General features: G+C 69.9%; 52 protein-coding genes (2 of these 52 only partly in view). 28 read left to right on the top strand and 24 right to left on the bottom strand.

All coding sequences use genetic code 11. The features are described from left to right. A protein-coding gene (locus tag SANBI_RS07475) for a response regulator transcription factor (RefSeq protein ID WP_179912765.1) crosses the window boundary here: on the bottom strand, positions 1-79 show its start. Its footprint begins 338 nt before the window's first position; the window shows 79 of its 417 coding nt (coding positions 1-79); its start codon is at positions 77-79; the stop codon falls past the left edge of the window. Between the two features lie 250 nt (positions 80-329). Here SANBI_RS07475 and ctaE point away from each other — a divergent pair, with 250 nt between their 5' ends. From ctaE to SANBI_RS07450, 5 genes are all read left to right on the top strand, one after another. Further along, positions 330-971 (top strand): aa3-type cytochrome oxidase subunit III, encoded by a 642-nt coding sequence (gene ctaE, locus SANBI_RS07470; protein ID WP_319160439.1) that lies wholly within the window; start codon positions 330-332, stop codon positions 969-971. 103 nt (positions 972-1,074) lie between these two features. After that, entirely contained in the window at positions 1,075-1,854 is a 780-nt protein-coding gene (gene qcrC, locus SANBI_RS07465) for a cytochrome bc1 complex diheme cytochrome c subunit (RefSeq protein WP_056132109.1), read from the top strand. Then, positions 1,851-2,882: a cytochrome bc1 complex Rieske iron-sulfur subunit gene (gene qcrA / locus SANBI_RS07460; RefSeq protein ID WP_319160437.1), complete on the top strand. Its 1,032-nt coding sequence runs from the start codon at positions 1,851-1,853 to the stop codon at positions 2,880-2,882. Before qcrC ends, qcrA begins: the two co-directional genes overlap by 4 nt. Continuing rightward, complete coding sequence (gene qcrB, locus SANBI_RS07455; protein ID WP_319160434.1) at positions 2,879-4,579, top strand: cytochrome bc1 complex cytochrome b subunit; 1,701 nt, start codon at positions 2,879-2,881, stop codon at positions 4,577-4,579. Before qcrA ends, qcrB begins: the two co-directional genes overlap by 4 nt. Before the next feature lie 127 nt (positions 4,580-4,706). Then, the gene (locus tag SANBI_RS07450) at positions 4,707-5,330 is read left to right on the top strand and encodes a superoxide dismutase (protein WP_056132101.1); all 624 of its coding nucleotides are present in this window, start codon (positions 4,707-4,709) and stop codon (positions 5,328-5,330) included. 166 nt (positions 5,331-5,496) lie between these two features. Here SANBI_RS07450 and SANBI_RS07445 read toward each other — a convergent pair whose 3' ends face one another. From SANBI_RS07445 to ctaC, 4 genes are all read right to left on the bottom strand, one after another. Continuing rightward, positions 5,497-6,579, bottom strand: coding sequence for a DUF4349 domain-containing protein (locus SANBI_RS07445; protein ID WP_319160431.1), 1,083 nt, complete (start codon positions 6,577-6,579; stop codon positions 5,497-5,499). A 237-nt stretch (positions 6,580-6,816) separates the two neighbouring features. Continuing rightward, positions 6,817-7,215, bottom strand: a complete 399-nt coding sequence (locus SANBI_RS07440; RefSeq protein WP_319160429.1) for a cytochrome c oxidase subunit 4 — start codon at positions 7,213-7,215, stop codon at positions 6,817-6,819. Then, entirely contained in the window at positions 7,212-8,999 is a 1,788-nt protein-coding gene (ctaD, locus tag SANBI_RS07435) for an aa3-type cytochrome oxidase subunit I (RefSeq protein WP_319160427.1), read from the bottom strand. Before ctaD ends, SANBI_RS07440 begins: the two co-directional genes overlap by 4 nt. After that, positions 8,999-9,898, bottom strand: coding sequence for an aa3-type cytochrome oxidase subunit II (gene ctaC / locus SANBI_RS07430; RefSeq protein WP_056132090.1), 900 nt, complete (start codon positions 9,896-9,898; stop codon positions 8,999-9,001). Before ctaC ends, ctaD begins: the two co-directional genes overlap by 1 nt. A gap of 295 nt (positions 9,899-10,193) precedes the next feature. Between ctaC and SANBI_RS07425 the strand changes: the two genes are divergently transcribed. Both SANBI_RS07425 and SANBI_RS07420 read left to right on the top strand, forming a co-directional pair. Continuing rightward, positions 10,194-11,396 carry a cysteine desulfurase family protein gene (locus SANBI_RS07425; RefSeq protein ID WP_319160425.1) on the top strand — a complete coding sequence of 401 codons (1,203 nt, stop codon included), beginning with the start codon at positions 10,194-10,196 and terminating at the stop codon, positions 11,394-11,396. Continuing rightward, complete coding sequence (locus tag SANBI_RS07420) at positions 11,393-11,818, top strand: sulfurtransferase TusA family protein (protein ID WP_319160423.1); 426 nt, start codon at positions 11,393-11,395, stop codon at positions 11,816-11,818. Before SANBI_RS07425 ends, SANBI_RS07420 begins: the two co-directional genes overlap by 4 nt. A gap of 228 nt (positions 11,819-12,046) precedes the next feature. On the opposite strand, the gene erpA is transcribed toward SANBI_RS07420, so the two are convergent. Together erpA and SANBI_RS07410 are read right to left on the bottom strand one after the other, a co-directional pair. Beyond that, positions 12,047-12,397, bottom strand: coding sequence for an iron-sulfur cluster insertion protein ErpA (gene erpA, locus SANBI_RS07415; protein WP_012866564.1), 351 nt, complete (start codon positions 12,395-12,397; stop codon positions 12,047-12,049). A gap of 294 nt (positions 12,398-12,691) precedes the next feature. After that, complete coding sequence (locus tag SANBI_RS07410; RefSeq protein WP_319160420.1) at positions 12,692-13,999, bottom strand: glycerate kinase; 1,308 nt, start codon at positions 13,997-13,999, stop codon at positions 12,692-12,694. A 50-nt stretch (positions 14,000-14,049) separates the two neighbouring features. On the opposite strand from SANBI_RS07410, the gene nadA reads away from it, so the two are divergent. The 3 genes from nadA (at position 14,050) to SANBI_RS07395 (ending at position 16,685) form a co-directional block, all read left to right on the top strand. After that, entirely contained in the window at positions 14,050-15,261 is a 1,212-nt protein-coding gene (gene nadA, locus SANBI_RS07405; RefSeq protein ID WP_319160418.1) for a quinolinate synthase NadA, read from the top strand. Positions 15,262-15,453: 192 nt separating this feature from the next. Beyond that, the gene (locus tag SANBI_RS07400) at positions 15,454-15,984 is read left to right on the top strand and encodes a hypothetical protein (RefSeq protein WP_319160416.1); all 531 of its coding nucleotides are present in this window, start codon (positions 15,454-15,456) and stop codon (positions 15,982-15,984) included. A 173-nt stretch (positions 15,985-16,157) separates the two neighbouring features. Next, a complete protein-coding gene (locus SANBI_RS07395; RefSeq protein WP_179912770.1) occupies positions 16,158-16,685 on the top strand; it encodes an acyl-CoA thioesterase in 528 nt (175 codons plus the stop codon). Between the two features lie 204 nt (positions 16,686-16,889). Here SANBI_RS07395 and SANBI_RS07390 read toward each other — a convergent pair whose 3' ends face one another. Beyond that, on the bottom strand, positions 16,890-18,233 hold the full coding sequence (locus tag SANBI_RS07390; protein WP_319160414.1) for a dipeptidase: 1,344 nt from the start codon (positions 18,231-18,233) through the stop codon (positions 16,890-16,892). A gap of 181 nt (positions 18,234-18,414) precedes the next feature. On the opposite strand from SANBI_RS07390, the gene SANBI_RS07385 reads away from it, so the two are divergent. Next, positions 18,415-19,014 carry a DUF3043 domain-containing protein gene (locus SANBI_RS07385; protein WP_319160411.1) on the top strand — a complete coding sequence of 200 codons (600 nt, stop codon included), beginning with the start codon at positions 18,415-18,417 and terminating at the stop codon, positions 19,012-19,014. 95 nt (positions 19,015-19,109) lie between these two features. Further along, positions 19,110-20,123: an aldo/keto reductase family protein gene (locus SANBI_RS07380; RefSeq protein ID WP_319160408.1), complete on the top strand. Its 1,014-nt coding sequence runs from the start codon at positions 19,110-19,112 to the stop codon at positions 20,121-20,123. Positions 20,124-20,231: 108 nt separating this feature from the next. On the opposite strand, the gene SANBI_RS07375 is transcribed toward SANBI_RS07380, so the two are convergent. From SANBI_RS07375 to SANBI_RS07360, 4 genes are all read right to left on the bottom strand, one after another. Next, positions 20,232-20,444: a hypothetical protein gene (locus SANBI_RS07375; RefSeq protein WP_319160407.1), complete on the bottom strand. Its 213-nt coding sequence runs from the start codon at positions 20,442-20,444 to the stop codon at positions 20,232-20,234. Next, positions 20,441-21,469, bottom strand: a complete 1,029-nt coding sequence (locus SANBI_RS07370; protein WP_319160404.1) for a quinone-dependent dihydroorotate dehydrogenase — start codon at positions 21,467-21,469, stop codon at positions 20,441-20,443. Before SANBI_RS07370 ends, SANBI_RS07375 begins: the two co-directional genes overlap by 4 nt. Before the next feature lie 34 nt (positions 21,470-21,503). Further along, positions 21,504-21,956 carry a hypothetical protein gene (locus SANBI_RS07365; RefSeq protein ID WP_319160401.1) on the bottom strand — a complete coding sequence of 151 codons (453 nt, stop codon included), beginning with the start codon at positions 21,954-21,956 and terminating at the stop codon, positions 21,504-21,506. A 116-nt stretch (positions 21,957-22,072) separates the two neighbouring features. Beyond that, positions 22,073-22,429, bottom strand: coding sequence for a hypothetical protein (locus tag SANBI_RS07360; RefSeq protein ID WP_056132059.1), 357 nt, complete (start codon positions 22,427-22,429; stop codon positions 22,073-22,075). Positions 22,430-22,493: 64 nt separating this feature from the next. Here SANBI_RS07360 and SANBI_RS07355 point away from each other — a divergent pair, with 64 nt between their 5' ends. After that, entirely contained in the window at positions 22,494-23,975 is a 1,482-nt protein-coding gene (locus SANBI_RS07355; RefSeq protein ID WP_319160399.1) for a leucyl aminopeptidase, read from the top strand. 241 nt (positions 23,976-24,216) lie between these two features. Here the strand turns inward: SANBI_RS07355 and SANBI_RS07350 are convergent, their stop codons facing one another. Then, the gene (locus SANBI_RS07350; protein ID WP_319160398.1) at positions 24,217-24,567 is read right to left on the bottom strand and encodes an oxidoreductase; all 351 of its coding nucleotides are present in this window, start codon (positions 24,565-24,567) and stop codon (positions 24,217-24,219) included. Between the two features lie 200 nt (positions 24,568-24,767). Between SANBI_RS07350 and lpdA the strand changes: the two genes are divergently transcribed. From lpdA to SANBI_RS07335, 3 genes are all read left to right on the top strand, one after another. Then, a complete protein-coding gene (gene lpdA, locus SANBI_RS07345) occupies positions 24,768-26,153 on the top strand; it encodes a dihydrolipoyl dehydrogenase (RefSeq protein ID WP_319160396.1) in 1,386 nt (461 codons plus the stop codon). 29 nt (positions 26,154-26,182) lie between these two features. Next, complete coding sequence (sucB, locus tag SANBI_RS07340; protein WP_319160394.1) at positions 26,183-27,949, top strand: 2-oxoglutarate dehydrogenase, E2 component, dihydrolipoamide succinyltransferase; 1,767 nt, start codon at positions 26,183-26,185, stop codon at positions 27,947-27,949. Positions 27,950-28,174: 225 nt separating this feature from the next. Continuing rightward, positions 28,175-29,122, top strand: a complete 948-nt coding sequence (locus tag SANBI_RS07335) for a TIGR01777 family oxidoreductase (protein ID WP_319160392.1) — start codon at positions 28,175-28,177, stop codon at positions 29,120-29,122. Between the two features lie 127 nt (positions 29,123-29,249). On the opposite strand, the gene SANBI_RS07330 is transcribed toward SANBI_RS07335, so the two are convergent. Both SANBI_RS07330 and SANBI_RS07325 read right to left on the bottom strand, forming a co-directional pair. Further along, complete coding sequence (locus SANBI_RS07330) at positions 29,250-30,281, bottom strand: Gfo/Idh/MocA family protein (protein ID WP_319160389.1); 1,032 nt, start codon at positions 30,279-30,281, stop codon at positions 29,250-29,252. Beyond that, positions 30,278-32,614 carry an MMPL family transporter gene (locus tag SANBI_RS07325; protein ID WP_319160387.1) on the bottom strand — a complete coding sequence of 779 codons (2,337 nt, stop codon included), beginning with the start codon at positions 32,612-32,614 and terminating at the stop codon, positions 30,278-30,280. Before SANBI_RS07325 ends, SANBI_RS07330 begins: the two co-directional genes overlap by 4 nt. 54 nt (positions 32,615-32,668) lie before the next feature. On the opposite strand from SANBI_RS07325, the gene SANBI_RS07320 reads away from it, so the two are divergent. The 4 genes from SANBI_RS07320 to SANBI_RS07305 all read left to right on the top strand — a co-directional run bounded on the left by SANBI_RS07320 (position 32,669) and on the right by SANBI_RS07305 (position 35,653). Beyond that, complete coding sequence (locus tag SANBI_RS07320) at positions 32,669-33,115, top strand: MarR family winged helix-turn-helix transcriptional regulator (RefSeq protein ID WP_319160384.1); 447 nt, start codon at positions 32,669-32,671, stop codon at positions 33,113-33,115. 9 nt (positions 33,116-33,124) lie between these two features. After that, entirely contained in the window at positions 33,125-33,778 is a 654-nt protein-coding gene (gene lipB, locus SANBI_RS07315; RefSeq protein ID WP_319160382.1) for a lipoyl(octanoyl) transferase LipB, read from the top strand. An 83-nt stretch (positions 33,779-33,861) separates the two neighbouring features. Then, positions 33,862-34,863, top strand: coding sequence for a lipoyl synthase (lipA, locus tag SANBI_RS07310; RefSeq protein ID WP_319160380.1), 1,002 nt, complete (start codon positions 33,862-33,864; stop codon positions 34,861-34,863). Positions 34,864-34,909: 46 nt separating this feature from the next. Beyond that, positions 34,910-35,653, top strand: coding sequence for a DUF4191 domain-containing protein (locus tag SANBI_RS07305; RefSeq protein WP_056132028.1), 744 nt, complete (start codon positions 34,910-34,912; stop codon positions 35,651-35,653). A gap of 105 nt (positions 35,654-35,758) precedes the next feature. On the opposite strand, the gene SANBI_RS07300 is transcribed toward SANBI_RS07305, so the two are convergent. Next, positions 35,759-36,196, bottom strand: a complete 438-nt coding sequence (locus SANBI_RS07300) for an RDD family protein (protein ID WP_179912784.1) — start codon at positions 36,194-36,196, stop codon at positions 35,759-35,761. Positions 36,197-36,437: 241 nt separating this feature from the next. On the opposite strand from SANBI_RS07300, the gene glnA reads away from it, so the two are divergent. The 3 genes from glnA (at position 36,438) to SANBI_RS07285 (ending at position 39,740) form a co-directional block, all read left to right on the top strand. After that, a complete protein-coding gene (gene glnA / locus SANBI_RS07295; protein ID WP_056132023.1) occupies positions 36,438-37,862 on the top strand; it encodes a type I glutamate--ammonia ligase in 1,425 nt (474 codons plus the stop codon). A 163-nt stretch (positions 37,863-38,025) separates the two neighbouring features. Then, positions 38,026-39,126, top strand: a complete 1,101-nt coding sequence (locus tag SANBI_RS07290) for an S-(hydroxymethyl)mycothiol dehydrogenase (protein ID WP_319160376.1) — start codon at positions 38,026-38,028, stop codon at positions 39,124-39,126. Continuing rightward, the gene (locus SANBI_RS07285; protein WP_319160373.1) at positions 39,126-39,740 is read left to right on the top strand and encodes an MBL fold metallo-hydrolase; all 615 of its coding nucleotides are present in this window, start codon (positions 39,126-39,128) and stop codon (positions 39,738-39,740) included. The genes SANBI_RS07290 and SANBI_RS07285 overlap by 1 nt, the downstream gene beginning before the upstream one ends. Before the next feature lie 298 nt (positions 39,741-40,038). On the opposite strand, the gene SANBI_RS07280 is transcribed toward SANBI_RS07285, so the two are convergent. The 3 genes from SANBI_RS07280 to SANBI_RS07270 form a co-directional block, all read right to left on the bottom strand. Continuing rightward, complete coding sequence (locus SANBI_RS07280; RefSeq protein ID WP_319160371.1) at positions 40,039-40,818, bottom strand: class I SAM-dependent methyltransferase; 780 nt, start codon at positions 40,816-40,818, stop codon at positions 40,039-40,041. A gap of 65 nt (positions 40,819-40,883) precedes the next feature. After that, entirely contained in the window at positions 40,884-42,002 is a 1,119-nt protein-coding gene (locus SANBI_RS07275) for a LacI family DNA-binding transcriptional regulator (protein ID WP_319160368.1), read from the bottom strand. A 16-nt stretch (positions 42,003-42,018) separates the two neighbouring features. After that, positions 42,019-45,456, bottom strand: coding sequence for a glycoside hydrolase family 9 protein (locus SANBI_RS07270; RefSeq protein ID WP_319160366.1), 3,438 nt, complete (start codon positions 45,454-45,456; stop codon positions 42,019-42,021). A gap of 246 nt (positions 45,457-45,702) precedes the next feature. Between SANBI_RS07270 and SANBI_RS07265 the strand changes: the two genes are divergently transcribed. Continuing rightward, positions 45,703-46,962 carry an AI-2E family transporter gene (locus SANBI_RS07265; RefSeq protein ID WP_319160363.1) on the top strand — a complete coding sequence of 420 codons (1,260 nt, stop codon included), beginning with the start codon at positions 45,703-45,705 and terminating at the stop codon, positions 46,960-46,962. On the opposite strand, the gene SANBI_RS07260 is transcribed toward SANBI_RS07265, so the two are convergent. After that, on the bottom strand, positions 46,944-50,054 hold the full coding sequence (locus SANBI_RS07260; RefSeq protein ID WP_319160361.1) for a bifunctional [glutamine synthetase] adenylyltransferase/[glutamine synthetase]-adenylyl-L-tyrosine phosphorylase: 3,111 nt from the start codon (positions 50,052-50,054) through the stop codon (positions 46,944-46,946). The two genes, SANBI_RS07265 and SANBI_RS07260, sit on opposite strands and share 19 nt — an antisense overlap. A 57-nt stretch (positions 50,055-50,111) precedes the next feature. Further along, on the bottom strand, positions 50,112-51,446 hold the full coding sequence (locus SANBI_RS07255) for a glutamine synthetase family protein (RefSeq protein ID WP_056131994.1): 1,335 nt from the start codon (positions 51,444-51,446) through the stop codon (positions 50,112-50,114). 80 nt (positions 51,447-51,526) lie between these two features. On the opposite strand from SANBI_RS07255, the gene SANBI_RS07250 reads away from it, so the two are divergent. Further along, positions 51,527-53,188, top strand: coding sequence for an NAD+ synthase (locus SANBI_RS07250; protein ID WP_319160358.1), 1,662 nt, complete (start codon positions 51,527-51,529; stop codon positions 53,186-53,188). Positions 53,189-53,265: 77 nt separating this feature from the next. After that, on the top strand, positions 53,266-54,129 hold the full coding sequence (gene panB / locus SANBI_RS07245) for a 3-methyl-2-oxobutanoate hydroxymethyltransferase (protein WP_319160355.1): 864 nt from the start codon (positions 53,266-53,268) through the stop codon (positions 54,127-54,129). 109 nt (positions 54,130-54,238) lie between these two features. Here the strand turns inward: panB and SANBI_RS07240 are convergent, their stop codons facing one another. Further along, on the bottom strand, positions 54,239-54,415 hold the full coding sequence (locus tag SANBI_RS07240; protein ID WP_179912794.1) for an SPOR domain-containing protein: 177 nt from the start codon (positions 54,413-54,415) through the stop codon (positions 54,239-54,241). A gap of 126 nt (positions 54,416-54,541) precedes the next feature. Here SANBI_RS07240 and map point away from each other — a divergent pair, with 126 nt between their 5' ends. Beyond that, positions 54,542-55,411, top strand: coding sequence for a type I methionyl aminopeptidase (map, locus tag SANBI_RS07235; RefSeq protein WP_319160352.1), 870 nt, complete (start codon positions 54,542-54,544; stop codon positions 55,409-55,411). Next, positions 55,408-56,184, top strand: coding sequence for a polyphosphate--glucose phosphotransferase (gene ppgK / locus SANBI_RS07230; protein WP_056131980.1), 777 nt, complete (start codon positions 55,408-55,410; stop codon positions 56,182-56,184). The genes map and ppgK overlap by 4 nt, the downstream gene beginning before the upstream one ends. Before the next feature lie 209 nt (positions 56,185-56,393). Here the strand turns inward: ppgK and SANBI_RS07225 are convergent, their stop codons facing one another. Together SANBI_RS07225 and SANBI_RS07220 are read right to left on the bottom strand one after the other, a co-directional pair. Beyond that, on the bottom strand, positions 56,394-56,726 hold the full coding sequence (locus tag SANBI_RS07225; protein ID WP_179912796.1) for an STAS domain-containing protein: 333 nt from the start codon (positions 56,724-56,726) through the stop codon (positions 56,394-56,396). 159 nt (positions 56,727-56,885) lie between these two features. Further along, on the bottom strand, positions 56,886-57,011 hold the 3' portion of the coding sequence (locus SANBI_RS07220) for a hypothetical protein (protein WP_179912797.1). The gene runs 33 nt beyond the window's last position; only the last 126 of its 159 coding nucleotides appear in the window; its start codon lies beyond the right edge, outside the window; it ends in the stop codon at positions 56,886-56,888.

The following is a 57,011-nucleotide window of genomic DNA, read 5'->3' as shown; positions in this document are numbered from 1 at the left end:
CAGCGCCGCGGACGGTCTCGCGCACCGAGGAGTCGTCCGAGTAGAGCAGGATCGTGCGTACGGGAGCTGCGGTCGCCATGAGTCCTAGGTCCTCGCTGTCGCTGGTCGGCACCCCTGCCGACGAGCTGTCGCGCGGCCAGGATGTGGGTCTCCTGAGCATCTTGGCACGGATCCGACCCGCCGTGCGGCCCCGTTTTGGTGACAGTTGTGAACGCTCCGTCACGAGATGGCCACAGAACCGCCCGCCGTTGCAGCATTGTGAGATTCAGCGGCCTGAATCGGTGGGTCCTAGGGCCCACCATCCCCCGTTCGTCAGCCATAATGATGGGGTGTCGACTGCAACGGCTGCCCCCAGCACCCACACCCACGTCAGCGTGAACCGCCCGAACCCCGTGTCGGTCGGAACCATCGTCTGGCTCGCGAGCGAACTCATGTTCTTCGCGGGCCTCTTCGCGATGTACTTCACCATCCGGGCGACGATCTCTCCTGAGGAATGGGCGGAGGGTACCTCCCACCTCAACCTCACCTTCGCGGCGATCAACACCTCCGTCCTGGTCCTGTCATCGGTGACCTGCCAGATGGGCGTGTGGGCCGCAGAGCGGATGCAGCCGCGCCGCTCCGGCTCGATCTTCGCCGTGAACCGGTGGGGCATGAACGAGTGGATGACGCTCACCTACCTCATGGGCTCGTTCTTCGTCGCCGGTCAGATCTTCGAGTACTCGGAGCTGGTCGAGGCCGGCCTGACGATCTCGTCGAGCCCGTACGGGTCGGTCTTCTACCTCGCGACGGGGTTCCACGGCATCCACGTGGTCGGTGGGCTCATCGCCTTCTTGTTCCTGCTCGGTCGGTCCTTCACCGCCAAGAACTTCGGTCACCACGAGGCCACCACGGCGATCGTCGTGTCGTACTACTGGCACTTCGTCGACGTCGTGTGGATCGCGCTCTTCGGCGTCATCTACTTCCTCCGGTGACGACACCCTCCCCGCACCACCTGCTCCACCCTGAGAACCCCGGTCCGGCTCCCCAGCCGGCCACAGCCCCCGAACACCCATCTTGTGAGACGAGGATCCATCCGTGAAGGCACTCGCCGCCCGCCGACACCACCGGCTCACGCCGGTCGTGCTGATGCTGCTGGCGCTGCTGGTGACCGGCGGCCTGTACGCCGTCCTGTCGCCCACGTCGGCCAGCGCCGACACTGCTGCGACCACTGACATCGAAGCCGGTGAAAAACTCTTCCAGGCGAACTGCGCCACGTGCCACGGCATCAACGCCGAAGGCCGTGACGAGGTCCCCTCGCTCATCGGTGTGGGTGCAGCCTCGGTGAACTTCCAGGTGGGCACCGGCCGTATGCCGATGCAGATGAACAGCCCGCAGGCTCCGGCCAAGCCGGCCCAGTTCGACGCCGAGCAGACCAACCAGCTCGCCGCCTACGTCGCCTCGCTGGGCCCCGGCCCTGCCACGCCGACCGAGGAGCAGGTCAACCCTGAGCTCGGCGACGCGTCGAACGGCTCGGCGATCTTCCGCACCAACTGCGCCATGTGCCACAACGCCGTCGGCGCCGGTGGAGCGCTCTCCGAGGGCAAGTACGCACCCGCCCTCACGGGGACCACCCCGACGCACATCTACGAGGCCATGCTCACCGGCCCGCAGTCGATGCCCGTCTTCAACGACGCGACCATCACCCCCGAGGAGAAGCGCGACGTCATCGCGTACCTCGTCGAGCAGCGCGAGGGATCCGCCGGTGGCGCAGACCTCGGCAACCTCGGCCCTGTCAGCGAGGGCCTGTGGGTGTGGATCGTCGGCATCGGAGCCCTCATCGGGTGCGCAGTGTGGATCGGAGCAAAGTCCTCATGACCGAGCACAACTCGTCGGAGCTCACCACCTCGACCGGTGGGCAGCAGCTCGAGACCTTCCCGGACCCGGGCGTCCCGGAGCACAAGCTCCGCATGGCCGACAAGGACCCGAAGGCCGCCAAGCGCGCCGAGCGACAGACCGTGGTGCTGTTCGCGATCTCGATCCTGGGCACCATCGGCATGATCGTCGCCTTCTTCGTCTTCCGCCTCGAGGGCACGACCGAGAGCACCCGCAACGCGAACCTCGCCGTGGGTCTCGGGCTCTTCTTCGCGCTCATGGGCATCGGCCTCGCCGCCGTGCACTGGGCAAAGACCCTCATGTCCGACCACGAGCACGTCGACGAGCGCCACCCGCAGCGTGGCTCTGACGACGTCCGCGAGGCCGCGATCGCCGAGCTCAAGGCCGGCGCCGAAGACTCCGGCATCGCCCGCCGCCCTCTGCTCAAGGGCGCCGTGGTCACCGCGCTCGCACTCTTCCCGCTCACCATCGCCGTGCCGCTCGTCAGCTCGGTCGGCGGGGACTGGGACATCAGCAAGTTCAAGCACACCATCTGGAAGCGCGGCACCCGCCTCGCCATCGACCCCAACGGTCGTCTCATCAAGGCCGCTGACGTCACCATCGGCTCTGTCGTCCACGTCATCCCTGACGTGCCCGAGGAAGAGCGTCGATCGCACGAGTGGATCACGGAGAAGGCCAAAGCGGTCGTGCTCCTGGTCCGTCTCGACCCTGCAGACCTGAAAGAGTCCGAAGAGCGCAAGACGTGGTCCCACGAGGGCATCGTCGCGTACTCGAAGATCTGCACTCACGTCGGCTGCCCCGTCGCGCTCTACGAGCAGCAGACACACCACCTCCTGTGCCCGTGCCACCAGTCGACCTTCGATGTCGCCGACGGAGCAAAGGTCGTCTTCGGTCCTGCGAAGCGCCCGCTGCCCCAGCTGCCCATCGCCGTCGACGACGAGGGCTACCTCATCGCACAGGACGACTTCGACGAGCCTGTGGGCCCGAGCTACTGGGGACGCCTGAAATGACAACAACCCAAGCACCGAAGCCGGTGGCTGCGACCGCCGACTACCTCGACCAGCGCACGGGCATCTCGCACGCGGTCAAGGGGTTCGCCCGCAAGGTGTTCCCCGACCACTGGTCCTTCCTCCTGGGCGAGGTCGCCCTCTACTCCTTCGTGGTGCTTCTCATCTCGGGTGTCTTCCTGACGATGTTCTTCGTGCCCTCGATGGGCCTCGTCGAGTACCACGGCCCGTTGTCCTCGATGAGCGGCCAGCTGATGTCCGAGGCCTTCGCCTCGACGCTCAAGCTGTCCTTCGAGGTCCGCGGCGGTCTGCTGATGCGCCAGATCCACCACTGGGCTGCGCTGCTCTTCATGGCGTCGATCGTCACGCACATGATGCGCGTGTTCTTCACGGGCGCCTTCCGCAAGCCGCGTGAGCTCAACTGGATGGTCGGCTTCGTGCTGATGATCCTCGGTCTGCTCGCCGGCTTCACCGGCTACTCGCTCCCCGACGACGTGCTCTCCGGCAACGGCCTGCGCATCACCGACGGTGTCGTCAAGTCGATCCCCGTCATCGGGTCCTACCTGTCGTACTTCATCTTCGGCGGCGAGTTCCCGGGCGAGGACATCATCCCGAGGCTCTTCACGCTGCACATCCTCGTGGTGCCAGCGCTGATCCTCGCGCTGATCGGTCTCCACCTGCTGTTCGTGGTGCTGCACAAGCACACGCAGTACCCCGGTGGCGGCCGCACGAACAACAACGTGGTCGGCTTCCCGCTGTTCCCCGTCTACGTGGCCAAGGCCGGTGGTTTCTTCTTCATCGTCTTCGGCGTCATCGCCCTCATGGGTGCCACCATGGCGATCAACAACGTCTGGAACTACGGACCGTACGACCCCTCCCCCGTCGGCGCCGGTGCTCAGCCCGACTGGTACATGCTGTTCCTCGAGGGTTCGCTGCGACTCATGCCGGGCCAGCCCGAGTTCGTCATCGCCGGGTGGACGCTGTCGCTCAACGTCCTCATCCCCGCGGTGGTCATCCCCGGACTACTGTTCACCTTCCTCGCGGTGTACCCCTTCGTCGAGGCGGCCGTCACCAAGGACAAGCGCGAGCACCACGTGCTCGACCGCCCGCGCAACGTCCCGGTCCGCACCGGCCTGGGCGTCGCCTTCCTCACGGCGTTCATCATCCTGGCGCTCGCCGGGTCGAACGACCTCATCGCGACGCACTTCCACCTGTCGATCAACTCGATCACCTGGGTGTTCCGCTTCGCGTTCTTCCTCGCACCTGTCGCGGCGTTCTGGATCACGAAGCGCATCTGCCTCGGTCTCCAGCGCAAGGACCGCGAGCTCGTGCTCCACGGTCACGAGACCGGACGCATCGTCCGCTTCGCGAACGGTGAGTACATCGAGGTGCACAAGCCCCTCGACGAGCAGGAGCGGTGGCTGCGCGTCGGCTACGAGGCCAACCGTCCGCTCGAGATCGCTCCTCGTGAAGACGCACGCGGGGTGCGTCGCAAGGGCTACGCCTTCGACCGTCAGCTGCAGAAGCTCTCTGGCTTCTTCTTCGAGGACCGGGTCGAGCCCGTCACCCCGGCCGAGCTGGCGGCGGCGCACTCGCACGGTGAGCACGACCAGCTCGACTCGAGCGACTCGGCTGCCCAGCAGGACCCCGTGAGGGACGCCACTGGTCACGGAGTGGTCACGGACGAGCACAAGCACTGAAGGTACGGCACAGTAGGTGGATGGCCCGCGAACTGAAATCCCTGGTGGGAACATGTTCGCGGGCCTTCCGCGTTATGCAGTGAGTCGCGGCCCCTCGGCTGCGAACGACGTCTAGGAGGACATCGGAATGGCTGTCTACACCCTTCCTGAGCTCGGCTACGACTACGGTGCGCTCGAGCCGCACATCTCTGGTCGCATCATGGAGCTCCACCACTCCAAGCACCACCAGGCCTACGTGACCGGCGCCAACACCGCGCTCGAGAAGCTCGCGGACGCCCGCGAGAGCGGCGACCTGGCCGCGGTCAACCTCCACGAGAAGAACCTCGCGTTCAACCTCGGTGGGCACATCAACCACTCCGCCTTCTGGACGAACCTCTCCCCCGAGGGTGGCGGCGAGCCCACGGGTGACCTCGCTGAGACCATCGGCAACGACTTCGGCTCCTTCGAGGCCTTCAAGAAGCACTTCGCGGCCGTCGCCGCAGGTGTGCAGGGCTCCGGCTGGGCGATCCTCGCCTGGGACTCGATCGGCCAGAAGCTCATCATCGTCCAGCTGTACGACCAGCAGGGCAACATCCCGATGGGCCTGACCCCGATCGTCCTCCTGGACGTCTGGGAGCACGCGTACTACCTCGACTACCAGAACGTCCGTGCCGACTACGTCACGGCCTGGTGGAACCTGGTCAGCTGGGATGACGCAGCAGCACGTCTCGCGCGCGCGAAGACCCAGACCTCGGGTCTGATCGTCCCATGAGCACCACCTGAGGCGCCTCCGGGGCGCTGAAGACCACGAGAAGGCCCCGTCGGCCCCCTTCCCGCTCCTCGTCCACGAGGTGGCGGCAGGGAGCCGGCGGGGCCTTCTCGCGTCGTGGGTGGGCGGCGAGGCGTCCGTCACGGGTGCACGGCGAGGCGGCGCCCGATCAGTCGTGCGCGGCTGGCGGGCCGTCCTGCGACGCAGCAGGATCAGACTTCAGCGCTGCTCCACCGGTGAGGAGAGCGCCACCTCCCGCCGTCGTGGAACGATCTGCGGACGTCTCGGTCCCCTCCCCCGCAGGACGACCTGTCCGGGCCTGACCCACGGCATCTCCGCGTCCGGTCGAGCGTCGTCGGCGGCGGAGGATCCACAGCGCGACCGCACCGACCAGCGCCACGAGGACGAGCCAGGGCAGCAGCACCCCCAGGACGGTCGCTGCGACTGCCAGAGCCGTGACCAAGGCGTCCCAGCCCGTAGAGAGCCCGCCCAGGAACCCTGACACCTCGTCCTCGTCGGGTGCCGGCTCCTGGTCGGTCGCGTACACAGAGATCTCGAGCGTCGCCATGGACGTGAGGTCGTCGATGCCCGCCTGCTCGGTGAGCAGCTGTTCCAGCTCCGACTGGCGGGTGGTGAGCTCGCCCTCGACGGCCAGCAGGTCCGCCATGGACCCCGCGCCGGAGAGCAGCTCTTCGAGACGCGTGATGGCGACCTTCTTCGCGGAGATCCGCGTCTCGAGGTCGGCTACCTGCTTGGTCACGTCGGACGACGACAGGTCGACCTCGGTGACCTTCCCGATGCCCCTCAACGAGTCGATCATCGGCTGCACCTCGCCCGGAGGAACCCGGACCGTCAGACGCGCCTGCGCGGGCCGCGAGCCCTCTCCCTGGGACTCCGAGCGGCCGTCGAGGTATCCGCCGGCCCCCTCGACAGCTCCGGCGACGAGGTCCGCCACCGCGATCGGGTCGTCGGCTGTCAGGACGATCGTCCCGTTGACGATGACCGAGCGGTCAGCCTCGGCCCCGCCGACTGTCGCGGCGAGTGGTTCTGAGGCCGCCGCGGCAGGTTCTGCGCCGCCTGCGCTGTCAGCACCGTCCACGCTGCCCGAGCGGTCTGAGGCCGCCTGGTCGACGCTCCCCACAGTGCTCTCTGCTCCTGACGAGCAGCCCGCGAGCACCGCGGCCACCGCGAGGACTGCCACGGTCCCCCACCTGCGTCGAGGTCCGCCCTGTGCACCGCGTCGTGTCGTCATGGCGACCACACTAGAGAGCCTCGACCGCCGCGTGACCGACCTGGTCGAGAACGTTGCTCAACCGAGTCGAGACCGAGATCAGACCGGTACGTCGCGACGTGCAAGCGACGCGGTCTGCTCGACAGCACGGCCTGTCACGGGCCACCGGGGCACGAGGAAGGCCCCGGACCGTGTGGTCCGGGGCCTTGCCTGTGGTGAAGATCTGAGGTCGGCGTGAGCCTGCCAGAGAGGTGTCGATCAGTGGGCGTGCTGTCCGCGAGAGAACTCGAAGACCCAACCCACGAGCGCGAGCATCGAGAACACGACGCCGATCCCGAAGACCCACCAGCCGACGGCGAGCCCGAGGAAGCAGACACCGGCGCCAGCGGCGATCGCGAGCGGCCACCAGCTCCAGGGTGAGTACACACCCTGCTCGCCGGCGCCCTGCTCGATCTCGCCGAAGGCGTCGTCCTCCGGGCGGGGGTCCATGCGCTTGGCGGTCGCGCCGAGGTAGAAGCCGATCATGCCGACGAGGCCGATCGACAGGAACAGCCCGGTGGTGCCTACGGGCTCCCAGTCGCTCCAGAAGCCGTAGACCACGGCTACCAGGAGGAAGAAGGGGGCGAGGTAGGTGAACAGCTTGCTCTCGATCTTCATCGGGGCTCTCCTGCGTTCTCGTCTCCGGGACCGTTGATGACACGGTCCTTCGCCAGGGACTGCTGACCACGGCGGTCACCCTCACCGTAGATCTGGTCGAGGGGACCAGGGTCGACGGCGTGGTGGTCCATCGCCGCAACCTCAGGGTGGTGCAGGTCGAAGGCGGGACGCTCGGACCGGATGCGCGGCAGCGACGTGAAGTTGTGCCGCGGCGGCGGGCAGGACGTCGCCCACTCGAGCGAGGAGCCGAAGCCCCACGGGTCGTCGACCGTGACCAGCGGCGCGTTGCGCCAGGTGACGTAGACGTTCCAGAGGAAGGGCAGCGTCGAGGCCGCGAGGATGAACGAGCCGACCGTCGAGATCTGGTTCATCCAGGTGAAGCCCTCTTCAGGCATGTAGTCCGCGTAACGACGCGGCATGCCGGCGACGCCCAGCCAGTGCTGGACGAGGAAGGTCGCGTGGAACCCGACGAACAGCAGCCAGAAGTGGATCTTGCCGAGGCGCTCGTTGAGCATGCGCCCGGTGAACTTGGGCCACCAGAAGTAGAAGCCTGCGAACATCGCGAAGACGACGGTCCCGAAGACGACGTAGTGGAAGTGCGCGACCACGAAGTACGTGTCCGACACGTGGAAGTCGAGGACCGGGCTCGAGAGGATGACTCCGGTGAGACCACCGAAGAGGAAGGTCACGAGGAAGCCGATCGACCACAGCATCGGCGTCTCGAAGGTGAGCTTGCCGCGCCACATCGTGCCGATCCAGTTGAAGAACTTCACACCTGTCGGGACGGCGATCAACATCGTCATGAAGGAGAAGAACGGCAGCAGGACGGCGCCGGTGACGTACATGTGGTGAGCCCACACCGTCACGGAGAGCGCAGCGATCGCGATCGTCGCGTAGACCAGCCCCTTGTAGCCGAAGATCGGCTTGCGGCTGAAGACCGGGAAGATCTCGCTGACGATGCCGAAAAACGGCAGCGCGATGATGTACACCTCGGGGTGCCCGAAGAACCAGAAGAGGTGCTGCCAGAGGATGGCGCCACCGTTCTCCGGGTTGAAGATCTGCGCTCCGAGCCTGCGGTCGGCGCCGAGGGCGAAGAGCGCGGCGGCCAGGGGCGGGAAGGCCATGAGCACGAGGATGCTCGTCACCAGGGTGTTCCAGGTGAAGATCGGCATGCGGAACATCGTCATGCCGGGGGCGCGCATCGTGATGATCGTGGTGATGAAGTTGACGCCACCGAGGATGGTGCCGAACCCGGTCATCGCCAGGCCGAAGACCCAGAGGTCACCGCCGAGGCCCGGGCTGAACGTCGTGTTCGACAGCGGCGCGTAGGCGAACCACCCGAAGGAGGCTGCACCCTGCGGCGTGAAGAAGCCGGCCGAGGCGATGAGCCCACCGAAGAGGTAGAGCCAGTACGCGAACATGTTCAGTCGCGGGAAGGCGACGTCAGGTGCACCGATCTGCAGCGGCATGATGATGTTGGCGAAGCCGGCGAACAGCGGAGTCGCGAAGAGCAGCAGCATGATCGTGCCGTGCATGGTGAAGAGCTGGTTGTACTGCTCGTTGCTCTGCACGATCTGGATGCCGGGCTCGAAGAGCTCCGCACGGATCACCAGGGCCATGAGGCCACCGATGCAGAAGAAGACGAACGAGGTGATCAGGTACATGTACCCGATCGTCTTGTGGTCGGTCGAGGTGATCCACTTGATCACCGTGCGACCGAGGGTCTGGCGCCCCGGCGCGAGGCCGGGGATCTTCTCGACGTGAGTGTCGGTGTCGACAGCCATCAGTTCTCACCCTCCGCGGCGGCGTTGCCAGCCTCGCTCTGCTGACGGTTCAGGTCGAGCCCCAGCTGTCCGGTCTGGCCGGCCTGCTCGAGCTCTGCCATGTGGGCGTCGTACTCCTCGCGGGAGACCACGGCGACGTTGAAGAGCATCCCGGAGTGGAACTCTCCGCAGAGCTCGGCGCACTTGCCGGCGTACACACCCTCGCGGGTCGGTGTCACCTGCCAGACGTTGGTCCGGAACGGGATCATGTCCATCTTGTCGAGGAAGGCCGGGATCCAGAAGGAGTGGATGACGTCACGGGACTCGAGCTGGAACTCGACGACCTCGTTGACGGGCAGGTAGAGCGTCGGGAACTGCGAGTTGGTCCCGACACCTCCGAGCTCGTTCTCGAGGGAGCCGACGTCCTCGGCGTGCTGGCCGGTCTCGTAGACGTCGTCGTCCAGGTAGTTGAAGTCCCAGCTCCACTGCTTGCCGATCACCTGGATCGTCACGTCGGGCTCGGCGTCGGTCGCACGGACCTCGGTCATGTCGCGCTGCGTGAAGAAGAAGAGCACGCCGACCATGACGATCGGGACGAGCGTGTACATGATCTCGAGCGGCAGGTGGTACCTGGTCTGGATCGGGAGCGTGTGGTCGTCCTTGCGCTTCCGGTAGGCGACGACGCACCAGAGCATGAGAGCCCAGGTGATGATCCCGACGATCAGCGCAGCGACCCAGGAGCCCACCCACATGTCGGTGATCCGGTCGGTCTGGTTGGTCGTGGGGCCGTCGGAGTAACCCGGCAGGAAGCCACGCTGGGCTTCGGCCGAGCATCCGGACACGGCGACGGAGACGATCGCGGCAGCTATGACCAGCTTGCCGACCGTCTTTCGACTGCGGTTGGGGCGTTCCGAGCGCAAAGGGGGGCCTTTCACTTCACGTCCTGCACACCAACCGTGTTCGGGCAGCACACAGGACCTTCGTCCTCGATGACATGAAGCCTAGCCTGGACAGGGGCCTGGCAAGTCCCCGACATCGCCGTGATGACGTGTGAGACGTGGCACGAGGACCGCTTTGCTCACAGGAGTCGTCGGAGTGTCACGAACAGTGCCGTCGTGGGGCTCCGCCAGCACTCTTGACCCCGGTGGCAGGTGCCCACGACGACCCCGCCGGGCCTCGCGGGACCGGTGTCCCACGCTCGACTACCGTGGACGAGTGCCCGATGCCACCACTCCCGCTGCTCTCTCCTCTGCTCCTGGCCGCGTCCACCTCGACGCCGGCGGGAGCGCCCGCCTGCTGCCCGATGCGCACGAGGCCTTCACACGAGCACTGGCCGAAGGCTGGGCCGATCCCCGTCGGCTGCACTCGGAGGGACGCCGCGCCGCCTCCATGCTCGACGGAGCCCGCGGGGCGGTCGCCGAGGCCCTGGGCGCCCGGACCGAAGAGGTGCACTTCGCCCCCTCCCACGCGGCGGCGCAGCACGCGGCGGTCAGGGCCGTGACCCTCGGCCGCCGGAGGGTCGGCGGGTCCGTCGTGACGTCAGCGGTCGAGCGGGCCGCCGTCCTCGAGGCGTCGGGCTTCGCGGTGCGGCGGCACCGGTCCACCGTCGAGGGCTCGACCGCCGAGCACGTCTTCGTGCCGGTCGGACGCAGCGGAGCCGTCGACCTCGATGCTCTCGAGAGCGCGACGACGGCCCCCGGTGTCTCGCTCCTGGCTCTCCAGCACTCCAACGGCGAGGTCGGGACCCTCCAGCCGCTCGCCAGGGCCCACGAGGTAGCCCGCGCCGCCCGCGTCCCGCTGCTCGTCGACGCCGGCGCAGCCGTCGGCCACGTCCCCGTCGGTGACGACTGGGACGTGCTGACCGCTGATCCTGCCGACTGGGGTGGCCCGGGTGGGACCGGGGTCCTCGTCGTCCGGCAGGGCGTGCGCTGGCAGGCCGACTGGCCCGAAGACCAGGACCGTTGGTTCCCGGGCGGGACGAACGTCCCCGCCGCATTCGCGGCAGCCGTCGCACTCCAGGCGGCGACTGCAGACCGCGCCGCCCAAGACGCCCGTAGACGCGCCCTCGTGGACACGATCCGGACTCAGGTCCCGCTGCTCGTCCCGGACGTCGACCTCGTCGGCGACCCCGTCGACAGGCTCCCCCACGTCGTGACCTTCTCGTGCCTGTACGTCGACGGCGAGGCGCTCGTCGGCGAGCTGGACAGGGCGGGCTTCGCCGTCGGTTCCGGGTCGGCGTGCACGTCGAGCGCCCTCGAGCCGAGCCACGTGCTCGCGGCGATGGGATCGCTGACCCACGGCAACGTGCGGATCGCTCTCGACAGGTCCACGACTGCAGACGACGTCGACAGGTTCCTCGCTGTCCTGCCGGGGGCCGTGGCCAGGGTGCGTGCAGCGCTCGGGGTCGAGTCGCTGTGACTGACGTCAGCCAGCCCAGCGGCAGCGGCAGCGGCAGCGGCAGCGGCAGCGGCAGCGGCAGCGGCAGCGGCAGCGGCACGATGATCGTCGATGCCCGTGGGTTGCGCTGCCCGATCCCCGTCATCAGGCTGGCGAAGGCTGCGTCCACCCTCTCGCCGGGGGACCTCGTGACCGTCTGGAGCACCGACCCGGCTGCCGAGCACGACGTCCCGGCCTGGGCACGGATGCGCGGGCACACGGTGGTCGGATCGACCGTGCTCGATGAGCCTGAAGAGCCCCACAAGGGCGGGACGGCGGGAAGCCCCAGGGCAAGCCTGGACCGACCGCGTGTGCCACGGTCCGATGACGGCTCGCGCAACACCGACGAGGCAGACGCGCCGGCACCGGTCGCGACAGCGATCACCGTGCGTCTCGGCGGCTGAGCAGCGGGGGCACAGCCCAACCCTGGCCCGGCTCCGGCCAGCGCCGCCATCGAGCGGCACCGCCAGGCCGCAGAGGCGGGCGGCAGAAGGCGGGAGGCAGCACGTCCAGAGGTGACGGAGCCCGAGGGACGACGTGCCCGGGCACGACAGAGGCCCGACCCTGTCGTGAGACAGGACCGGGCCTCTCAGGTCTCTAGCGGGGCACTCGCCCCGACGACCCGCGTCAGATCAGCTGAAGGATCCGCCGCAGGCGCAGCCTTCGCCGGCGTTCGGGTTGTCGATCGTGAAGCCCTGCTTCTCGATCGTGTCCGCGAAGTCGATGGTCGCGCCCTCGAGGTACGGGACGCTCATCTTGTCGACGACGACCTCGACACCGTCGTAGTCCTTGAGGGCGTCGCCGTCGAGGACCCGCTCGTCGAAGTAGAGCTGGTAGATCAGGCCGGAGCAGCCGCCGGGCTGGACGGCGACGCGCAGACGCAGGTCGTCGCGGCCCTCCTGCTCGAGGAGCGTGCGGACCTTCTGCGCCGCGACGTCGCTCAGCAGGACGCCGTGGGTCGCTGTCTCGGTGGTCTCGCTCATGGTGTCTCCCCACAATGAAGAAAGTCTGGTGACGATCGGTCGGTGCCGGCTCTGTCGAAGCTCCGCCTCAGCGGTGCGAGCCGTCCCGCACGTGTGCCAACCTGCAGCACCGTCGGAGTATTCCCACCAGACTAAGCCCCGTGCCGCTCACTGGTCACCAGCGCGGTGCTGGCTCCCGCAGGACCGGAGGCCTCCGCATGACGCCCACGCATGACGACGGCGTCGTCGAGCGGGTCAGGGGGCGGCCCGCGACAGCATGGCGGCGGGGGTCCTGTCCAGGCACGTCGACACCGGTCAGCGACGCGCCGCCCGGGCCGGTGACCAGGACCTGGCCACCCGCCCGAGCACGTCCTCCAGGTCGACGGGCCAGGTCTCACCGTCGGCGCGGGGCCGGTCTGAGGCGACGTAGACCGCGCTGATCCCGGCAGAGGACGACTCCCTCCGGCTCATCATGCTCGTCCCCGCGACCACCACGGACGGCACGCCGACCTCGGCGGCCGCAGCCACAGCCTGCTCGGCGCCCGAACCGTGGAAGGTCGACGCGTCGAGGTGGTCGACCGTCGTCACGACGAGGTCGGCGGCCGCGGCCCGTGCCCGCAGGTCGACGGCGTCGGCGTGCACGGCAGCGCCCGGCAGCAGGCGTCCCCCGGCCAGGGCGACGAGCCATCCGGCCCCGCCGCCTGCACCTGCCCCGGGCAGACCGGTGACGTCGCGGAGGCGGGCGGGGACCGCCGCCCCGGAGCCTGCCAGGAGGTCGGGTCTGCGTGACGCGGTCTGGGCCGACCAGACGGCGTGGGCCAGCTGACCGACAGCCCGCTCCAGCTGCTGGGCGTCGGCGGGCGTCAGGGCACCCACCTCTCCCGCGGCAGCGCTCGCCCCGTGCAGCCCGAGGAGCGGGAGGTCGTCGGCACAGGCTCCGACGAGGTCGACACGCGCGAGGAGCCCGAGGGCATCGGTGAGCCCGGCCAGGTGGTCGGGGGTGAGGTCCTCGGCCTGACGGGGCTCACCGGTCTCGTCGGTCTGCCGGGTCCCGCCAGTCTGGCCGGTGTCGCCGTCCGGGCTGATCGGGTCGGTCTCGTCGATCCCGGCGGTCGGGTCACCGGGGGCCAGCAGACGCCGCCCCTCGAGCCCCGCGACACCGAGTGCGAGGAGCAGCCCGAGCCCGGCATCAGGGACGATGCAGCGGTCCGGGCCGACGAGCCCGAGGACGATCCTCGACGCGCCTGCGCCGACTGCCGCGATCAGCTGCTCCCCTACCCCGGAGGTCCCATCCCCGTGGACGAGCGCGGCAGAGGTGTCGACGTAGGCGGTCGTACCGACGAGCACGACGCCCGGCGCGAGCCAGACGACCGGGTCCGCAGGCTGCGGCTGTCGTTCGCGACGCACCGTCTCCGCCCGGCGTCCGACGAGCGTCGCGAATCCCGGACCTCCGGACGAGAGCTCGCAGAGGTCGACTGCGTCGTGCGGCGCCGCAGCGGTCCAGGCGCTCAGGAGCCTCGATCCGGCTGCACTCTCGGCAGAGCTCGCGACCGGAGCCTCGGCAGCGTTCTCGACAAGGCTCACGACGGGGCTCACGACGCAGGGAGCCAGCAGGACGTCCATGTCCACATCCTGCCCTGCCGGACGGTCCCTGCCCTGCACGCTGTGAGATCATGGACGACGTGAGCACACTGCTGAACGCAACCTTCTCCGAGCCGGCACCCTCACCCGCGCTGCTGCTGCTCGGACAGGGCAAGGACCTCGCCTCCGAGCGCGGTGTCGAGTGCGCCGGGGCCCTGCCTGCGGCGAGCGACCCAGACCTCGTCGAACGCGCCCGAGCCGCCCGCGCGGCACTCGGCGACCGAGCCTTCATCCTGGGCCACCACTACCAGCGCGACGAGGTCATCGACTTCGCCGACGTCACCGGTGACTCCTTCAAGCTCGCACGCGAGGCCGCCGCCCGGCCCGACGCCGAGTTCATCATCTTCTGCGGCGTGCACTTCATGGCCGAGAGCGCGGACATCCTCACCTCGGACGACCAGACGGTGATCCTCCCCGACCTCGCCGCCGGGTGCTCCATGGCTGACATGGCCGCGATCAACCAGGTCGAGGAGTGCTGGGAGGTCCTCCAGGACGCCGGCATCGCCGACCAGACCCTCCCCGTCACGTACATGAACTCGACCGCGGCCATCAAGGCCTTCACGGGTCGCCACGCGGGCACCGTCTGCACGTCCTCCAACGCCGAGGTCGCGCTGCGCTGGGCCTTCGACCAGGTAGGTGGCGTCGAGGGCACCGGCAAGGTGCTCTTCATGCCCGACCAGCACCTCGGACGCAACACCGCGATCCTCAAGCTCGGCATGTCCCCCGAGGAGTGCGTGGTCTTCGACCCCCGCAAGCCTGGTGGCGGACTGACCACCCAGCAGCTGCGCGACGCGCGCATGATCTTGTGGCGCGGCCACTGCTCGGTCCACGGCCGGTTCAGCGAGAAGAACGTCACGGACATCCGCGCCGCCGTCCCCGGCATCAACGTGCTCGTGCACCCCGAGTGCAAGAACGAGGTCGTCGTCGCGGCAGACCTCGTCGGGTCGACCGAGTTCATCATCCAGACCCTCGACGCCGCCGAGCCCGGCTCGTCGTGGGCCATCGGCACCGAGCTCAACCTCGTGCGCCGTGTCGCCGCGGCGCACCCGGACAAGAACGTGCACTACCTCGACTCCACGGTGTGCTTCTGCTCGACGATGAACCGCATCGACCTCCCCCACCTCGTGTGGACCATGGAGTCGCTCGTGGCCGGCCGCGTGGTCAACCCGATCGTCGTCGACTCCGACGACGCCCACTGGGCCAAGGTGGCCCTCGACCAGATGCTCGCGCTGCCCGGGCTCTGAGCGGCCGTCATCGCTGACATCCCCACAGGTTTGCGCCACAGCACGACGAGCCAAGCGCAGCCAGGCCACGGGGTATCGGACGTGCAGACGAGGATAGGACAGACGTCCCAGAACGACACGTCCCCGGCCACGTAATCTTCCAGAACTTCGGCATGCCGTCCCCGCGCGTGCCCACCATCTGGGAGCCACGACGTGACCGACGCACCGCAGACCATGGACACGCCACGAGATGCTCGTGCGAGGGCGAAGGCCGAGAAGGCCTACAAGAAGGCCTCGCGCCAGAAGCGCTTCGTGCTCTTGCTGATCTTGATCGTGATCATCGCCATCTGGGCTGCGTCGCAGTCTGGTAGCGACAGCCCGTCGACGCCCGCGCAGCCTTCCTCAGCTGCTGAGCCTTCGACTGGAGAGACCGCCGCAGAGGCTCCAGCGGCACCCGAGCCCGGCAGCGCCGAGTCCGACGTCGTCGTCACCAGCTGCGACGTGGGCGACTTCGACATGGTGACGTCCACCCTGACCGTGACGAACTCGACCGACGAGCTCGCGTCCTACCTCATCACGATCTCGGCCAACGGCCCGGACGGCAACAGGGTGGTCGAGCTGACCGCGGCGGCGAACTCGATCGGAGCTGGTCAGTCTGCCTCGGTCGACGCACTCGGGTCCGCCACAGGTGTCAGCGGAGAGCTGACCTGCGTGGTGGCCGATGTGACACGCTTCAACAGCTGACACCACTCCCACCGTCGAGCCACCAGGTCGCCCTGAGGATCAGAGCCCGCGGTCGTCGATCTGCGTCACGCCCCGAGGACGGGTCATGCCGGCGATTCGCCGTCGAGCCAGGTTCTCGCTGGAAGCCTGAGGCGGCCGTCTGCGTCCATGGTCCGCCGTAGTAGCGTGACCGGGTGACTCGCCAGATCCAGCTCGCTCTCGCCACCTTCCGTCCTCGCCGGGCGATCCCCGGCCAGACAGTCCTCGATCCCTCCGTCACCCGCACCCGGGTCAGGCTCGGGGACCTCGACATCTATCGCCACGTCAACAACGCCGTGTACCTCAACATGATGGACACCGGGCGCAGCAACCTGCTCGCCGACTGCGGCGGCATGCCGCTGCTCAACGAGCGTGGCTGGTACCCGGTCGTGGCCGCGTCGACCGTCAAGTACCGCCGGTCGCTCACCCTCGGGCAGCGCGTCGAGATCACCAGCCGGGTCCTCGGCTGGGACCCCCGTATCGCCTACCTCGAGCAGGTCGTCACCACCGGCGGGCAGCTCGCCGCCCGCGGCATCGTGGCTGGGCGGTTCCTGTCCAAGACCGGGGACCGCGTCCCCGCACCCGACGTCGTGGCCCTGCTCGGCGGTCCTGAGACCAGCCCGGAGCTGCCCGAGGACGTCGCCGCCTGGGCGCGAGCGATGGACGTCGCGCACCGCGCCTGACGACGAGACGGTCGGCAGTGCACCGTACGGATGACTCCGGCACGAACGCCCTCCAGCGGGGCTGAAGACCGGCCGGACCGTGCTGTGCGGAGCAGCCGTCGGGCCACGCCGCCATCTCGCATGCCGCACGCAGAGAGCCGCCGCCCCAGACGGGGACGGCGGCTCTCGGCGTGAGACCGACAGGTGGTCGGCCTCTCAGCGGTCTCAGCCCTGCGCGAGCCCGTCGAGCAGGAGGGCCTCGGCGAGGACGACCTTCTCGAGCTCGCCGAGGTGCACGGACTCGTCCGCGCCGTGGGCGCGGGAGTCCGGGTCTTCGACGCCTGTCACGAGGATCGCGGCGTCCGGGAAGACCTCGAGCAGGTCGGCGATGAACGGGATGGATCCGCCGATGCCGATGTCGACGGGCGGGACGCCCCACGCCTGCTCGAATGCTGCCCGGGCGGCGCGCATCGCTGCCGAGTCGGCGGGCGCCTGGAAGGGCTTGCCGAGCTCGCCGTCACGGACGACGACCTTCGCGCCGAGCGGCGCGTTGTCGAGCAGGTGGGTGCGCAGCGCGTCGAGCGCGGCCTCCGGGTCCTGCCCGGCGGCGATGCGCAGCGACAGCTTCGCGGTCGCCTTGGGGGCGATGGTGTTGGAGGACAGCGCGACCGTCGGGGCGTCGAAGCCGATGACCGAGAGGGCGGGCTTGGTCCACAGGCGGGAGGAGATCGGTCCGGTGCCCGCGAGCTGTACGCCGTCGAGCAGACCGGAGTCGGCGCGGAAGTCGGCCTCGTCGTAGTCGACCGTCGGGTCGGGCGCGTGGGCCAGACCCGCGACGGCGACGTCGCCTGCGTCGTCGTGCAGGGTCGAGATGAGGCGCGACAGCAGCGTGATGGCGTCGAGGACGGGACCGCCGAACATCCCAGAGTGGACCGCGTGCGAGAGGACCGACAGCTCGACCTCGCAGTCGACGAGCCCACGGAGCGAGGTGGTGAGGCCGGGGACGCCGACCTTCCAGTTGGAGGAGTCCGCGACGACGATCACGTCGGCGCGCAGCAGCTCTGCGTGCTCGGCCAGGAACTCACCGAAGTACGGCGAGCCGATCTCTTCTTCACCCTCGACGAAGACTGTGACGCCGACAGCGAGGTCGTCGCCGAGCGCCCGCAGTGCGCCGAGGTGCGCGACGATGCCGGCCTTGTCGTCAGCGGCGCCGCGTCCGTAGAGGCGTCCGTCGCGCTCGGTCGGCACGAAGGGGTCGGTGGCCCAGGACGCCGCGTCGCCCGGAGGCTGGACGTCGTGGTGCGCGTAGAGCAGGACCGTCGGGGCGCCGGCAGGAGCCGCACGCCGCGCGACGACGGCAGGTCGGCTCTCGCCCGAGGTGAGGATCTGCACCTCGTCGAGGCCGGCACCGCGCAGGAGCTCGGCGACAGCCTCGGCGCTCGACGCGACGTGCGCCTGGTCGAAGGCGGGCGCGGAGACGCTCGGGATGCGCACGAGCGCCTCGAGGTCGGCGCGCAGCGCGGGGAAGAGGTCGTGGACACGGGACCGGAGGTCGTCAGGAAGAGTCACCTGAGCACCGTATCGCGACTGAGGCAGCAACCCGGAGTCAGGCCCGGGCGCCTGTGGACGAGGAGCTTGCGCACCCACCTGGGCACGGGCCGGGCGCCGCTCCGACGCACGGTGACCAGGACGAAGGGTCCGCGCCACGAGGCGTGCTCGAACCGCGTGACCGGTCGACTAAGATCGTTGCGTGTTCTCACGTAGCAAGTCTTCAGACGACGCCGTCCCGCCCACCGACGTGGCAGCTGCCGCCGAGGCGATCGAGCAGGCCAAGAAGGGCCGCCCGACGCCCAAGCGCAAGGTGTCCGAGGCCGCGAACAAGCGTCCTCTGGTCCCGGACGACCGCCGCGCAGCCGCGAAGGCCGCCCGCGCGAAGCAGCGTGCCGCCCGCGACGTCGAGTACCAGGCGATGAAGACCGGTGACGAGAAGCACCTCCCCTACCGCGACCGTGGGCCGGTCAAGCGCTACGTGCGCGACGTCGTCGACGCCCGTCGTAACGTCGCCGAGTACTTCTTGTTCCTGGCTCTCGCCTTCCTCGTCGTGACTCTCTTCGGCAACCAGATCCCTGAGCTCGCGCTCTTCGCGATCCTCGCCGTGTACATCGTGGTGATCGTCGCGATCGCCGACACCTTCATCATGTGGCGCGCCCTGAAGAAGCGACTGATCGCGAAGTTCGGCGAGAACGTCGAGCTGCGCGGGATCGGCCGCTACGCCGCGATGCGCGCCTTCCAGATCCGCCGGGCCCGTCTGCCCAAGCCGATGGTCAAGCACGGGCAGTACCCCGCCTGACCTGCGCACGCCTCATGGGCGCGTCTGCTGATCCACCCGACACCGGTCGCTCGTCTCGAGCGGCCGGTGTCGTACGTCACGGATAGTGTGGACGGATGGTCAACTATCGATACCTCGGCAACTCCGGTCTGAAGATCTCGGAGATCACCTACGGCAACTGGCTCACCCACGGCTCACAGGTCGAGAACGACGCGGCCACGGCCTGCGTCCGTGCGGCGCTCGACGCCGGCATCTCGACCTTCGACACCGCAGACGTCTACGCGAACACGAAGGCCGAGCAGGTCCTCGGCGACGCGCTCAAGGGCGAGCGTCGCGAGTCGCTCGAGATCTTCACGAAGGTCTACTGGCCCACAGGCCCCGGCGGCCCCAACGACACGGGGCTCTCTCGCAAGCACATCATGGAGTCGATCAACGGCTCGCTCACCCGCCTCGGGACCGACTACGTCGACCTGTACCAGGCGCACCGCTTCGACACCGAGACCCCCCTCGAGGAGACGATGCAGGCCTTCGCCGACATCGTCCGTCAGGGCAAGGCCCTGTACATCGGTGTCAGCGAGTGGACCGCCGACCAGATCCGCGCGGGCCACGCCCTGTCGAAGGAGCTCGGCTTCCAGCTGATCTCCTCCCAGCCCCAGTACTCGATGCTGTGGCGTGTCATCGAGGACGAGGTCGTGCCGACGTCGGCCGAGCTCGGTATCTCGCAGATCGTCTGGTCCCCCGTGGCCCAGGGTGTGCTCACCGGCAAGTACGCGCCGGGGGCCGAGCTCCCCGCCGGCTCGCGCGCCACAGACGAGAAGGGCGGCGCGAACATGATCAAGCGCTTCCTGGACGACGACGTGCTGCGCCGCGTGCAGGAGCTCAAGCCTGTCGCGGACGAGCTCGACCTCTCCCTCGCGCAGCTCGCCGTCGCGTGGGTGCTGCAGAACAAGAACGTCGCCGCAGCCCTCATCGGGGCCTCGCGTCCCGAGCAGGTCGCGGAGAACGTCAAGGCCTCCGGGGTGGTCATCCCCGACGAGCTGCTGACGAAGATCGACACGATCCTCGGGAACGTCGTCGAGCGCGACGCGAGCAAGACCGCCGAGACCGCACCGAAGGGCCGCGTCGCCTGACGCAGCACCCTGGAGCATGACGAGGCCCGGTCGGGCGGTGATCGCTCACCGCTCGACCGGGCCTCGTGCTCTCGCTGGTCGGTCCTCAGAAGCTTCTGGGCCGGTCCCTCAGACCTCGCTCGACAGCCTCACAGCAGGAGCAGCAGGCCGCCCCTCGTTGAGCAGCACCGCCGCCGCGACGCCAGAGCCCGCAAGCTCGCGCCAGCCCTGACCGAGCCATTGCTCGGCGTCGAACTGGTTGGTGAACACGGGGCTGATGGGCGCGTCGGCCGGCTGACCGTCGGCGCCCTGGAAGGTCCAGGTCCACTGGGGTGTCGTCATCGGACGAGCTCCTTGTTGATCCGGCGAGCCCAGAACGGACCCTCGTAGATGAACGCCGTGTACCCCTGCGTGAGGTTCGCACCGGCGTCGAGGTACGCCTGCGCGTCGGCGGGTGTCGTGATGCCTCCCACCCCGATGATCACCGGTCGCGAGCCGAGACGCTCGCGCAGACGCGCGACCACCTCGAGACCACGGGCCAGCAGCGGCCGCCCGGAGAGGCCACCCTCGCCGAGGTCGTGCGAGATCGTCGTGTTGACCGCGACCACACCGTCGAGCCCGAGCTCGAGGGCGAGGTCCGCCACGGCGTCGACGTCGTCGTCGGCCAGGTCGGGCGCGATCTTGACGAGCAGCGGGATCCGAGGCCGCCCTGCAGCAGCCGTGGCGGTGTCGGCCGCCTCACGGACCGCGACGAGGATCGGGCGCAGCGCGTCGACCGACTGGAGGTCGCGCAGGCCCGGTGTGTTCGGCGAGGACACGTTCACGACCAGGTAGTCGGCCCACGGCGCGAGCAGGCTCGCGCTCGTCGCGTAGTCGCCCGCAGCCTCGGCCGCGGGCGTCACCTTCGTCTTGCCGATGTTGGCCCCGACGAAGATCGCGCGGCCTGCACGGGTCGAGCGCAGCTTCTCGAGCCTGGCCGCGGCCGCCGCCGCACCCTCGTTGTTGAAGCCCATCCGGTTGCGCACACCGCCGAGGTCGATCTCCCGCCACAGCCGCGGACGCTCGTTGCCGGGCTGCGCGTGAGCGGTCACGGTCCCGATCTCGACAAATCCGAAGCCGAGCATCGTCAGACCCTGCACAGCCTCGGCGTTCTTGTCGAAGCCCCCGGCGACACCGAAGGGTGCCGGGACACGACGTCCGAAGACCTCGACCCCCGGCCCCTGGAGGAACGGTGCGAGAGCACCCTGGACCACGCTCGAGAGCACGGGGGTCCGGCCGACGAGCGAGATCGCCCGGAACGCCAGGTGGTGCGCCTGCTCGGGGTCCATCCGGCGGAAGACCGTGCGGAAGATGAAGGGGTAGATCATGACGTGCGGTGCTCCTCAGGTGGCGGTGCAGGACTCAGGCAGCGGGGGGTGCAGAGGTGTGCGGGGCAGGGCGCGTGCGCCACAGCCAGAAGAGGCCGACGAGCGGGAGGACCAGGGGCACGTAGCCGTAGCCCTGACCAAAACCGGACCACACCGTCGCGTCGGGGAAGTCTCCGGCGTCGACGATCGTGAGGATGCCGACGGTGAGCACCCCGACGAGCTCGACCGACACCGTGACCCAGGCGACGGTGCGCCAGCGGCCGGTGCCCTTCGCGAGGGCGACCGTCGCGACGACGTAGACGATGCCGGCGAGCAGCGAGAGCGAGTACGCGACAGGCGCCTCAGAGCCCTGCGCCACGAGCTGGTAGGCACCGCGGACCGTCGCGGCGAGCGCCAGGATCCCGTAGACGGCGACGAGCAGCCGCCCGAAACCTGAGCTGGTGCGGGGGGCCGAGCCGCTGGGGGCGTCCGTCCGGTCGAGGTCCACGTTCTTCTCTCTTCTCGTGCGGTCTGGTCGAGCGTGCTCGGGTCGTGCTCGGGTCGTGCGGGTGATGGTCGGCAGGGGGGCACGACGCGGGCCTGCGTGCTGGAGAGGGCCGCGCGTCAGCGCTCCCAGATCTGGACGAGCCTGTACTCCAGGAAGATCACCGTGACGGCAGCCAGCACCATGACGACCGAGCTCCAGCGGCTGCGCTCGGCGAAGGCCCAGGCGGCCGCGAAGGGCAGGATCAGCAGGACCGTGACGAGATAACCCCACAGCTCGCCGACGTCGGAGTGGCCGTCACCGGTGACCAGCAGCACCGCGGCGGCGATCGTCTGCAGGAGCAGCAGCCCCTCGACCACGGCCGCACCCCAGAGCTGCTTGAGGATCACCGCGCGGTCGCGCAGCACGAACCACGCGGCCCACAGACCGAGGGCCGACGAGGCGGCGACGACGAGGACGGTGAGGGGCGTGAGCACAGGTCGAGATTACCGCTCGCACGACCCGGTCGGGGTGCACGCCACCGGGCGATACGATCGACCGGTGACCGATCTCACCTTCACCTCCTCAGCCCCTAGCTCTCTCACCTCTCACGCGCTCGTCATCGGCGTGGGCCAGACACCGACAGGCCCCGTGCTCGCGCCGAGCGACGCGCTGCCGAAGGCCGTGGCCGCGACGCTCGACCTCGAGCTCCTCGGTGTCACCGGTGCCGTGGACAGCGTGACCCGCGTCCCCTCCGCCAAGGGTGTCTCCGCCAAGGTCATCGTCCTCACCGGCCTCGGCGCCGTCGCCGACCTCACCCCGGAGAGCCTGCGCCGTTCGGCGGGTGCCGCCGTGCGCAGCCTCGGTGGTGTCCCGTCCGCAGCCCTCGCGCTGCCCGTCGTGACCGAGGCCGACGCAGCAGCCGTCGCCGAGGGCGCCCTCCTCGGCGCCTACGCCTTCCGCACCTACCGCACCGGTGAGGCAGCGACCGCCGGGACGCCTGTCGCCTCGGTCGAGGTCGTCACCGAGCACGCCAAGAAGCCGTCGCTCAAGAAGGCCGGTGAGCGGGCCTCGGTCATCGCGCAGTCGGTCCACGCGACCCGCGACCTCGTCAACAGCGCCCCGAACGACCTGTTCCCGGCGGCCTTCGCCGAGATCGCGAAGTCCGCGGCCAAGGGCAGCGGCGTCAAGGTGACGGTCCTCGACGAGAAGGCCCTCACGGCTGGTGGCTACGGCGGTCTGCTCGGCGTCGGCCTCGGCTCGACCCGCGGACCGCGCCTGGTCAAGGTCGCGTACACCCCCAGCCGCCCGGCCGCGAAGATCGCGCTCGTCGGCAAGGGCATCACCTTCGACTCGGGCGGCATCTCGATCAAGCCCGCCAAGGGCATGGAGGCGATGAAGTCCGACATGGCCGGCGCCGCCGCGGTCCTGCACACGGTCCTCGCCGCTGCTCGCCTCGGCCTGCCTGTCGCCGTGACCGGGTGGCTCTGCCTCGCCGAGAACATGCCCTCGGGCACGGCCCAGCGCCCCTCCGACGTCATCACGATCCGTGGCGGCAAGACCGTCGAGGTCCTCAACACCGACGCCGAGGGCCGTCTGGTCCTGGCCGACGGCCTCGTCGCAGCCGGCGAGGAGAACCCCGACGTCGTCCTGGACATCGCGACCCTCACCGGTGCGCAGATGGTCGCCCTCGGTGCTCGCGTCAGCGCAGTCATGGGCTCGGAGGACGTCCGCACGCAGGTCGTCGACGCTGCCGGTGCGACCGGCGAGCAGTTCTGGCCGATGCCGCTCCCGCGCGAGCTCCGCAAGAGCATGGACTCGCCCGTCGCGGACATCGCGAACATCGGTGACCGCTTCGGCGGGATGCTCGTGGCCGGCCTCTTCCTCGAAGAGTTCACCGGTGGGCGCCCGTGGGCCCACCTCGACATCGCCGGACCGTCCTTCAACGAGGGCTCCGCGCACGGCTACACCCCCGTGGGCGGGACCGGCGTCGGCGTGCGCACCATGCTCGGCTTCCTCGAGGCCTACGCAGCCGCGAAGTAGCAGCACAGGGCGGGTCCCGCTCGGGCGAGCCTCGGGGCACCGGCGTGCACGCGCCCCGGTGCCGCAGGGCCGAGACTTGGGCCGACCGGCGTACACCGACGGGCGCGGACCACGACACGACGTCGTGGTCCGCGCCCGTCGGCGCGTCATGAGGTGTGGCGCGTCATGAGGTGCGCAGCGTCAGCAGCCTGCCGGCGTCACCTCGGGCTCAGAGCGCAAGAAGCCGTCACCACCGCTCTGCTCAGCGGCGCTTGTGCGCGCTGTTCCAGTCCCGCATGCGCTGCGGGTACCCGGTGAAGTTCACGTCGTAGACAGGGATGCCGATCTCGGCGGCGATCTTGCGGGCCGCGACGGCGTCCGGGACGCGGCGGCGCGTCCACTCCCCCGACGAGGCGATGAGCAAGATCGTGGTCGGCTGGTCGACCGTCGGCGGCTCGATGTAGGACTCGACACCCACCCGCGAGCGGGTGAACTGCACGAGGTGCTCCATCGTCTCGCGGCGCCGGTCGCTCGACCGCAGAGGCGCCGGTGCCTCGGCAGACGAGGCAGAGGTGGGACGGCGGCGGCCGAAGATCCGTGACAGTCGCGACATGGACGCAGAATACATGCGCCCACCCGTGAGATTCCTGGGTACGCCGGGTCCCTGGCAGACCTCACCCAGGACCAAAGTCGTGGGATGTCTCCATTCTCACACCACCAACTGGGCCTTTGGGCCCCTCCAGCGGTTGGGGCACACGTCCCGTGATGACAAGATGGAGCGGTAACGAACCCATTGCGCCTAAGGAGTTGCACGTGGCCGAGACCCCCGGCACCGATTTCGACATCGTCGTCCTGGGCGGAGGCAGCGGAGGCTACGCCACCGCACTGCGCGCCGCTCAGCTCGGCCAGAACGTCGCCCTGATCGAGGCTGACAAGCTCGGGGGCACCTGCCTCCACTACGGCTGCGTCCCCACCAAGGCGCTCCTCCACGCTGCAGAGCTCGCGGACAACGCCCGCGACGGTGCGCACTACGGTGTGCAGACCGAGCTCAAGGGCATCGACATGGACGGCGTCAACAAGTACAAGGACGGCGTCATCTCCGGCCTGTACAAGGGCCTCCAGGGACTCATCAAGTCCCGCAAGATCACCGTCATCGAGGGCTACGGCAAGCTCGTCGGCAAGGATGCTGTCGAGGTCGACGGCACCCGCTACACGGGTCGCAACGTCGTCATCGCGACGGGCTCCTACTCGCGCTCGCTCCCGGGCCTCGAGATCGGCGGTCGCGTGATGACCTCCGAGCAGGCGCTCAAGCTCGACACCGTCCCCAAGTCCGTGATCGTCCTCGGTGGAGGTGTCATCGGCTCGGAGTTCGCGAGCGTGTGGCGCTCCTTCGGTGCCGACGTCACGATCATCGAGGGTCTGCCGCACCTGGTCCCCGCTGAGGACGAGGCGCTGAGCAAGGCTCTCGAGCGCGCCTTCCGCAAGCGTGGCATCGCCTTCAACCTCGGCGACCGCTTCAAGACCGTCGAGCAGGACGACTCGGGCGTGCACGTCACCCTCGAGTCCGGCAAGACCTTCGACGCCGAGATCATGCTCGTCGCAGTCGGCCGCGGACCCCGCACCGCCGACCTCGGCTACGAGCAGCAGGGCATCACCCTCGACCGCGGCTTCGTCATCACCGACGAGAAGCTGCACACGGGTGTCGGCAACATCTGGGCCGTCGGAGACATCGTCCCCGGCCTCCAGCTCGCGCACCGCGGCTTCGCGCAGGGCATCTTCGTCGCCGAGCAGATCCTCGGCCTCAACCCCGCGCCGATCGTCGAGTCGGGCATCCCCCGCGTCACGTACTCGGACCCCGAGATCGCGTCTGTCGGTCTGACCGAGGCGAAGGCCAAGGAGAGCCTCGGCGCCGACAACGTCGAGACCCTCGAGTACAACCTCGCCGGCAACGGCAAGAGCAAGATCCTCGACACCCAGGGCTTCATCAAGCTCGTGCGCCAGAAGGACGGCCCCGTCGTGGGCGTCCACATGATCGGTGCACGCGTCGGTGAGCTCATCGGCGAGGGTCAGCTCATCGTCAACTGGGAGGCGTACCCCGAAGACGTCGCCTCACTCGTCCACGCACACCCCACTCAGAACGAAGCGCTCGGAGAGGCATTCCTGGCTCTGGCCGGCAAGCCCCTGCACGCCCACAACTGACCAAGCGATCGAAGGAGACCGGAGAGGTCATGTCTGACACCGTGCAGATGCCCGCACTGGGCGAATCAGTCACCGAAGGCACCGTCACCCGTTGGCTCAAGGCCGTCGGCGAGACCGTGGAGCTCGACGAGCCCTTGCTCGAGGTCTCGACCGACAAGGTCGACACCGAGATCCCGTCGCCGTTCGCCGGCGTGCTCGAGAAGATCCTGGTCGAGGAGGACGAGACCGTCGAGGTCGGCGCCGCCCTCGCCGAGATCGGCTCGGGCGAGGGAGCCGGCAGCAGCGACGACGCGAAGAGCGCCGACGAGGCTCCCGCCCCCCAGGCTCCGGCCGAGGTCACCGACGAGGCTCCGGCCTCGGGTGGCGGCTACGAGACCCCCGCACCGTCGGAGGAGGCCGCACCGACCGAGTCGACGACGGCCGAGTCCGCACCCTCGGGCGACGGTGAGGAGATCAAGCTCCCCGCGCTCGGAGAGTCCGTCACCGAGGGCACCGTGACCCGCTGGCTCAAGTCGGTCGGCGACACCGTCGAGGTCGACGAGCCGCTGCTCGAGGTCTCGACCGACAAGGTCGACACCGAGGTCCCGTCGCCCGTCGCCGGGACGCTCCAGCAGATCCTCGTCCAGGAGGACGAGACCGTCGAGGTCGGCACAGTCCTCGCGGTCATCGGCTCCGGCGCGGCTGCTGAGTCGGCTCCTGCGGAGAAGGCGGCACCGGCTGCTGAGGCACCGAAGGCCGAGGCCCCCAAGGCTGAAGCCCCGAAGGCTGAAGCGCCCAAGGCTGAGGCCCCGAAGGCAGAGGCCCCCAAGGCCGAGGCTCCGAAGACGGACGCACCGTCCGCCGCTGGTGGCTCCTACCTCACGCCTCTCGTGCGCAAGCTCGCGTCCGAGAAGGGCGTCGACATCGCCACGGTCACCGGGACCGGTGTCGGTGGGCGGATCCGCAAGGAAGACGTCCTCGAGGCTGCTGCCAAGGCCGAAGAGGCTGCCAAGGCTGCCGCTGCTCCGGCTCCCGCCGCAGCCGCGCCGTCCGAGGCTCCGGCCGCGGCACGCAAGGCGTCGGTCCCCGAGGTCTCGCCGCTGCGCGGCACGACCGAGAAGGCCAGCCGCCTGCGCAAGATCATCGCCGAGCGCATGGTCGAGGCCCTGCACTCGCAGGCGCAGCTCACCACTGTCGTCGAGGTCGACGTGACCCGCGTCGCGCGTCTTCGTGCCAAGGCGAAGGACGGTTTCAAGGCTCGCGAGAACGCGAACCTCACCTTCCTGCCGTTCTTCGCGCTGGCTGCCGTCGAGGCCCTCAAGGCCTACCCGAAGATCAACGGCGTCCTCGAGGGCGACCAGATCACCTACCACGCGTCGGAGAACGTCGGTATCGCCGTCGACACCCCGCGTGGTCTGCTGGTCCCGGTCATCCGCGACGCCGGTGACCTCAACCTCGGCGGCATCGCCCGCAAGATCGGTGACCTCGCCACGCGCACGCGTGACAACAAGGTCGGACCGGACGAGCTCAGCGGTGCCACCTTCACGATCACCAACACCGGTTCGGGCGGGGCGCTCATCGACACCCCGATCGTCCCCGGCGGCACGTCGGCGATCCTCGGCACCGGCACGATCGTCAAGCGTCCCGCAGTGATCACCGACGCCGACGGCGCCGAGGTCATCGCGATCCGCTCGATCTGCTACCTCTCGCTCTCCTACGACCACCGTCTGGTGGACGGCGCCGACGCGTCGCGCTACCTCATGGCCGTCAAGAAGCGCATCGAAGAGGGCGCCTTCGAGTCCGAGGTCGGTCTCTGACCACGCTCTGACGGGTGCCCTCAGCGGCCCCCACTCGCACCACACGACGACCCCGCAGTCCACGGCTGCGGGGTCGTCCTGCGTCACGGCCCGGGAACGTCGCGGGTCTTGGTCAGGCTGCGTCGTGCGTCCCGGCCCGGCTGCGTCCTGCGCCTCGACCCGGACCACAGCCGCGACGGCCCTCTCCAGCGCGCCCCGACGTCTCCGGCTGCCTACGATGACCAGATGGACACCACCCGCAAGACCGTCGTCGTCGCAGGCTCGAGCGGATTTGTGGGGTCTACGCTCGTACCCCGCCTCAGGCGCCGTGGGTACGACGTGCGCACGCTGGTCCGCCGCCCTGTGAAGGCCCCCGGCGAGATCACCTGGGACCCCGGCGTCGGTCAGCTCCCGTCGGACGCCCTGGACGGCGTGCAGGCTGTCGTGAACCTCGCCGGGGTGGGTGTCGGCGACCACCGCTGGACCGACTCGTACCGCGAGCAGATCCTGCGGTCGCGTGTCGACTCGACGACGCTGCTCTCCGAGCGGCTCGTCGCCGCCGTCTCCGCCGGCCGTGCCCCTGCGGAGGCCGTGCTCGTGCAGGCCTCGGCCATCGGCGCCTACGGCGACCAGGGCGACACCGTGCTCACGGAGTCGAGCCCCTTCGGCGAGGGGTTCCTCGCCGACGTGGTCCGGGCGTGGGAGGCCGCGGCCGAGCCCGCCCGTGCGGCCGGGCTGCGGGTCGCGCACCTGCGGACGGGGATCGTCCTCGCCCCGAGCGGAGGCGCGCTCGGGCGGCTGCTCCCCCTGGTCAAGGCAGGGGTCGCCGGTCCGATGGGCAGCGGCGACCAGTTCTGGAGCTGGATCTCCCTCGAAGACCAGATCCGCGCCATCCTGCACATCATGGAGTCCGACCTCGAAGGGCCCGTCAACCTCACGGCCCCGGCTCCCTCACGCAACGCCGACCTCACCCGCGCCCTCGGTGACGCCTTCGGCAGGCCCACCAAGATCAAGGTCCCGGCCTTCGCGCTGAAGATCGCCCTCGGTGAGTTCTCGAGCGAGCTCCTCGGGTCGCAGCGCGTGCACCCCGAGGTGCTCGAGCAGGCTGGCTTCGAGTTCACCCACCCGACGATCCACGCCGCCGCCCGCTGGGTGGCCGAGGGCCGACCGGCCCAGACCAGTCCGACCGTCTGAACGACGACCGCACCGCCCGACGAGTCGTCAGGCAGTGCCGTGGTCGGTGGTGCCGCGCCTGGGACACGGGGTGCCCGTCGGCGCGACGCGCTGCCGCGCAGCCCCGGCGGAGCCGATGTGCCGCGAGTCAGCCGAGGCTGATCCGCGCCCCTGTGTCCGCGCTCTCGCGGGCTGCGTCGAGCACCCGGGCCGTCGCCACGGTCTCCTCAGGGTCGACAGGCACAGGCCCACCGTCGAGGACCCACGCGGCGACCGCGGGGTAGAAGTCTTCGTGCCCGCCCGGTGCCTGCTGGACCGGTGTCCGCTCACGCCCGTGCGAGAGCCAGCCCTGGGACCCCTCGGGCGCGTCGGCGTCCATCTCCTCGAAGGGAGAGGCGTCGTTCTCGAAGGTCGTCACGACGTACGCACCCTCCGAGCCGAGCACGCGGGTCCGTGGACCGGGTGCCCCGACGACAGACCCGCCCCAGAGGTGGCTGACGACTTGCTGGCCCTCGTCCCCCGCTGCGTGGCGCAGCGACAGGAAGACGTCGTCCTCGGTCGGGGTCGTGTGGTTCGCGAGCTCGGCGTACACGGACTCCACGGGCCCGAAGAGCTGGACCGCCGAGTCGACGAGGTGGGTGCCGAGGTCGAGGAGCAGACCACCACCGCGGGTGTCCTGCTCCTTCCAGCGCTGCTGGGGCACCGGACGCCACCGCTCCCAGCGCCGCTCGAAGCGGTAGACCGACCCGAGGCTTCCCGCGGCCAGGACGGCCTGCAGGGTGATCTGCTCAGGGTCCCACCGGCGGTTCTGGAACACGGTGAGCGGTGTCCCGGTCTCCCGGGCCGTCCGGGCCACCCGCTCGGCGCCGGGGCCGTCGAGGGCGATCGGCTTGTCGAGGAGGAGCGGGACGCCGGCCTCGAGGACCTGGACCGACTGGTCCTCGTGGAGCGGGGTCGGGCTGGCGAGCACGACGAGGTCGTACCGCGAGGTGTCCGACAGCAGGGAGTCGAGGTCGTCCACGATCTCGACTCCCTGCCAGTCGCCGCGCGCGGTCTCGGCACGCTCCGGTGATCGGGTCACCACGACGGTGACGTCGTACCCCGCCTGCTCCACGAGCCGCGCGTGGATCCCACGCCCCGCTCCCCCGTACCCGACCAGCCCGACGCGCAGTGTGCTCATGCGTCCACGGTAGCTCCGTCCGAGCCGCCGTGTGCCGCCGGGGCCTCGGCAGCGTGCTTGCCCTGACGCTCACGGTCGCGCTCGGTCTTGCCGAGCCTCGAGGGCCACCACACGGCTCCGCCGATGTCGTGGACGAGCGCGGGGACGAGGAGCGAGCGCACGACGATGGTGTCCAGCAGCACCCCGAAGGCGACCACGAAGGCGATCTGCGCGAGGAAGATCAGCGGGATGATGCCGAGCGCCGCGAAGGTGGCCGCGAGGACCACGCCTGCGGACGTGATGACCGACCCGGTGACCGTGAGCCCTCGGACCACACCGTCACGGGTGCCGTGGTGGATGGTCTCCTCTCGGACGCGTGTCATGAGGAAGATCGTGTAGTCCACGCCGAGCGCCACGAGGAAGCAGAAGGCGTACAGCGGGACCGTCGGGTCTGCGCCGGGGAACCCGAAGACGTGCTGGAACACGAGCGCGGAGACTCCGAGCGCGGCACCGAAGGAGAGCACGTTCGCGGCCATGAGCAGGACCGCGGCGAGGATCGACCGCAGCAGCATCATGAGGATGACGAGGATCACCAGCAGCACGACCGGCACGATGACCTGCAGGTCCCGGGTCCCGGCGTCCTGCGTGTCGAGGCGCTGTGCCGCGGCACCACCGACGAGAGCGTCGGAGGAGACGTCGTGGACGGCTGTCCGCAGCTCCGCGACGGTCGCGACGGCACCCTGGGTGTCGGCGGCGTCGGTCGTGACGACGTCGATGCGGACCATGCCGTCGACGACGAGCGGCGGTTCGTCGCTGGTCGCACCAGGCATGCCCTGGCCGCTCGAGGCGGTCACGGCAGACGCGCTGGTCACGCCGTCCACGCCCTCGGCTGCGGCGATGACCGCGTCGACGTCGGCCTCCGGGGCGATGACGATGGCCGGCTGGATGTTGCCGCCGTCGAAGTGCTGGGCGAGCACCTCTTCGCCGTCGACCGAGTCGACCTGGGTGAGGAACACGTCGGACTCGCTCGTCCCGCTCGCGTCGAGCGTCGGGACGAAGGCCGCGCAGGCGGCGAGCACGAGAGCCGTGATGACCCAGACGCGGCGGTCGTGGCGGGCGACGAAGCGCGCCACACGGGCCCAGAAGCCCGAGGTGGTGTCGATCGTGCCGACGGCTCCGGGAGCGGCCTGGGCCTCGTCGACGAAGGACGGGCGACGCGGCCAGAACACCGCGCGGGACCGCTTGCCACCGACGAGCAGCAGCGCGGGCAGGAAGGTCATCGCACCGAGGAAGGCGGCGACGATGCCGATCGCTGCGACAGGCCCGAGCGACCTGTTCGACGCGAGGTCCGAGAGCAGGAGGCAGAGCAGACCGGCGATGACCGTGCCGGCGCTCGCCAGGATCGGCTCGACCGAGGCGCGCAGCGACTTCCGCAGCGCGTCGGCCGGGTGACGGGTGTGCCGGAGCTCTTCGCGGTAGCGGGCCACGATGAACAGGGAGTAGTCGACCGAGGCACCGACCACGAGGATCGACAAGATCCCCTGGGACTGCCCGTTGAGCACGAGCGTCCCGTTGTCGGCGAGCTGGTAGACCACCAGACCGGCGAGGCAGAGCGAGAAGACGGCGGTGAAGATGACGACGAAGGGCAGGATCGGCGACCTGTAGACGAAGGCCAGGATGATGAGGACCGCGACGAGCGCGACGAGCAGCAGGACTGTGTCGATGCCGCCGAAGGCCACGACGAGGTCCGCCACGAAGCCCGCGGGACCGGTGACCCAGAGGTTGAGGTCGGCGCCCGCGAGGTCGGCCGCGATCGCGTCGCGGATGGCACCCACGACCGTCGGGGTGAGGCTCTCGCCGTCGGCGAGCAGCGACTCGGCCGCGTCGGCGTCGATGGCCAGGGTGATGAGGGCGGCCTCGCCGTCCTCTGACGGCACGACGACTGTCGGTGCTGTGAGCACGTCCCCGACGGTGCGGGGGTCGTCTCCGGAGGCGCCGGGGATCTCGATGCTGCCGATCGAGTCGGAGAACGAGGTGATGGCGGCGAGCTGGTCTGCGGTGAGTGCACCCCCCTGGGAGGAGGTGGCGACGACGAGGGCCGGGAGCGACTGCGACTCGACGAAGTCGGCCGCGAGCTTGTCGACCTGGGTCGACTCGGCGCTCGACGGGAGGGACGCAGCGGCGTCGTTGGTCTGGACAGAGCTCAGCTTGCCCTGGGCCTGTCCGCCCAGCGCTCCGATACCGAGCCAGATGGCGATGACTGCGACAATGATGAGACCGCGGACGACACCCGAGCGACGTGGTGCGCCCCCGGCCTGGCCCTGGCTCTGCGCTCTGGGGGATTTACTCAGCATGCTGAGTATCATCGAGGACAGGACAGCTGTATGCAAGTGGAGAGGAGCGTGGGGATGCCCGACGACCCGTCGACGTGGGCCACAGGCCGGCTCCTCTCGCACGTCGCGCGCGGGCTCGAGCGCCAGTGGAACAACCACCTGGACGGCTGGGGGCTCAACCACGCGAGCCTGCCCGTGCTGCTGCACCTGCTGCGCGGGGGTCATTCGCAGCGCGAGATCGCGGCGCTCTCGAACGTGACCGAGCAGACCATGAGCCGCACCGTCGCCCGCCTCGAGCGCCTCGGGTACGTGACGCGCACCCCTGACCCGACCGACGCGCGTCGACAGGTGGTGCTCCTCACCGACGCCGGCCGCACCGTCGCCGCCGAGGCCGCCCGGCCGGAGCAGGGCGAGGCCATCGCCGGCACCGGCCTGACACCCGAGCAGATGACGACGCTCCGCGAGATCCTCGTCGACATGGTGCGCGCACAGGCCCCCGACGCCGAGCCCGACCCGCGCTAGCCTGAGGCGATGGAATTCCGGCAGGTCGACCTCGGGACCAGGCTCGCCAGCTTCGAGGAGACGTGGAGGCTGCAGCGCGACCTGCACGCGGAGGTCGTCGCCGGGACCCGGCCGGGCACCGTGCTGCTCGTCGAGCACGCCTCCGTCTACACAGCCGGTCGCCGGACCCGCCAGGCTGAGCGACCGACCGACGGGCTCCAGGTCGTCGACGTGGACCGCGGCGGCAAGATCACCTGGCACGGCCCGGGTCAGCTCGTCGCCTACCCGGTCGTGCCGCTCCCTGCCCCGGTCGACGTGGTCGCCTACGTCCGGCTGCTCGAGGACGCCGTCGTGGCGGTGTGCCGCGACCTCGGTCTCGAGACAGTCCGCATCGAGGGGAGGTCGGGAGTCTGGTGCGCCCCGACCGCCGACCTCCCCGCCCGCAAGGTCTGCGCGATCGGGGTCCGGGTCGCACGGGGCGTGACGATGCACGGCCTCGCACTCAACTGCGACGCCGACCTCGCGCCGTACGCGGCGATCGTGCCGTGCGGCATCACCGACGCGGGCGTGACGACGCTCAGCCTCGAGCTGGGCCGGACGGTGACCGTGACCGAGGTGGCCCCGCTGCTCGAGGCGCACCTGCACGAGCACCTGCGCGAGCACCTCGGAGCCGCCACGGCCTGACGGCCGGCCGCCGGATGAGGTGGCCCCGAACGGCTCGGGCGATTGTTGTACGCTGACCAGAAACTATCTCTGGGGGACAGCACGTGACCATCGCACCCGAGGGGCGCCGCATGCTCCGTGTCGAGGCACGCAACGCCGCGACGCCGATCGAGAAGAAGCCCGACTGGATCAAGACCCGCGCCACCATGGGACCCGAGTACACCGAGCTCAAGGGGCTCGTGAGGTCCGGGGGTCTCCACACAGTCTGCGAAGAGGCCGGCTGCCCGAACATCTTCGAGTGCTGGGAAGACCGCGAGGCGACCTTCCTCATCGGCGGCGACCAGTGCACGCGGCGCTGCGACTTCTGCCAGATCGACACCGGGAAGCCGGCCGACCTGGACACCGACGAGCCGCGCAGGGTGGCCGAGTCGGTGCGCACCATGAGCCTGCGGTACTCGACGGTCACGGGCGTCGCCCGTGACGACCTCCCCGACGGGGGCGCGTGGCTGTACGCCGAGACGGTCCGCCAGATCCACGCGCTCAACCCCGGGACCGGCGTCGAGCTGCTCATCCCCGACTTCAACGCCGTACCCGAGCTCCTCGACGCCGTCAACGACTCCCGGCCAGAGGTGCTCGCCCACAACGTCGAGACCGTCCCGCGCATCTTCCGGCAGATCCGGCCCGGGTTCCGCTACGAGCGGTCCCTGTCCGTGATCACCCGGGCCCGCGAGGCAGGGCTGGTCACCAAATCGAACCTCATCCTCGGCATGGGCGAGACGACCGACGAGGCCCGGGACGCCCTGCAGGACCTCTCCGACGCCGGGTGCGACCTCGTGACGATCACCCAGTACCTGCGTCCGTCCGTCCGCCACCACCCCGTCGACCGCTGGGTACGGCCCGAAGAGTTCGTCGAGCTCTCCGAGGCTGCCGACAGCATGGGCTTCTCCGGTGTCATGGCCGGTCCGCTCGTCAGGTCCTCGTACAGGGCCGGCAGCCTCTGGGGGCAGGCCATGCGCAGACGCGGCCTCACGGTGCCCGAGACGCTCGCCCACCTCACCGAGCCGACCACGTCACGCCAGGAGGCGTCGAGCCTGCTCGCCCGCTGACGACCCGCTCTCCGGAGCACCATCGCGCCCCGCTAGACTGAGGACCATGGCCCGCAAGAACAAGGACGCAACCGCCACAGGCGTTGCCACAGACGCCCAGAGCGCCCCCAAGCAGAAGAAGCCGAAGAAGGTCCGCTGGTATCACCAGGTCTTCCAGGCCTACAAGATGACCTATGCGCGGGACCGCAAGGTGCCGTGGATCATGCTCGCGGTCTTCGTCGGCATCGTCGCCGTCGCCGTCGCGATCGGTCTCTGGTGGGGTCAGCCGATCTACATGGCGATCATCGGCATCCCCTTCGGGCTGCTCGGCGCGATGTTCGTGCTCGCCCGCCGCGCCGAGAGGTCGCAGTACGCGGAGATCGAAGGACAGCCCGGTGCCTCGCGCGCCGCGCTCGGCACGATCCGCCGCGGATGGACCTTCGACGAAGAGCCCGCCGCCGTCGACCCGAAGACCCAGGACCTGCTGTTCCGCGGCCTCGGACGTCCCGGGATCGTCCTCGTGACCGAGGGCCCCTCGAACCGCGTGAAGAAGCTCATCGACGCCGAGCAGCGCAAGCTCGGCCGCATCCTCTCGGGCGTTCCGGTCACGGTCGTCCAGTGCGGCAACGGCGAGGGCCAGGTCCCGCTGCCCAAGCTCGCGCGCCACGTGCAGAAGCTCAAGCCGAAGCTCACCAAGGCTGAGGTCGGCGAGGTCGGCAAGCGCCTCACCGCGCTCGGCAAGATCCGGATGCCGATCCCCAAGGGCGTCGACCCGAACCGCGCCCGCCCCGACCGCAAGGGCCAGCGCTGACCGCACCGCACACCAGGCCAGACCCAGAGCGACGCCCACCCCAGCAGGGGTGGGCGTCGCTCTGTCGTTCCCGGGTGGTGCTCTGGCGTCGCGGTGACCGCAGGATCAGCGGCGGACGATGACCGTGCGGGCGGCCTTGTCGTGGAGACCACGACCGTCGCCGTCCCAGATCACCGCGGGGATCACGAGGCAGAGCAGGACTCCGCGGATCGCGCCGCGGAGCAGACCGACGGTCTGGACCTGGGGCACCTCGGGGCGGACGACCAGACCGAGCGCACGGTGCCCGATCGTGAAGCCGAGGCTCGAGACGAGCAGGATGTTCTCGACGGCGAAGACCGCGAGGGTGGCCATCGAGTGGTAGTCGAAGAGGGCCAGGCTGATGAGGCTCGCGACCACCCAGTCGATCACGAGCGCGGCGAGCCGCCGACCGACAGGTGCGAGAGACCCCGGACCTGAGCGGGGCAGCCCGAGCCGCCCGCCGCGTCCGTCGTCGCCCTGCGGGGTGCCTTCGAGCCAAGAGCCGATGTCGTCACGTGATGCCACACCTCGAGGATACGTGGCGGGGGCCTGTCGGCGAGCCCGTGAGAGCCGTCCAGCAGGTGACCAGACGCTGCTCGCCCTGCGAGCATGCGGACCGTCGGGGTCCGCTGGGCGGACACACGGACGTGACACAGGGCACAGGTTCGTAACATGCTTGAAACAGAGGGAACACGGCGGGGAAACCCGACGCCCTTAGTTTGGACATGCCCGTCACGCCAGGGCGACATCGAACAAGGAGTAGCGGATGTTCAAGAACGCCGAGGAGGCAATCGCCTTCACCCAGAACGAGGGCGTCGAGTTCGTCGACGTGCGGTTCTGCGACCTGCCAGGTGTGATGCAGCACTTCAACATCCCGATCTCGCAGTTCGCTGAGTCGGCCTTCACCGACGGCATGATGTTCGACGGGTCCTCGATCCGCGGCTTCCAGGCGATCCACGAGTCGGACATGAAGCTCATCCCCGATGTCACCACCGCGTACGTCGACCCCTTCCGCAAGCGCAAGACGCTCATCGTGAACTTCTCGATCGTCGACCCCTTCACCGACGAGGCCTACTCCCGCGACCCGCGCAACGTCGCGTTCAAGGCCGAGGCGTACCTCAAGAGCACAGGCATCGCCGACACCGCGTTCTTCGCCCCCGAGGCCGAGTTCTACATCTTCGACGACGTGCGCTTCAAGACGTCCGCGAACGAGTCCTACTTCCACATCGACTCGAAGGAAGCAGCCTGGAACACCGGCCGCGTCGAGGAGGGTGGCAACCTCGGTTACAAGACCCGGTACAAGGGTGGCTACTTCCCCGTCTCCCCCAACGACCAGATGGCCGACCTGCGCGACGAGATGTGCGCAGTCCTCGGTGAGGTCGGCCTCGACGTCGAGCGCGCGCACCACGAGGTGGGCACCGCCGGCCAGCAAGAGATCAACTACCGCTTCTCGACCCTGACCGCGGCTGCTGACGACCTGATGAAGTTCAAGTACGTCATCAAGAACGTCGCCTGGGACGCCGGCAAGTCCGCGACCTTCATGCCGAAGCCCATCTTCGGTGACAACGGCTCGGGCATGCACTCCCACCAGTCCCTCTGGAAGGACGGCGTGCCGCTGTTCTTCGACGAGAAGGGCTACGGCGGACTCTCCGACATGGCTCGCTGGTACATCGGTGGTCTGCTCAAGCACGCCCCCGCGCTGCTCGCCTTCACCAACCCGTCGGTGAACTCCTACCACCGCCTGGTCCCCGGCTACGAGGCCCCGGTCAACCTGGTGTACTCGGCTCGCAACCGCTCTGCCTGCATCCGCATCCCGGTGACCGGCAACTCGCCCAAGGCCAAGCGCATCGAGTTCCGCGTGCCCGACCCGTCGGCGAACCCGTACCTCGCCTTCGCCGCGCAGTTGCTCGCCGGCATCGACGGCATCAAGAACCGCATCGAGCCCCCGGAGCCCGTCGACAAGGACCTCTACGAGCTCCCGCCCGAGGAGCACGCAGCGATCCAGCAGGTGCCCGCGTCGCTCGGCGAGGCCCTCGACGCCCTCGAGGCCGACCACGACTTCCTGACCGTCGGCGACGTCTTCACGCCCGACCTCATCTCGACGTGGATCGACTACAAGCGCACCCACGAGATCGACCCGATCCGCCTGCGCCCGCACCCGCACGAGTTCGAGCTCTACTACGACCTCTGACGGTCGCCGGGCCTGTGAGAGCAGGTCCGTGAGCTGAACGCACGCAGCACCCCGTCCGCCCTCGAGGCGGGCGGGGTGCTGTCGTCTGCGCCACAGGTCCTGAGTTCGGCGGACCAGACCCGACCCTGAGAGACTGACAACCAGTCGTCGAAAGGTCTTCCCCATGCAGCAGGTCCAAGCCGTCATCGCCCGCGCCAAAGACGCGCCGGTCGAGATCGTCACCATCAACGTCCCCGACCCTGGGCCGGGTGAGGCCGTCGTGGCCATCCAGGCCTGCGGCGTGTGCCACACCGACCTGCACTACCGCCAGGGCGGCATCAACGACGAGTTCCCGTTCCTGCTCGGCCACGAGGCCGCCGGTGTGGTCGAGTCTGTCGGCGAGGGTGTCACCGAGGTCGCCCCCGGGGACTTCGTCGTCCTCAACTGGCGCGCGGTGTGCGGCGAGTGCCGCGCCTGCAAGCGCGGCGAGCAGCAGTACTGCTTCAACACCGCGAACGCCACGCAGAAGATGACCCTCGAAGACGGCACCGAGCTCACGCCGGCCCTCGGCATCGGCGCCTTCGCCGACAAGACCCTCGTCGCCGCGGGTCAGTGCACGAAGGTCGACCCGTCCGCCCGCCCGGCTGCCGTGGGCCTCCTCGGCTGCGGCATCATGGCCGGCATCGGTGCGGCTATCAACACCGGCGGCGCCACCCGCGGGAAGTCTGTCGCCGTCATCGGCTGCGGCGGGGTCGGTGTCGCCGCGATCGCTGGTGCCGCGCTCGCCGGTTCGAGCCCGATCATCGCCGTGGACATCGACGCCAAGAAGCTCGAGACCGCCAAGAAGCTCGGCGCGACCCACACCGTCGACTCCTCGCAGGTCGACCCCGTCGAAGCCATCCGCGAGATCGCCTCGAAGACCTACCCGGGCGCCGAGGGTGCTGACATCGTCATCGAGGCCGTCGGTCGCCCCGAGACCTGGAAGCAGGCCTTCTACGCCCGCGACCTCGCCGGCACCGTGGTCCTGGTCGGCGTGCCGACCCCGGAGATGACGGTCCCCGAGATCCCGCTGCTCGACGTCTTCGGCCGCGGCGGCTCGCTCAAGTCCAGCTGGTACGGCGACTGCCTGCCCAGCCGCGACTTCCCGATGCTGGTGGACCTCTACCAGCAGGGACGTCTGGACCTCGACGCCTTCGTCACCGAGGAGATCAGCATCAACGACATCGAGGCGGCCTTCGAGCGGATGCACCACGGCGACGTCCTGCGCTCGGTCGTGGTGCTCTGATGGCCGCGCGCACCGACCACGTCGTCACCTCGGGCACCTTCAGCCTCGACGGTGAGACCTTCGACGTCGACAACAACGTGTGGATCGTCGGGGACGACAGCGAGTGCCTCGTCATCGACGCACCGCACTCGGTCGACGACATCCTCGCGGCCGTGGGTGACCGGCGCCTGACCGCGATCGTCTGCACCCACGCGCACGACGACCACGTGCGGGTGGCACCCGAGCTGCGCGAGCGGACCGGGGCGCCGATCTACCTGCACCCGGCCGACCGCCCCGTCTGGGAGCTCACGCACGGCACGTCGACGACGTGGGACCACGACCTGTCCGACGGGCAGACCCTCGAGGTCGCCGGTACGACGCTCACGGTCCTGCACACCCCCGGCCACGCACCCGGTGCCGTCTGCCTCTACGCACCCGATCTTGGGAGCGTCTTCACAGGGGACACCCTGTTCAACGGTGGGCCCGGGGCAACCGGACGCTCGTTCAGCGACCGCCCGACGATCGAGGCCTCGATCCGCGCCCGGCTCTTCGCGCTGCCGGACGAGACGGTCGTGCACACAGGCCACGGTGACGACACGACGATCGGTGCCGAGAAGACGAACCTCGACGGCTGAGATCCCCGCAGGCCGACCTGGTCGGCCGTCCGCAGCGTCGGCCCCCCTCGCGTCACACGCGAGAGGGGCCGACGCTGTCGTCCGTCCGGGGTCCGGCGCTGTCGCGCGTCCCAGCTCCGACTCCGCGCCTCCGAGCCGCTCCGTGCCAGACCGTGCCGTGCCGTGCGGTGCCGTGCGGTGCGGTGCGGTGCGGTGCGGTGCGGTGCCCGACCGTGCCGTGCCGTGCCGTGTCGTGTCGTGTCGTGTCGTGTCGTGTCGTGTCGTGTCGTGCCTCTAGGGTCCGGACACCGAGAGAGTGTCAGCCCGGCATCCCCTCGCCCTTCCGCCGACGCGCGTCGATCAAGAACCGCGTCGAGTGCGCGACGAAGGACCCCTCACGCTCGATCACGTCGTGGAGCGCCCGAAGCCTCTCCTCGTACCCCTCGGCCGTGAAGCCGGGGACCATCCAGATCACCTTGCGCAGGTAGTAGACGACGGCACCCACGTCGAAGAACTCCGTACGCAGCGTCTCGCTCCGCAGGTCGACGACCTCGAGCCCCGCCGCCTCCGCGTCGCGCACGGCGTCGTCGGGGTGCCGCGCCCTGTACGTCTCCTGCGACAAGGGCCCGAGGAAGTGCTCGACCAGGCCGAACATGCTCGCGGCACCGACCTGCTGAGACAGGTACGTGCCCCCGGGCTCGAGCACCCGGGCGATCTCGTCCCACCAGACCGTCACCGGGTGGCGGCTCACCACGAGGTCGAAGGCACCGTCGGCGAAGGGCAGCGGGGGTTCGTCCGGGTCCGCGACGACCACCACCCCACGTGGACGCAGCAGCCTCGTCGCGACAGTGACGTTCGGCGGCCACGACTCGGTCGCCGCCATGACGGCGGGGAGCACGGGAGCCCCAGCGAGGACCTCTCCCCCGCCGGTCTGCACGTCGAGCGCCGCGGACGACACCGCGAGCCGCTCCGCCATGATCCGCTGGTACCCCCACGAGGGGCGTTCTTCGGTCGCCCTGCCGTCGAGCCAGCTGAAGTCCCAGCCGTCGACGGAGACGGCCGACGCCTCGGCGACGAGGTCTTCGTAGGTGCGTGACATGGTTCGATGCTGCACGGACTGTCTGCCCGGGCGCAACGAGAATGCGTCTCGTGCGTCGCGCGCACCTATCCCGGCATCGCAGCCGGCAGGCCCGAGACCTCCGCGCCGGGCGACGACGGCGCAGACTCGCGGACCACCAGGTGCGTCGGCAGGATGATCGGGCTCGGGCTCTCCCCGTCCATCACCCGGATGAGCATCGATGCCATCTCGTGCCCGAGGGCCCGGACCGGCTGGTGGACCGTGGTCAGCGGCGGGTCGGTGTGCCGGGCGACGTCGAGGTCGTCGAAGCCGACGACGGCCACGTCGCCCGGCACCGTCCGACCGTGCGCCCGGAGCGTGCTGACCGCCCCGGCAGCCATGTTGTCCGACGCCACGAAGACCGCGTCGAGCTCAGGGTCGGCCGCGAGCAGCCGAGCCATCGCCCGAGCCCCGCCGTCGTGGCTGAAGTCCGCCTGCTCGACGAGCGACGGCGCCAGCCCTGCCACGGCCATCGCGTCGACGAAGCCCTGCCAGCGGGCGACCGAGGCCTCCTGGTCCATCGGCCCGGTGATGACCGCGAGGCGCCGACGCCCCGAGCGGAGCAGGTGCTCGGTCGCGCTCCGAGCGCCCCCACGGTTGTCCGCGTCGACGTACCAACGTGGGTCGCCGGTGAGCGGACGCCCGCAGAACACGATCGGCAGGTCGGTCGCGTCGGCCACCCGTGCCAGGGGGTCGTCCCGGCGCAGCGCCATGAGCATCACCCCGTCGGTCCGGCGCGAACGCAGCAGACGCTCGATCCGCGCCTGCCCGTTCGGGGCCGAGGCCAGCACCAGGGTGAGGTCGAGCTCTGCCTTCTCGAGGACCGTGGCGACCCCGACCACCACCTGGGAGAAGAACGGGTCGCCGAAGAAGGCCGGGTCGTCCCCGGAGAAGGCGAGGACGACCGAGCCGACCCTGTTCGTCACGAGCGCACGGGCCGTGGCGTTCGGGACGTAGCCCAGCTCCTCGGCGGCCCGCTCGATCGCCTCGCGCTTGGCCGGGCTCACGTTGCGGGCGTTGTTCATGGCGCGCGACGCCGCCGACCGCGACACCCCGGCCCGCCGCGCCACCTCGTCGAGCGTGGGTCGTCTGGACCTGTGGCTCGACGGGAGGCTGGGCGGGCGGGGCGGCGCGGACGACGGGTCGTGCATCGGGTCCTCGGGCATGGCGGTCAGCCTACTGTCAGGCGCAGGCCCCCGGCGCTGACCCGTCACGGCTGCGTCGACCACGTCGCGCGACGCCGGCCGCCGCGAACCCCGCGACGAGCAGCAGACCGGCGACGGCGATCCATGCAGGGTCCGCCCCTGTGGCGGCGAGCGCTCCGCCGCGACCGTCCTGCGCCCCGCCTGCCCCGCGAGCCGTCTCCTCGACGGGCGGGTCGACGACCGGGGCCGGTGACGGCACCACGACCTGGGGGCTCTCGGTCACCTCGAGCGTCGCGGGCTCGGTGTAGACGCCACCGAAGGCGTTGGCGAAGTACGCCCGGTACTGCGCCCCCTCCCCAAACCTGGCGGTGAGCGTGAGGGTCGTGGAGGTCGCCTCGGGCACGTCCGTCCAGACCCCTGCGGCCAGGCGCTGCCACTGGACGCCCGGGGCCGGGCTCCCGGTCGCGGCAGCGCTCATGCTGACCTGCTGGCCGTCGACGGCCGTGAGGTCTGCGGGGTCGCTCGTCACGACCACCACAGTCCCCGCACCCGACGCATTGCCGTCGTGCTGGTCGGCGACGAAGGACGCGACCCAGGTGAGCGCGGAGTTCCAGTTGACCGTGATCTCGTTGGTCGACCAGGACTGGATGTCGTCCACGTAGCAGGCCTGCGGGGCGCACATGCGGTCCGGCCCGTAGAGCGCCTTGATGACGGGATCCCACGTGACCGCGTCGGAGTTCGGACCACCGGACACCGACCCGCGCGGAGGGTTCGGCAGCGACGGCTCGAGGGAGTGGGCGAACCAGCGGCTGTGCTGGTTCTGGGAGAACTGCTGCCCGTACCCCGTGACGTACGAGTTGTTGAGCGCGTTGCGGCCGAGCAGGTAGTCCATCGACTCGAGCACAGCGTCGGCGAAGCGCTGGTCGCTCGTGAGGTCGAAGGCTGTGCCCAGCACGACCTGGTTGTTGAGGATCGCGCTGTTCGAGCCCCAGCTGTAGATCCCGTCGGACCCCGGGTAGGCCGTCCCGAAGGGTTCGCCCTGCTGCCATGCGAGGTACCGCTCGGCCGCCTCGACGACCGAGTCACGGACTGCTGCCCGTCCTGGCAGGTCGGACTCGACGGTCGCGAGGTCGAGCCGGCCGAGCGCTGCCGTCTCGAACCAGTTGAAGCCGCCCGACGTCCAGATGTCCGCCGTGTGGTACTCGCTCGCCAGGACGTGGTCCTCGAAGGCCTGGTCCCCCGTGGTGAGGAAGAGCTCGGCCGCGGCCCAGTAGAGCTCGTCGCCGACGGAGTCGTCGTCGTAGGGTCCGCTGCCCGTGCTCGGGTCGTCGTTGGGAGCCGGGGCGTAGAGGTCGGGGGTCCGCAGCGCGGCATCCCACGCGATCCGCCCGGCCGCGAGCAGGTCGGTGGCGAACTGCGGGTCGTACTGCTCCCACAGCCGGGCTCCCTGCGCGGCGACCGCGGCGAAGTTCAGCGTGGCGGCCGTCGAGGGCCTGTGCAGGTAGCGCTCCTGGGCGTCCTGCGAGGGCAGGAGCGGCAGGCCGGTCCAGTCCGCGTCGGCGACCTTGTGGTGCACCATCCCCGGGTACATCGCGGCGTCGGCCGGCACCTGCATCTTCATCATCCACTCGAGCTCCCAACGTGCCTCGTCGAGGACGTCCGGGACCCCGTTCGTCTGCTCGTCGAGCGGGATGTTCAGCGTGCCGTCCTCGAGGTCCGCAGCGGCTCCGGTCGGGCTGGACAGCGTCCGCTCGTAGGTGGAGAGGAGCTGGGCGACGGCGATGCCACCGTTGACCACGTACTTGCCGTGGTCCCCGGCGTCGTACCACCCACCCGTGACGTCGGCCGTGTAGTCGCACGTCCAGTCTCCGTACATCCAGTACTGCCCCTCGGTCTCCGGCGTGAGGCAGGCGACGTCGACGTCTCCGCGGTTGGGACCGCCGTCGGCGCCGTCGGGAGTGCCGACGTGCCCTGCCGGACGGCTGTACTCCTGCGCGTCCGGCTGGCCGACCATGAGCGAGCCGTCGATCTCGATACCGCTGCGGGCCGGGTAGAAGTAGTTGAGCGCGTCGTAGCGCAGCTGCTGGTAGATGTCCGCTCCGACGGTGAAGTCGTAGCTCTCCTCACCGTCCGCCACGAGGGTGTACGTGCCGGGCGCGGTCACGCCCGAGAAGTCGATCTCGTGGACCGCGACGCCTGCTGTCGGGTCGAGCCCGGCCGGCACCGTGGTCCCCGACGCGACAGTCACGCCCTGGGCGTCGTGCAGCTCCCACGGGAGGGCGGCGGGAGCGTCCGTCACGAGGGTCGCCTCCTTCGGACCTGCAGGCAGGTACCCCACCTGGTTGACCCGCACCCGTGGCCCAGTCTCCGGGGTGTAGGGCGGGGCCTCGGTTCCGCTGAGCAGCGAGACGTCGTCGAGGCAGAAGGTCCACGGGGTGTCCGAGCCGCCGACCTGGAACGAGATCTCCCCGATGCCCGGGCTCGTGGCGCCGTCGGTCGGGAAGCCCCGCTCGGCGATGAAGGTGTAGGTGTAGGAGCGCATGTCGGCGCTGAGCGTGGGGTTGTTCTCGAGCAGGACCGTGTAGGGGGCCTCATCGTCGCCGATGATCGCGCGGACCGGTCGGCCGTTCGAGGAGCTCGCGTCGAAGGAGAGGGTGTAGGTGGTGCCGGGCTCGATGACGATCCCGTTGTACCCGACGATCTGGTCCCACCGGTTCGAGGTCCCGGCACCGAGCTCGACGCACAGGACGCCGTCGGTGACAGCGCTCGTCACACCGGGTCCGACAGCGTAGAAGGGCGCGATGCTCCCGTCCTCGAAGTCACCTCCGACGACCTGCTCCGCAGGGTCCGTCGGGTCCGTCGGGTCCGTCGGGTCCGTCGGGTCGGTGGGGTCGGTGCGCTCCGTGATCGAGACGTCGTCGATGCAGACGGTGTACGGGACAGCCTGCGCACCGAGCTGGAGCACGGCGAGCCCGCTCGTGGTCGTCCACCCGTCGGCGAGCGGGGACCCGGGGTCTGTGCTCGTCGTGGGCCACGTAGCCGGAGAGACCGTGAGCTCGACGTGCTGCGGTGTCGCGGTGCCGTCGAGCACCACCTGCCGCGCGGAGGTCGCCGGGTAGGTCGCGCCGACCTGGAGCGGGAGGGTGACCGGCTGGTCGGCCCGGGCGTCGAAGGACATCGTGTAGGTGGTGTCGCGGTCGAAGGTGAGGTCGTCGTGCTGGGCGGCGACGTCCCAGGGGTTGGTGCCTCCCGAGACCGTGGAGCAGAACTCCTCGGTCGCGGTCGAGGTGGTGACGCTGCCGGAGTTGGCGTAGGAGTGCCATCCCTCAGGATCACCGCCGGTGAAGGTGTGCTCCGTGCTCAGGGGGCTGGCTGTCGCTGCTGGTGCGACGACGGTGGCGAGCACCAGCACTGCCGAGAGCGATGACGCGGTCAGGACGCCGAGCGCCTGTCGTGCATGACGAGGGGAAACCACGATGTCTCCATTCTGTGCGGGAGCGCTCCCACACCTGGTCGGGGGAGACGGCCTCGCGAGCGTGCCCCGGAAACTATCACCTGGACGAGAGTGGGAGCAAGCCGGGAGCGCTTCCAGTCTGGCGGGGCCTGCCAGCGGAGCGACGCACGGCGTGGTCCAATGTCCCTGCACCTGCGTGCCCTGTGCCCGCCTCTGCAGGAGGCACACCCGTGCCTGCCCCAGGACCCACCCGAGAGCCGTCGAGCCATGAACCTGTCCCCCGCAGCGCCTGCCGCGCCCCCTGCGTCGTACTACTCCCGGCGTCCTCCGCGCTGGCTCGGCCGGGCGCTCCTGTCCGGGGTGGTGACGGTCTTCGCCGCGATCTTCGTGTGGCGCGCCCTCGGCTCGCTCACGAGCCTCATCGTCAACCTCATCATCGCGCTGTTCCTCGCGCTCGCGATGGAGCCGATGATCCTGTGGCTGGTCAAGCACGGCTGGAAGCGCGGGGCCGCGACAGCCACGGTGCTGTTCAGCCTGCTGGCCGCAGCCGCCGCGGTCATCGCGCTCTTCGGCCGGATGTTCCTCGAGCAGGCCGGTGACCTCATCCAGTCGCTGCCCAGCACCTACGACTCCGTGACGCTCTGGGCGGAGAAGCAGTTCGACGTCGTGATCCCCGAGATGGAAGACCTCCAGGCCCAGCTGCTGCAGGACTACGGCAACGAGGTCGCCTCGCGTGCCCTGGCGATCGGCACCTCGGTGATCGGTGGCCTCTTCGCCTTCGCGACGATCTTGCTCGTCTCGTACTACCTCGCTGCGGCCGGCCCCAAGTTCCGTGCGTCGATCTGCGGGTGGTTGCGGCCCAAGAACCAGACCGAGGTGCTGCGCCTGTGGGAGATCACGCAGATCAAGATCTCGGACTACATCAACTCGCGTGTGGTGCTCGCGGCGATCGCGAGCTTCTTCACAGGGGTGTTCCTCACCATCATCGACATCCCGTACGCGCTGCCCCTGGCGCTCTTCACAGGGGTCGTCTCGCAGTTCGTGCCGACCATCGGGACGTACATCGGTGGTGCGCTGCCGATCGTCTTCGCGCTCACGGGCGGCAGCTGGCAGAAGGCCGTCATGGTCCTCGGGTTCATCATCCTGTACCAGCAGGTCGAGAACATGTGGCTGTCACCGAAGATCTCGGCCCGCGCCCTCCAGATGAACCCCGCGGTGTCCTTCGTCGTGGTGCTCGCCTTCGGCGCTGTCTTCGGCGCTCTCGGCGCCTTCCTCAGCCTGCCCGTCGCCGCGACCATCCAGGCCGTCGCGACCACGTACCTGCGCCGTCACGAGCTCGTGGACTCCCACATGCTGCACGACCCCGCACCCGGTGACAGCGACGGAGGCGACGAGGAGTCCGACAGCGCGGCGGGAGCCGACAAGAGCACGGCAGCCGCAGCTCGCGCGACAGCGCACGACACCGCAGCCGACGGGCTCGCGCAGCCTGGAGCGACGGGCTCCGGTTCTCAGTCCTCGAACTCGTAGAACAGCCGCTCGACGACGGCGCGCGCCCGTCGTGCCGAGCGCAGGTAGTCCTGCTCGAGCTGTGCACCGCTGCCGGGCGGGTAGTGCACCACGCGGGCGATCCCGCTGAGCGCCGCGATGTCGGAGGGCAGGACGTCGGCCGTCGCCCCGCCGACGCGTCCGGACCACAGCACGAGGGCGTCGCGCAGGTTCGACGCGAGCTGCCAGGCCTCGGACAGGACGTCGGCTTCGTCGCGCTCGACGAGCCCGGCGACGACCGCCGCCTCGAGCCCGGCGAGCGTCTCGGTGGTCCGCAGACCCTCGACGGCGTGCCCGTGCTGCAGCTGGAGCAGCTGGACGGTCCACTCGACGTCGCTGATCGCGCCGCGCCCGAGCTTGAGGTGCCGTGCCGGGTCGACACCGCGGGGCAGCCGCTCGGCCTCGACCCGCGCCTTGATGCGTCGGATCTCGCGGACCGTCGCCGCGTCCAGCCCGGAGGCCGGGAAGCGGAGCGGGTCGATGAGCCGCTCGAAGTCGGCCCCGAGCGTCTCGTCGCCCGCGACAGCCCGGGCACGCAGCAGCGCCTGGCTCTCCCAGGCAGCCGACCAGCGCCCGTAGTACCCGGCGTAGGAGTCGAAGGACCGCACGAGAGGACCGTTGCGGCCCTCGGGGCGCAGGTCGGCGTCGACCTGGAGCGGCGGCTCCTCGCTCGACCCGCTGAGCGAGGACCGCACCTTGCGTGCGACGTCGAGGGCGTACCTCTGGGCGACGGCGTCCTCGGTCCCGGGTGACGCCCTGTAGACGAACATCACGTCGGCGTCCGAGCCGTAGCCGAGCTCACGGCCACCGAGGCGGCCCATCGCGATGATCGACATCGCGGCGGGAGCCTGCGCCCGGGTCAGCCCGGCCTCTTCGCACAGCACGAACTCCGCGACGCGCAGCGCCCCGCGCAGCACGGCGTCTGCCGCGTCGGAGATCCCCAGCGCCGCAGCGGGCGCCTCGCACAGCCCGAGCAGCTCGGCGCACGCGATCCGGGCGAGCTCGCGACGGCGCATCGCGCGCAGCACGGTGATGGCCCGCACCTGGTCGTCGGCGCGGGTCAGCACGGCGTCGGACTCTGCGACCAGACGGGCGAGCGGACGGGGCTTGAGGTCGCTGTCCTCGGCGAGCCAGGTGACCGACTCGGGCGAGCGACCGAGGGCCTCAGCGACGTAACGGGACGTCGACAGGAGGGAGGCGAGCCTGTAGGCGGCGGACCCGGAGTCCCGCAGCAGCTTGAGGTACCAGTGGGTGGTGCCGAGCTCTTCGGAGAGCCGCCTGAAGGCGAGCAACCCACCGTCCGGGTCCGAGCCCTCGGCGAACCAGCCGAGCATCACGGGCAGCAGCTGGCGCTGGATCGCGGCCCGCCGGCTGACCCCTTCGGTGAGCACGGCGATGTGGCGCATCGCGCCCTTGGGGTCGCGGTACCCGATGGCCGCGAGACGCGCGCGGGCCGCCTCGGGCGCCAGGCTCGCCTCTTCGGCCGACAGCTGGGCCGTGGCGGGCAGCAGCGGCCTGTAGAACAGCTCTTCGTGGAGCGTGCGGACGTCGCGCCGCACGGTCTTCCAGCGCTGGACGAGCCCCTCGGCACCGTCGCTGCGCATGCCCGCGGAGCGCGCGAGGCGGCGCAGGTCCTGCTCGCCCGTCGGCATGAGGTGCGTGCGCCGCAGGTTGACCAGCTGGATGCGGTGCTCGAGGACCCTCAAGAACCTGTAGCAGACGGCCAGCTGGGCGGCGTGCTCACGGCCCACGTACCCGGCGCTGGCGAGCGCCGCGAGGGCGGTCAGCGTGTTGGAGCTGAGGATCGACGGGTCGGAGCGGCCGTGCACCAGCTGGAGCAGCTGGACCGTGAACTCGACGTCACGCAGCCCGCCCTTGCCGAGCTTGAGCTGACGGTCGGCCTCGGCGGCCGGGACGTTGTCCTCGACGCGGCGGCGCATCGCCTGGGAGTCCTCGACGAAGTTCTCCCGCTCGACGGCCGACCACACGAGCGGGGTGATCGCCTCGGTGTACGCCCTCGACAGCTCGACGTCGCCGGCCACGTGGCGGGCCTTGAGGAGCGCCTGGAACTCCCAGGTCTTGGCCCAGCGCTCGTAGTACGAGACGTGGCTGGACAGCGTGCGCACGAGCGGACCGTTCTTGCCCTCGGGACGCAGCGCGGCGTCGACGGGCCACAGCGGCGGCACGCTGCTCGGCCCTCCCCCGCACACCCGGGTGAGGATCGTCGCGAGCTTGGCACCCGCGGCCATCGCGTCGCTCTCGTCGGTCCCCTCGGTCGGCTCGGCGACGTAGACGACGTCGACGTCGCTCACGTAGTTGAGCTCGCGCCCGCCGCACTTTCCCATGCCCAGGACCGAGAGCCGGACGCCAGCACCGTGGTCGGGCAGCTCGCCGCGGGCGACCGCGAGAGCGGCCTCGAGGGCCGCCGACGCGAGGTCGGCCAGCGCGGCGGCGACGGCCGGCAGGATAGACAGCGGCTCGGGCGAGGTGAGGTCGCTCGCCGCGATCCTCAGCAGCCGGCTGCGGTAGGCCCGGCGCATCGCGTCGGTCGCCTCGATCTCCGGCATCCCGGCGACCGGGACGTCGGCCTCGGGGTCCGCCCCGACCGCGCGGAGCAGCTCGGCCCGGACCAGGCTGACGTCGACCCCGACACCGCTCGTCGTGTCGCTCACGACGTCGAGCAGCTCGGGGTGCCGCACGAGCTCGTCACCGAGCGCGACCGAGGCGCCGAGGACGCCCAGCAGCCTGTCTCGGACCAGCTGCTCGTCGGGGGCGAGGTGCACGGCGTCGATGCCCTCGGTGTCCCCCGACAGCAGGCGCCCCAGCAGGGCGGCGCGCCGCGCGTGGTCCGGGTCGACGGTCGCCGCGCAGCACAGCCGGATGAGGGCGATGAGCGCGAGGTCGGGGTCAGCCGTGGCTGCGAGGGCGGGCAGCAGGGCTGAGCTCGGCTGCACCTCCCCCACGACGGCCGTGAGGTCTTTGTCCCCGCACAGCTGGGCTGCGCGCGCGACGTCGGAGAAGCCGAGCCGGGTGAGTCTCCCGGTCAAGGACGTGGTCCGGGAGGTGCTCACCATCAGCGTGCTTCCGTCAGTCGGTCTGCGGGCAGGTGGGGGTGGTGCGTGGCGGCCGGGTCAGAGGACCTGGAGCAGGCGCTTGAGCTCGAAGGGCGTGACCTGCTGGCTGTAGCCCTGCCACTCCTGCCGCTTGTTCTTGAGCACGAAGTCGAACACGTGCTCGCCGAGGGTCTCGGCGACGAGCTCGGACTTCTCCATGAGGCTGATCGCGTCGTCGAGGGTCTGCGGCAGCGGCTTGATGCCGAGCGCGCGACGCTCGGCGTCGGTGAGCTCCCACACGTCGTCGTCGGTCGCCTCGGGCAGCTCGTAGCCCTCTTCGATGCCCTTGAGACCGGCCGCGAGCGTGAGCGCGAAGGCCAGGTACGGGTTGGCGGCGGTGTCGAGCGCGCGGTACTCCACGCGGCTCGAGTTGCCCTTGCCCGGCTTGTACATGGGCACGCGGACGAGCGCGGAGCGGTTGTTGTGACCCCAGCAGACGTAGCTCGGGGCCTCGGCCCCGCCCCACAGGCGCTTGTAGGAGTTCACGTGCTGGTTGGTCACGGCGGTGATCTCGGCGGCGTGCACGAGGAGACCGGCGATGAAGTGACGGGCCGTCTTCGACAGCTCGTACTGCGCCCCGGGCTCGTGGAAGGCGTTGCGGTCCCCCTCGAAGAGCGAGAGGTGGGTGTGCATACCCGACCCCGGCTGGTCGGCGAGCGGCTTGGGCATGAAGGAGGCGAAGACGCCCTGCTCGAGCGCCACCTCCTTGATGACCGTGCGGAAGGTCATGAGGTTGTCGGCCGTGGTGAGGGCGTCCGCGTAGCGCAGGTCGATCTCGTTCTGGCCGGGGCCTGCCTCGTGGTGGGAGAACTCGACCGAGATGCCCATGGACTCGAGCATCGTGATCGCGGCGCGGCGGAAGTCGTGCCCCTGCGTGCGGGCGACGTGGTCGAAGTACCCGCCGTGGTCGATCGGGACCAGCGGTCCGTCGGCCGTCGGCGGCTCGAAGAGGTAGAACTCGACCTCGGGGTGCGTGTAGAAGGTGAACCCCTGGTCAGAGGCCTTCGCGAGCGCGCGCTTGAGCACGTTGCGGGAGTCCGCGAGCGAGGGCTCACCGTCGGGGGTGAGGATGTCGCAGAACATCCGGGCGGTCCCGTGATGTTCACCACGCCAGGGCAGCACCTGGAAGGTCGTGGGGTCGGGCCGGGCGATCATGTCCGCCTCGTAGACGCGCGTCAGCCCCTCGATGGCGCTGCCGTCGAAGCCGATGCCCTCGGAGAACGCGGACTCGAGCTCGGCCGGTGCGATCGCAACGGACTTGAGCATCCCGAGCACGTCGGTGAACCAGAGGCGGATGAAGCGGATGTCGCGCTCCTCGACCGTGCGGAGCACGAACTCTTGCTGCCTGTCCATGGGTCCATCATGGCTGATGCCAGAGGCTTTTGGTGCGCGACAGACGGAAATCGCCGAGGGAAAGCACTAGGGTCGGTCGCATGGTGGACATCAGGATCGCCCTTGCGCAGATCGACACGTGCGTCGGCGACGTCGACACGAACTCCCGGACCATCCTCGAGTGGTCGCGGCGCGCCGCGGCCGAGGGCGCCCACGTGGTGGCCTTCCCCGAGATGACGATCACCGGGTACCCGATCGAGGACCTCGCGCTGCGTGCGTCCTTCCAGCGGGCGGCCCGCGCGGCCGTGCAGACGATCGCGGACCAGCTGGTCGCCGACGGGCTGGGCAACCTCACCGTCGTGCTCGGCACGGTCGGGGCGCCGCAGGTGACGCGCACGAGCCCCGGGACCCGGCCGACCAACCAGGCCGTCGTCCTCCAGCACGGTGCGGTGACGGCCTCCTACGACAAGCACCACCTCCCGAACTACGGTGTCTTCGACGAGTTCCGCATCTTCGCGCCGGGCGCCGAGCCCTGCATCCTCGAGATCCAGGGCCGACGTGTCGGGCTCGTGGTGTGCGAGGACATCTGGCAGGACGGCGGACCGGTCGCCGAGCTCGCCCAGGCCGAGGTCGACCTGCTGCTCGTGCTCAACGGCTCGCCCTTCGAGGAGGGCAAGGGGCACACCCGGACCGACCTCGCCGCCCGCCGGGCCCACGAGCTGCGCGCCCCGGTCGCCTACGTGAACATGGTCGGCGGCCAGGACGACCTCGTCTTCGACGGCGGGTCCTTCGTGGTCGGCGAGGACGGCTCGGTCCTGACGAGCGCACCCCAGTTCGTCGAGCACCTGCTCCTGTGGGACCTCGCCGCTGACGGCGAGCCCGAGCACCGTGGACCGCTCGCCCCGCCGCTCGGCGACGAGGAAGAGGTCTACCAGGCGATCGTCACCGGGGTGCGCGGCTACGTGCGCAAGAACGGGTTCCGCAGCGTGGTGCTCGGTCTGTCCGGCGGGATCGACTCGGCCCTCGTCGCCGCGATCTGCGCCGACGCGATCGGCGGAGAGAACGTCTACGGCGTCTCGATGCCCTCGACCTACTCCTCGGAGCACTCCAAGGACGACGCTGCGGACCTGGCCAAGCGCATCGGCGCCCACTACAGGGTCCAGCCGATCGCACCGATGGTCGACGCCTTCCAGGGGCAGCTCGACCTGCAGGACGTCGCGGCCGAGAACCTCCAGGCGCGCGTGCGCGGCATGATCCTCATGGGGCTCTCGAACGCCGAGGGTCACCTCGTCCTGGCGACGGGTAACAAGTCCGAGCTCGCCGTCGGGTACTCGACCATCTACGGCGACGCCGTCGGCGGCTACGCCCCCATCAAGGACGTCGACAAGTCGCAGGTATGGGCGCTCTCGCGCTGGCGCAACAACGCGGCCCTCGACGCCGGGCAGATCCCGCCGATCCCGGAGAGCTCGATCACCAAGCCCCCCTCGGCCGAGCTCCGCCCGGGCCAGGTGGACCAGGACTCCCTGCCGCCCTACGACCTGCTCGACGAGGTCCTCGACGCGTACATCGAGCACGCCGAGGGCCGGGCCGAGCTGCTCGCCCGCGGCTTCGACGAAGAGGTGGTCGACAAGGTCGTCTCGCTCGTCGACCGCGCCGAGTGGAAGCGCCGGCAGTACCCGCTCGGCCCTAAGGTCACGGCTCTCGCCTTCGGGCGCGACCGCCGGCTCCCGGTGACCTCGCGCTGGCGCGAGCCGCACGCCTGACACCCCCGCACCCCCGGCCGGTCACGACCTGGCCGGTCGTCTGACGCAGACCCACCCACGACGCAGAGGCAGCACACATGGCACAGCACTCGCTCCCCGGTTCCGGCACCGGAGCCGAGACCCCCGTCGCACCCGCACAGCGCAAGCGGTTCCGCGTGCACCACCTGGCCGAGCACAAGGAGGCCGGGCGCAAGCTCACGATGCTCACCGCCTACGACACGATCACAGGGCGGATCTTCGACGACGCCGGGGTCGACCTGCTGCTCGTCGGCGACTCGGCCGGGGACAACGTCCTCGGTCACGAGAACACCATCCCGGTGACCCTCGACGAGATGGTCGTCGCGGCCCGCTCGGTCGCGCGCGCCGCGAAGCACTCGATGGTCGTCGTGGACCTGCCCTTCGGCAGCTATGAGGCCTCCCCCGAGCAGGCGCTCCAGTCGGCGGTGCGCATCTTCAAGGAGACCGGCGCGCAGGCCGTCAAGATCGAGGGTGGCAAGCGCATCGCCGCCCATGTCGCGCTCCTCACCGGCGCGGGCATCCCGGTCTTCGGGCACCTCGGGTTCACGCCGCAGTCGGAGAACATGCTCGGTGGCAAGCGCGTGCAGGGTCGCGGCGAAGAGGCAGCCGAGCTGCTGTGCGAGGACGCTCTCGCCCTCCAGGAGGCCGGCGCCGTCGCGGTCGTCCTCGAGATGGTCCCTGCCCCCGTCGCCGCCCGGGCCACCGAGATCCTGCGGATCCCCACGATCGGCATCGGTGCGGGCAACGAGGTCGACGGGCAGGTGCTCGTGTGGACCGACATGGCCGGCATGGGTGCGTGGTCGCCGCGGTTCGCCAAGCAGTTCGGGCAGGTCGGCCAGGCACTGTCGGACGCAGCGCAGGCCTACGTCTCCGAGGTGCAGTCCTCGACCTTCCCGGGACCTGAGCACCAGTACGAGCACTGACCGACCTCAGCCGCCGGTCCAGGACGACGAGAAGGCCCCGACGACGTCAGTCGTCGGGGCCTTCTCGTCATGTCGGTCGCACGGAGCCGACCCGGGCTCAGCCGGGCTGTCAGGCCCGCTCGTCCTCCGCGTCGGCCTCGTCCCACGCCTCGGTGCGGGCGTCGGCCTGCTGGAGCGCCTTCTGCGCCGCCTCGCGCGTGGGGTACGGGCCCATCCGGTTCGTCCACGACGACGGCTTGCCCTCTTCGACCTCTCGGGTCTTGGTGTTGAAGTAGAACTCGGCCACGGGGCCCTCCTCAGCTCTGCGCCTGGGGCGCTCTCTGAGCACCCATTCTGCCTGGGGGCGCACCGTCTCGCTCGCCCTGGTCGCGTTCCTGGCGACTGCGGACGCCCTGGTCCGTAGACTGGGCCCATGTCTTCCGCGCGATCCAGCTCTCTGCTCGTCCCTGGCACCGTCGGTCCCCGACGCCAGGTCCCTGCGTCGATTCCCCGCCCGGAGTACGTGGGCCGTCCCGGACCGGCGCGGTACACGGGGCCGGACGTCGTCGCCCCCGAGGTGGTCGAGCGGATCCGCGTGGCCTCGACGATCGCCGCCCGCGCCCTCGCCCTCGTCGGCGAGCACGTGGCACCCGGCGTGACGACCGACGAGCTCGACAGGATCGGGCACGAGTACATGCTCGACCACCACGCCTACCCCTCGACCCTGGGCTACCGGGGTTTCCCGAAGTCGCTGTGCACCTCGATCAACGAGGTCATCTGCCACGGGATCCCCGACTCGACCGTCCTCGAGGACGGTGACATCGTCAACGTGGACGTCACGGCGTACATCGGCGGGGTGCACGGCGACAACAACGCGACCTTCCTCGTCGGAGACGTCGACGAGGAGTCGCGGCTGCTCGTCGAGCGCACGCAGGAGGCGCTGGCCCGCGCGATCAAGGCCGTCAAGCCCGGACGCGAGGTCAACGTCATCGGGCGGGTCATCGAGAAGTACGCGGACCGGTTCGGCTACGGCACGGTCCGCGACTACACGGGGCACGGGGTCGGCGAAGCCTTCCACACCGGCCTCGTGATCCCCCACTACGACGCCGCGCCGCAGTACAGCACGGTGATCGAGCCAGGGATGGTCTTCACCATCGAGCCCATGCTCACCCTGGGCACGAACGACTGGACGATGTGGGACGACGGATGGACCGTCGTCACAGCAGACGGTCGACGGACAGCACAGTTCGAGCACACGCTGGTCGTCACCGACACCGGAGCGGAGATCCTGACACTGCCATGAGTCACTCGAAGAAGAGTCACAGCTCGCACGAGATCGCCTTCGGCATCGACGTGGGCGGGAGCGGCATCAAGGGCGCCCCCGTCGACCTCAAGACCGGCGAGTTCGCCGCCGACCGCGTCCGCATCCCGACCCCCGAGGGGTCGACACCCGAGGCCGTCACCGCGGTGATCGCGGAGCTCGTCACGAGCTTCGACCTGCCGGACAAGACACCCGTGGGCATCGCCTTCCCCGCGCCGATCTTGCACGGGGTGGTGCCCTCGATCGCCAACCTCGACCAGTCCTGGGCCGGGGTGAACCTCGACAAGATCGTGTCGAAGGCCCTGGACCGCACGGTCATCGGCGTGAACGACGCCGATGCCGCAGGAGTAGGCGAGGCCGTGTACGGCGCCGCCCGCGACAAGGACGGGACCATCCTGCTGGCGACGCTGGGGACCGGGATCGGGAGCGCGCTCCTGGTCGACGGCCACCTGCTGCCCAACACCGAGCTCGGGCACCTGGAGATCGACGGGCACGACGCCGAGTCCCGCGCCTCCGACCGCGCACGGACCCGCGACGACCTCTCGTGGGAGCAGTGGGCCGAGCGCCTGCAGCGCTACTTCGAGACCGTCGAGTACCTGTTCTCCCCCGACCTCATCGTCGTCGGCGGTGGCGTGAGCAAGCACCACGAGAAGTTCTTGCCGCTGCTCGACCTCCGGGCGCCGATCATCCCGGCGAAGCTGCGCAACGCGGCCGGGATCGTCGGGGCGGCTCGTCTGGCGGCAGACGCCGACTGACCACGGCTCTCCCCCGCGGCCCCCTCGCGGGGCCGAGCACAGCAGCAGCCCTCGACCGGAGACGGTCGAGGGCTGCTGGCGTCTGAGGCGTGGTCAGGGCGCGCTGCGACCGCGTCGGCTGACGCACGGCTCGCCCGGTCAGGGACCGACCTCGGAGGACGAGAGATGGCGCAGTGCGCCCTGTCCTGGTCCGCGCTGAGGGTGTTCTGTCAGCGCTTGCGCTGCGGGCCGACCAGCTCGTCGACGCCGAGCATCGCGAGCACGTCGCTCACGACAGCCGGCGGGTCGACGAGCGTGACGTCGAGGCCCTCGTCGCGGCCGATGGTGCAGACCTGCACCAGGAAGGCGATGCCCGTCGAGTCGATGAACTCGACCTTCGAGGTGTCGATGACGACCGGCAGGTTCCGGTCCAGAGCCCTCGCGAGCGCGCCGCTCGCGTCAGGCCGCAGCGCGCTGTCGACCTCGCCCCACATCTGCAGGACGCTCCGCCCCGGCTCTTCGAGGAGACCGATGCCGCTCACCCTGGTGTCGATGCTGTCCATGCCGAACCACTTCCTGACGATGTCGTCGGAGCTGGTGCCCCCGCACCGGGCCGAGCCCGGCACCACCAGATCTCCGACGAGTCTAGGCGCGGATTCTCGCTCTTGGCAATGTCTTGACGCTTTCCATACGGTAAGGATTGCCCCAGTCAGGAGCGGCCGTCACGACCTGGACGACGCGCCTCTCTTGAGCATCCCCCACAGGACCGTCGCGGCGAAGAGCACGAGTGCGATGACGGCGAGCCACAGGAGGCCCTTGATGACAAAGCCGAGGACGGCCAGGACGGC

The sequence above is a fragment of the Sanguibacter biliveldensis genome (assembly GCF_033798665.1).
In the GTDB taxonomy this organism is placed as follows: Bacteria; Actinomycetota; Actinomycetes; order Actinomycetales; family Cellulomonadaceae; genus Sanguibacter; species Sanguibacter inulinus.
This window is presented reverse-complemented; position numbering and strand designations above follow the sequence as displayed.

Coding starts and splice junctions, on each gene's coding strand:
- qcrA (WP_319160437.1), top strand. CDS start 1,851: ATGACCGAGCACAACTCGTCGGAGCTCACCACCTCGACCGGTGGGCAG.
- qcrB (WP_319160434.1), top strand. CDS start 2,879: ATGACAACAACCCAAGCACCGAAGCCGGTGGCTGCGACCGCCGACTAC.
- SANBI_RS07450 (WP_056132101.1), top strand. CDS start 4,707: ATGGCTGTCTACACCCTTCCTGAGCTCGGCTACGACTACGGTGCGCTC.
- SANBI_RS07445 (WP_319160431.1), bottom strand. CDS start 6,579: ATGACGACACGACGCGGTGCACAGGGCGGACCTCGACGCAGGTGGGGG.
- SANBI_RS07440 (WP_319160429.1), bottom strand. CDS start 7,215: ATGAAGATCGAGAGCAAGCTGTTCACCTACCTCGCCCCCTTCTTCCTC.
- ctaD (WP_319160427.1), bottom strand. CDS start 8,999: ATGGCTGTCGACACCGACACTCACGTCGAGAAGATCCCCGGCCTCGCG.
- erpA (WP_012866564.1), bottom strand. CDS start 12,397: ATGAGCGAGACCACCGAGACAGCGACCCACGGCGTCCTGCTGAGCGAC.
- SANBI_RS07410 (WP_319160420.1), bottom strand. CDS start 13,999: ATGGACGTCCTGCTGGCTCCCTGCGTCGTGAGCCCCGTCGTGAGCCTT.
- nadA (WP_319160418.1), top strand. CDS start 14,050: ATGGACGACGTGAGCACACTGCTGAACGCAACCTTCTCCGAGCCGGCA.
- SANBI_RS07380 (WP_319160408.1), top strand. CDS start 19,110: ATGGTCAACTATCGATACCTCGGCAACTCCGGTCTGAAGATCTCGGAG.
- SANBI_RS07375 (WP_319160407.1), bottom strand. CDS start 20,444: ATGACGACACCCCAGTGGACCTGGACCTTCCAGGGCGCCGACGGTCAG.
- SANBI_RS07370 (WP_319160404.1), bottom strand. CDS start 21,469: ATGATCTACCCCTTCATCTTCCGCACGGTCTTCCGCCGGATGGACCCC.
- SANBI_RS07350 (WP_319160398.1), bottom strand. CDS start 24,567: ATGTCGCGACTGTCACGGATCTTCGGCCGCCGCCGTCCCACCTCTGCC.
- sucB (WP_319160394.1), top strand. CDS start 26,183: ATGTCTGACACCGTGCAGATGCCCGCACTGGGCGAATCAGTCACCGAA.
- SANBI_RS07335 (WP_319160392.1), top strand. CDS start 28,175: ATGGACACCACCCGCAAGACCGTCGTCGTCGCAGGCTCGAGCGGATTT.
- SANBI_RS07330 (WP_319160389.1), bottom strand. CDS start 30,281: ATGAGCACACTGCGCGTCGGGCTGGTCGGGTACGGGGGAGCGGGGCGT.
- SANBI_RS07325 (WP_319160387.1), bottom strand. CDS start 32,614: ATGCTGAGTAAATCCCCCAGAGCGCAGAGCCAGGGCCAGGCCGGGGGC.
- SANBI_RS07320 (WP_319160384.1), top strand. CDS start 32,669: ATGCCCGACGACCCGTCGACGTGGGCCACAGGCCGGCTCCTCTCGCAC.
- lipB (WP_319160382.1), top strand. CDS start 33,125: ATGGAATTCCGGCAGGTCGACCTCGGGACCAGGCTCGCCAGCTTCGAG.
- SANBI_RS07305 (WP_056132028.1), top strand. CDS start 34,910: ATGGCCCGCAAGAACAAGGACGCAACCGCCACAGGCGTTGCCACAGAC.
- glnA (WP_056132023.1), top strand. CDS start 36,438: ATGTTCAAGAACGCCGAGGAGGCAATCGCCTTCACCCAGAACGAGGGC.
- SANBI_RS07290 (WP_319160376.1), top strand. CDS start 38,026: ATGCAGCAGGTCCAAGCCGTCATCGCCCGCGCCAAAGACGCGCCGGTC.
- SANBI_RS07285 (WP_319160373.1), top strand. CDS start 39,126: ATGGCCGCGCGCACCGACCACGTCGTCACCTCGGGCACCTTCAGCCTC.
- SANBI_RS07280 (WP_319160371.1), bottom strand. CDS start 40,818: ATGTCACGCACCTACGAAGACCTCGTCGCCGAGGCGTCGGCCGTCTCC.
- SANBI_RS07275 (WP_319160368.1), bottom strand. CDS start 42,002: ATGCCCGAGGACCCGATGCACGACCCGTCGTCCGCGCCGCCCCGCCCG.
- SANBI_RS07265 (WP_319160363.1), top strand. CDS start 45,703: ATGAACCTGTCCCCCGCAGCGCCTGCCGCGCCCCCTGCGTCGTACTAC.
- SANBI_RS07260 (WP_319160361.1), bottom strand. CDS start 50,054: ATGGTGAGCACCTCCCGGACCACGTCCTTGACCGGGAGACTCACCCGG.
- SANBI_RS07255 (WP_056131994.1), bottom strand. CDS start 51,446: ATGGACAGGCAGCAAGAGTTCGTGCTCCGCACGGTCGAGGAGCGCGAC.
- SANBI_RS07250 (WP_319160358.1), top strand. CDS start 51,527: ATGGTGGACATCAGGATCGCCCTTGCGCAGATCGACACGTGCGTCGGC.
- panB (WP_319160355.1), top strand. CDS start 53,266: ATGGCACAGCACTCGCTCCCCGGTTCCGGCACCGGAGCCGAGACCCCC.
- map (WP_319160352.1), top strand. CDS start 54,542: ATGTCTTCCGCGCGATCCAGCTCTCTGCTCGTCCCTGGCACCGTCGGT.
- ppgK (WP_056131980.1), top strand. CDS start 55,408: ATGAGTCACTCGAAGAAGAGTCACAGCTCGCACGAGATCGCCTTCGGC.
- SANBI_RS07225 (WP_179912796.1), bottom strand. CDS start 56,726: ATGGACAGCATCGACACCAGGGTGAGCGGCATCGGTCTCCTCGAAGAG.